The sequence below is a fragment of the Fervidibacillus halotolerans genome, from assembly GCF_026547205.1.
In the GTDB taxonomy this organism is placed as follows: domain Bacteria; phylum Bacillota; class Bacilli; order Bacillales; family Caldibacillaceae; genus Fervidibacillus; species Fervidibacillus halotolerans.
Window position 1 is genome coordinate 403,699 of the sequence record NZ_CP106877.1, and the last position, 41,302, is coordinate 445,000.

General features: G+C 38.2%; 35 protein-coding genes and 2 rRNA genes (1 of these 37 cut by a window edge). 29 read left to right on the forward strand and 8 right to left on the reverse strand.

Going from position 1 to position 41,302, the window contains the following annotated elements; all coding sequences use genetic code 11:
- Window positions 1-278: 278 nt before the first annotated feature.
- The 6 genes from OE105_RS01840 (at window position 279) to aroD (ending at window position 6,105) form a co-directional block, all read left to right on the forward strand.
- Entirely contained in the window at window positions 279-809 is a 531-nt protein-coding gene (locus OE105_RS01840; RefSeq protein WP_275421043.1) for a hypothetical protein, read from the forward strand.
- 62 nt (window positions 810-871) lie between these two features.
- Window positions 872-2,662, forward strand: a complete 1,791-nt coding sequence (locus OE105_RS01845; RefSeq protein ID WP_275421044.1) for an ABC transporter ATP-binding protein — start codon at window positions 872-874, stop codon at window positions 2,660-2,662.
- A gap of 169 nt (window positions 2,663-2,831) precedes the next feature.
- Window positions 2,832-3,230, forward strand: coding sequence for an IS200/IS605 family transposase (gene tnpA, locus OE105_RS01850; RefSeq protein WP_275421045.1), 399 nt, complete (start codon window positions 2,832-2,834; stop codon window positions 3,228-3,230).
- 12 nt (window positions 3,231-3,242) lie between these two features.
- The gene (locus tag OE105_RS01855) at window positions 3,243-4,352 is read left to right on the forward strand and encodes an RNA-guided endonuclease InsQ/TnpB family protein (RefSeq protein WP_275421046.1); all 1,110 of its coding nucleotides are present in this window, start codon (window positions 3,243-3,245) and stop codon (window positions 4,350-4,352) included.
- 108 nt (window positions 4,353-4,460) lie between these two features.
- Entirely contained in the window at window positions 4,461-5,240 is a 780-nt protein-coding gene (locus OE105_RS01860; protein WP_275421047.1) for a methyl-accepting chemotaxis protein, read from the forward strand.
- Window positions 5,241-5,346: 106 nt separating this feature from the next.
- Window positions 5,347-6,105, forward strand: a complete 759-nt coding sequence (gene aroD / locus OE105_RS01865; protein WP_275421048.1) for a type I 3-dehydroquinate dehydratase — start codon at window positions 5,347-5,349, stop codon at window positions 6,103-6,105.
- Window positions 6,106-6,165: 60 nt separating this feature from the next.
- On the opposite strand, the gene guaC is transcribed toward aroD, so the two are convergent.
- Window positions 6,166-7,146 (reverse strand): GMP reductase, encoded by a 981-nt coding sequence (gene guaC, locus OE105_RS01870; protein WP_275421049.1) that lies wholly within the window; start codon window positions 7,144-7,146, stop codon window positions 6,166-6,168.
- 704 nt (window positions 7,147-7,850) lie between these two features.
- On the opposite strand from guaC, the gene OE105_RS01875 reads away from it, so the two are divergent.
- From OE105_RS01875 to OE105_RS01895, 5 genes are all read left to right on the forward strand, one after another.
- Window positions 7,851-9,242, forward strand: a complete 1,392-nt coding sequence (locus tag OE105_RS01875; RefSeq protein ID WP_275421050.1) for a cytochrome ubiquinol oxidase subunit I — start codon at window positions 7,851-7,853, stop codon at window positions 9,240-9,242.
- The gene (gene cydB / locus OE105_RS01880) at window positions 9,242-10,258 is read left to right on the forward strand and encodes a cytochrome d ubiquinol oxidase subunit II (RefSeq protein WP_275421051.1); all 1,017 of its coding nucleotides are present in this window, start codon (window positions 9,242-9,244) and stop codon (window positions 10,256-10,258) included. Before OE105_RS01875 ends, cydB begins: the two co-directional genes overlap by 1 nt.
- On the forward strand, window positions 10,258-11,988 hold the full coding sequence (gene cydD, locus OE105_RS01885; protein WP_275421052.1) for a thiol reductant ABC exporter subunit CydD: 1,731 nt from the start codon (window positions 10,258-10,260) through the stop codon (window positions 11,986-11,988). Before cydB ends, cydD begins: the two co-directional genes overlap by 1 nt.
- A complete protein-coding gene (cydC, locus tag OE105_RS01890; RefSeq protein ID WP_275421053.1) occupies window positions 11,975-13,699 on the forward strand; it encodes a thiol reductant ABC exporter subunit CydC in 1,725 nt (574 codons plus the stop codon). Before cydD ends, cydC begins: the two co-directional genes overlap by 14 nt.
- A gap of 145 nt (window positions 13,700-13,844) precedes the next feature.
- The gene (locus OE105_RS01895) at window positions 13,845-14,885 is read left to right on the forward strand and encodes a DUF2804 domain-containing protein (RefSeq protein ID WP_275421054.1); all 1,041 of its coding nucleotides are present in this window, start codon (window positions 13,845-13,847) and stop codon (window positions 14,883-14,885) included.
- Window positions 14,886-15,025: 140 nt separating this feature from the next.
- Here the strand turns inward: OE105_RS01895 and OE105_RS01900 are convergent, their stop codons facing one another.
- Window positions 15,026-16,510, reverse strand: coding sequence for an aldehyde dehydrogenase family protein (locus OE105_RS01900; protein WP_275421055.1), 1,485 nt, complete (start codon window positions 16,508-16,510; stop codon window positions 15,026-15,028).
- 447 nt (window positions 16,511-16,957) lie between these two features.
- Here OE105_RS01900 and OE105_RS01905 point away from each other — a divergent pair, with 447 nt between their 5' ends.
- Complete coding sequence (locus tag OE105_RS01905; RefSeq protein ID WP_275421056.1) at window positions 16,958-17,332, forward strand: thiol-disulfide oxidoreductase DCC family protein; 375 nt, start codon at window positions 16,958-16,960, stop codon at window positions 17,330-17,332.
- A gap of 722 nt (window positions 17,333-18,054) precedes the next feature.
- Here the strand turns inward: OE105_RS01905 and OE105_RS01910 are convergent.
- Window positions 18,055-18,273, reverse strand: a complete 219-nt coding sequence (locus tag OE105_RS01910; RefSeq protein WP_275421057.1) for an AAA family ATPase — start codon at window positions 18,271-18,273, stop codon at window positions 18,055-18,057.
- A 638-nt stretch (window positions 18,274-18,911) separates the two neighbouring features.
- Between OE105_RS01910 and nhaC the strand changes: the two genes are divergently transcribed.
- The 4 genes from nhaC to OE105_RS01930 all read left to right on the forward strand — a co-directional run bounded on the left by nhaC (window position 18,912) and on the right by OE105_RS01930 (window position 25,284).
- Complete coding sequence (nhaC, locus tag OE105_RS01915) at window positions 18,912-20,288, forward strand: Na+/H+ antiporter NhaC (RefSeq protein WP_275421058.1); 1,377 nt, start codon at window positions 18,912-18,914, stop codon at window positions 20,286-20,288.
- A gap of 357 nt (window positions 20,289-20,645) precedes the next feature.
- Complete coding sequence (locus OE105_RS01920) at window positions 20,646-21,989, forward strand: ISLre2 family transposase (protein WP_275421059.1); 1,344 nt, start codon at window positions 20,646-20,648, stop codon at window positions 21,987-21,989.
- A gap of 295 nt (window positions 21,990-22,284) precedes the next feature.
- Window positions 22,285-23,691, forward strand: coding sequence for an alanine/glycine:cation symporter family protein (locus OE105_RS01925; RefSeq protein WP_275422067.1), 1,407 nt, complete (start codon window positions 22,285-22,287; stop codon window positions 23,689-23,691).
- Window positions 23,692-24,033: 342 nt separating this feature from the next.
- On the forward strand, window positions 24,034-25,284 hold the full coding sequence (locus OE105_RS01930) for a hemolysin family protein (protein WP_275421060.1): 1,251 nt from the start codon (window positions 24,034-24,036) through the stop codon (window positions 25,282-25,284).
- Window positions 25,285-25,700: 416 nt separating this feature from the next.
- Here the strand turns inward: OE105_RS01930 and OE105_RS01935 are convergent, their stop codons facing one another.
- Entirely contained in the window at window positions 25,701-25,811 is a 111-nt protein-coding gene (locus OE105_RS01935; RefSeq protein ID WP_275421062.1) for a YfhE family protein, read from the reverse strand.
- 331 nt (window positions 25,812-26,142) lie between these two features.
- Here OE105_RS01935 and OE105_RS01940 point away from each other — a divergent pair, with 331 nt between their 5' ends.
- The 3 genes from OE105_RS01940 to OE105_RS01950 all read left to right on the forward strand — a co-directional run bounded on the left by OE105_RS01940 (window position 26,143) and on the right by OE105_RS01950 (window position 28,852).
- Entirely contained in the window at window positions 26,143-27,486 is a 1,344-nt protein-coding gene (locus OE105_RS01940) for an ISLre2 family transposase (protein WP_275421059.1), read from the forward strand.
- A gap of 217 nt (window positions 27,487-27,703) precedes the next feature.
- Window positions 27,704-28,513: a RecX family transcriptional regulator gene (locus OE105_RS01945; protein ID WP_275421063.1), complete on the forward strand. Its 810-nt coding sequence runs from the start codon at window positions 27,704-27,706 to the stop codon at window positions 28,511-28,513.
- Window positions 28,514-28,534: 21 nt separating this feature from the next.
- Complete coding sequence (locus OE105_RS01950) at window positions 28,535-28,852, forward strand: YfhH family protein (RefSeq protein ID WP_275421064.1); 318 nt, start codon at window positions 28,535-28,537, stop codon at window positions 28,850-28,852.
- A 379-nt stretch (window positions 28,853-29,231) separates the two neighbouring features.
- Here OE105_RS01950 and OE105_RS01955 read toward each other — a convergent pair whose 3' ends face one another.
- Complete coding sequence (locus OE105_RS01955; RefSeq protein ID WP_275421065.1) at window positions 29,232-30,212, reverse strand: metal-dependent hydrolase; 981 nt, start codon at window positions 30,210-30,212, stop codon at window positions 29,232-29,234.
- A 164-nt stretch (window positions 30,213-30,376) separates the two neighbouring features.
- Between OE105_RS01955 and mutY the strand changes: the two genes are divergently transcribed.
- The 3 genes from mutY to ntdP all read left to right on the forward strand — a co-directional run bounded on the left by mutY (window position 30,377) and on the right by ntdP (window position 32,516).
- Window positions 30,377-31,516 carry an A/G-specific adenine glycosylase gene (mutY, locus tag OE105_RS01960; RefSeq protein WP_275421066.1) on the forward strand — a complete coding sequence of 380 codons (1,140 nt, stop codon included), beginning with the start codon at window positions 30,377-30,379 and terminating at the stop codon, window positions 31,514-31,516.
- A gap of 78 nt (window positions 31,517-31,594) precedes the next feature.
- Window positions 31,595-31,774, forward strand: coding sequence for a gamma-type small acid-soluble spore protein (locus tag OE105_RS01965; protein ID WP_275421067.1), 180 nt, complete (start codon window positions 31,595-31,597; stop codon window positions 31,772-31,774).
- Window positions 31,775-31,973: 199 nt separating this feature from the next.
- Entirely contained in the window at window positions 31,974-32,516 is a 543-nt protein-coding gene (gene ntdP / locus OE105_RS01970) for a nucleoside tri-diphosphate phosphatase (protein WP_275421068.1), read from the forward strand.
- 123 nt (window positions 32,517-32,639) lie between these two features.
- Here the strand turns inward: ntdP and OE105_RS01975 are convergent, their stop codons facing one another.
- Window positions 32,640-33,716, reverse strand: coding sequence for an FUSC family protein (locus OE105_RS01975; RefSeq protein WP_275421069.1), 1,077 nt, complete (start codon window positions 33,714-33,716; stop codon window positions 32,640-32,642).
- Window positions 33,717-33,835: 119 nt separating this feature from the next.
- Window positions 33,836-34,249: a potassium channel family protein gene (locus OE105_RS01980; RefSeq protein ID WP_275421070.1), complete on the reverse strand. Its 414-nt coding sequence runs from the start codon at window positions 34,247-34,249 to the stop codon at window positions 33,836-33,838.
- Between the two features lie 181 nt (window positions 34,250-34,430).
- On the opposite strand from OE105_RS01980, the gene bcp reads away from it, so the two are divergent.
- The 4 genes from bcp (at window position 34,431) to perR (ending at window position 37,399) form a co-directional block, all read left to right on the forward strand.
- Window positions 34,431-34,898, forward strand: a complete 468-nt coding sequence (gene bcp, locus OE105_RS01985; protein ID WP_275421071.1) for a thioredoxin-dependent thiol peroxidase — start codon at window positions 34,431-34,433, stop codon at window positions 34,896-34,898.
- A 310-nt stretch (window positions 34,899-35,208) separates the two neighbouring features.
- Window positions 35,209-36,159, forward strand: coding sequence for a D-2-hydroxyacid dehydrogenase (locus tag OE105_RS01990; protein ID WP_275421072.1), 951 nt, complete (start codon window positions 35,209-35,211; stop codon window positions 36,157-36,159).
- A 1-nt stretch (window position 36,160) separates the two neighbouring features.
- Window positions 36,161-36,706, forward strand: a complete 546-nt coding sequence (locus OE105_RS01995) for a cob(I)yrinic acid a,c-diamide adenosyltransferase (RefSeq protein ID WP_275421073.1) — start codon at window positions 36,161-36,163, stop codon at window positions 36,704-36,706.
- Between the two features lie 255 nt (window positions 36,707-36,961).
- Complete coding sequence (perR, locus tag OE105_RS02000) at window positions 36,962-37,399, forward strand: peroxide-responsive transcriptional repressor PerR (RefSeq protein ID WP_275422068.1); 438 nt, start codon at window positions 36,962-36,964, stop codon at window positions 37,397-37,399.
- Between the two features lie 145 nt (window positions 37,400-37,544).
- Here perR and OE105_RS02005 read toward each other — a convergent pair whose 3' ends face one another.
- On the reverse strand, window positions 37,545-37,889 hold the full coding sequence (locus tag OE105_RS02005) for a YgzB family protein (RefSeq protein WP_275421074.1): 345 nt from the start codon (window positions 37,887-37,889) through the stop codon (window positions 37,545-37,547).
- Window positions 37,890-38,120: 231 nt separating this feature from the next.
- Here OE105_RS02005 and OE105_RS02010 point away from each other — a divergent pair, with 231 nt between their 5' ends.
- The 3 genes from OE105_RS02010 to OE105_RS02020 all read left to right on the forward strand — a co-directional run.
- The gene (locus OE105_RS02010) at window positions 38,121-38,996 is read left to right on the forward strand and encodes a nucleotidyltransferase-like protein (RefSeq protein WP_275421075.1); all 876 of its coding nucleotides are present in this window, start codon (window positions 38,121-38,123) and stop codon (window positions 38,994-38,996) included.
- Window positions 38,997-39,273: 277 nt separating this feature from the next.
- Window positions 39,274-40,824, forward strand: a 16S ribosomal RNA gene (locus tag OE105_RS02015).
- Window positions 40,825-40,978: 154 nt separating this feature from the next.
- Window positions 40,979-41,302: ribosomal RNA gene (locus tag OE105_RS02020) — 23S ribosomal RNA — on the forward strand (it continues 2,605 nt past the right edge of the window).
- Together the 16S and 23S rRNA genes form the textbook arrangement of a ribosomal RNA operon.

Sequence of the window (41,302 nt, forward strand, 5' to 3'; positions counted from 1 at the left end):
TAATAATAAAAATGAATAATTAAAATTTACAAAATAGAAGGAATTTCCTGTTTATTGTCAAAGTATATAATCGGTGCTGATCAGTACCTATAAAAGTATCTATAAAGCAGTATTTTCAAAAAAAAGGAGGATTTTTGATTATGCTGTTAGAAAAAAGTCATTATCTAAAAGTTAGAGAACATGAGGCCCATCTAAAAAAAGGAGAATTAGCTTATTTTCCAAAATAAACTTACAGGGTAACATGTGTAAAAACTAGAGATGATGGTAATTTTGCAGAATTGTATTTAAGTGAAGGAAAAACCCCTCTCGTTGAAGGAACAATTATAGGAGTTAATGAACTGATAGTATCAAATGACTCCAAAGTAGAAATCAAAGATAATATTGGTTTAATGTTCCGTTTGGGGGAAAACTCCGAGTTTTCACTAGAGTTGACCGCATTGGGAATTGCCCCAGTTTTCTATGGAGAGGTTTATAAAGGGAGACTAGGCGGACATCCAATTGTTATGTGTGGTGGAAAGTATAGGACAAGTTGTTATGTACAATGTCTTACAACAATGTTTTTTGAAAACTTAGAGTCTGATCTTGATGCATTTTACGCTCTATCTGATGAAGTCGAAGTCTGGGAATATGATGAAAGAGGTAGAAGATTTCCAATTGTAACGCTTGAAGAAGGGTATAAAGCAAATATAAGATACTTAGAAGATAAACCAATGAGAGAACGATATGTAGTTGAATCTATTGAACCAATTACAGATGATAAATATGACTATATTACTTCTAAATTTATGAATCCTAAAAATTGGAGATAATTCTAAAAGGGCGAGATTACAAGTCTCGTCCATATTCATCTTAGGTTAATGGGGATGATAATATGAAAATTGTAAAAACGGTTAAAAAATTTTTATTACTATTTATAAAATCTTTCCCTATATTTTGGAAGTCATCAAAATTATACACAACAATATTATTAATTACCGTACCATTACAGGGTATATTACCGGCTTTAAGTTTGTGGTTAGCAAAAGGTATGATCGATGAGCTTTCAACAGGTGTCTTTACGAATTTAATGATTTTCTTTATATTTTGGTTACTTGCTTCATTTTTAAGTTCAATAATTAGTCCAATAGAAATGACGTTCCAAGGGTTACTTACTGATAAATTAATATACAATATTAATAGACAATTGATGGAAAAATCCTCGAAATTAAATGACTTATATTACTTTGAGGATTCGAATTTTTACGATAATATTCAAGTGATTGAACAAGAGGCCGCATGGAGACCTGTTAATTTAATGGTGTTTGCAACGAGTGTCATTAGAAATGGTATTTCTGGTATTTCAATGCTTTTTCTATTAACAAGTTTCCACCCATTTATTTCTTTAATTATACTCATTTCAATTCTTCCGCAGGCATTTGTTAGTTATCGTTTACAACGGGAAGCTTTTGAAACAATGGTAGACCGTAGTCCTGATTCAAGAAAGCTGAGATATTATAGTTCGGTTATGTTATCAAAAGAACATGCGAAGGAAGTAAGGCTCTTCAACCTAAGTTCTTTTTTTATCAATAAATATGACCAAGTCTATTATAAAATTCATCGGGATATTAAAAATGTCCGATACAAACAAGCAATTTATTCCATATTGTTAGTTTTGCTTGGATTAATTGGTATTGGCTTTAGTTTTTGGTGGGTAATTGAACAAGCGACCCATGGCATTTTTACTCCTGGAGATATTCTTATTTTTTCTTCATCCATACTTTTAGCAAGACAAAGCCTCTCAAATATGATTGAAGAATCAAGTTTGCTATACGATACCCTATTATATATGGAAAAATTTTTCAACTTTTTATCTTTGAAGCCTATTGTCAATTCAGGAACAAAAAAATTAAATTTGCAAGAAGGCGATTATGAAATTACTTTTAATCATGTATCGTTTAAATATCCTAAAACGGATCGATACGCATTGTCGAATATTCACTTAAATATTAAACGTGGTGAAAAAATCGCACTTGTGGGAGAAAACGGGGCTGGAAAAACAACCTTAATTAAATTGTTGACAAGATTCTATCATCCTACTGAGGGTACGATTCATATTAACGGTGTGGACATTTCATCCTATGATATACATTCATTACGAGAGCATATCAGTGTTGTTTTTCAGGACTTTTCGAAATTCAATTTGACATTACGGGAAAATATTGCCCTTGGTGATTTAACAAAGATCGATCAGGAAGCAGAAATTTGGAAAGCCATCAAAAATAGTAATCTAAATCAGGTTTTAGATCAATTACCGAATAAATTAGAACAAATGTTAGGAAAGATTTTTAATGGAGGTACGGATTTATCAGGTGGCCAGTGGCAAAAGGTAGCTCTGGCTCGTGCATTTTTAAGAGACTCACCTATTGTTATTTTAGATGAACCAACTGCTTCATTAGATCCTAGAAGTGAACATGAGGTATTTCAATCTTTTATTAAGTTATCTAAAGATAAGACAGTCTTTCTAATAACACATAGATTATCTTCAGTTAAGATGGCAGATAAAATCGTAGTGCTGAAAGATGGCAAAATTGTTGAAGTAGGTAGCCATTCTGAATTAATCAAAAAACAAGGATACTATTTTGAACTATATAAATTACAAGCAGAAAAATATGGGATTGAATAAAGTTATAAAGGATTACGCTTTTTCCTTTTAACATCTTTCCGAAAGAAGTCCCCCACTTCTAAACGAAGTGAAAGTGGGAGATGAATTTCGGTTAGGCGTAGGTATGAGTTGTCTCTTTTTTTGTGTTATGATATAATCAGTCTTAGAAAAATGAAACGCTGTTTTATCAATGGAATTAGACAATAATAACCATTCAGTGTTCTCGTTGTATTATCATCTTGTTCTGGTTGTAAAATATCGCAGACCAGTGATTGATGATACCATATCTGACTATGCAAAAGATATGTTTGTGAGACTGGGTAAAAATTACAATATTTCCTTGGTCGAATGGAATCACGATATGGACCATGTGCATATTTTGTTCAAAGCACATCCGAATAGTGAACTGTCAAAGTTCATCAATGCTTATAAAAGTGCAAGTTATCGACTGATCAAAAAGCATTTTCCGCAAGTGAAAAGAAAACTGTGGAAAGAATATTTTTGGTCAAGAAGCTTTTGCCTGCTTACAACGGGTGGTGCACCCATTGAAGTAATAAAAAAATATATAGAAAATCAAGGTATGAAGTGATGGGGTGTCGATATGGTAAACAAAGCCTATCAGTTCCGTCTGTACCCAACAAAAGAACAAGAACAACTGCTCGCCAAAACCTTTGGTTGTGTCCGTTTCGTTTACAACAAAATGCTTGAAGAACGCATACAAATTTATGAAAAGTTCAAAGACGACAAAGAAGCTTTGAAAAAACAAATATTTCCGACCCCTGCCAAGTACAAAAAGGAGTTTCCTTGGCTTAAAGAAGTGGATAGCCTTGCGCTGGCAAACGCCCAATTGAATTTGCAGAAAGCGTTTCAAAATTTCTTTTCCGGTCGTGCTGGATTTCCAAAGTTCAAAAACCGCAAGGCGAAACAGTCGTACACGACAAATGTGGTCAATGGCAACATTAAGCTTTCAGATGGCTATATCAAGTTACCCAAACTGAAATGGGTCAAGTTCAAGCAACATCGGGAGATTCCTGTCCACCATATCATCAAAGCTTGTACGATCACGAAAACAAAAACAGGAAAATACGATATTTCTATTCTTACAGAGTACGAACATCAACCTGTATCAAAAGAAGTGCAAACGGTTGTTGGCTTAGATTTTTCCATGAACACGTTGTATGTCGATAGCGAGGGTAAGAGAGCCAATTATCCTCGATTCTATCGTAAAGCATTGGAAACATTAGCAAAGGAACAGCGCATTCTATCACGCAGAAAGAAAGGTTCCAACCGTTGGCACAAACAGCGTCTGAAAGTAGCCAAGTTGCACGAAAAAATTGCGAATCAACGAAAAGACTTTCTGCATAAGGAGTCGCACAAATTAGCGAAACTTTATGATTGCGTGGTCATCGAAGACCTCAACATGAAAGGGATGTCACAAGCCCTCCATTTCGGTCAAAGCGTTCATGACAACGGCTGGGGCATGTTCACCTCTTTCCTTCAGTACAAATTGGAAGAACAGGGGAAGAAACTGATCAAAATCGACAAATGGTTTCCCTCATCCAAAACGTGTTCGTGTTGCGGTCAAGTCAGGGAGTCTCTATCGCTTTCTGAGCGTACATTCCGCTGTGAATGTGGATTCGAAAGCGACAGGGACGTCAATGCAGCAATCAATATCAAACATGAGGGCATGAAACGATTAGCGATAGTCTAACTTGTCCTCGAACCGTGGGGCACACGGGGATCGCTCGGTCAACTTTCCATCATGAGATGGGATTACCCGAGAACCCCCACCTCTAAGCGAAGCGTAGGTGGTGGGAGTATGTCACAAGCATACGACGAGGAAATTATGAAGGGACTGCAAAGGGAGTATGAGAAAGGGAAAGAAGACATGAAAAATGAAATCATGTCGGTCAGTGAAAATCTCGTCGCATTAGCTCAAGAAACCGAAAGCTCGGTGGAGACAGTAAGTAAGGAATTCCATACAGTTAATCAAAGGACAACAGAAAGCAACCAACAGGCTCTAACTGCAAAAACATTTGCCCAAGAAGGTTTAAGAAAATTAAATGATAGTATGGAAAGGGTACATTTAATTATACAGATGATTGAAGATGTGGCGAAAACAATCGATTCACTTGGAAAATCGTCAGAAAAAATTGCTAAAATCGTCTATATCGTTCAAGAAATTGCGGACCGAACGAACTTACTTGCCCTGAATTCAGCAATTGAGGCGGCACGAGCCGGTGAACATGGAAGAGGATTTGCTGTCGTTTCTAAAGAAGTTAAAAAACTAGCTGAACAAACGAAAAACTCGATTTCTGAAATTCAGTCGATCATAACTACAACCGACAATGATACGAAACAAGTGGTTCATATGGTGAAAGAAATGCAACAATTGGTCTATACGGGTACGAATACATTTCGTGAAGGAAATGAATCGTTCCACAAAGTCGTTCATTCCATCGAACAAAGTGGTTCCGTTGTGTCAACGGTTTACGAACAAATTGAAAACCTGAATAAGGCTGTGAAAGATATTGAAGGGGCGACGAATCGTGTTCGAACATCAGCAGAACAATTGAGGGAAGTTGCATTTAAATCGTAAAGGACACGATTCGATTTCATTTCCGTTAAACGATTGATATACTTAGATTGAAACAATATGTAATGTTTTGGAAACACCATACTTTATTTTGTTAGGAGACGTAGGTATGAAATCGATTGTGATCGGTAAGACGGTTATAGGAGAGGGATTACCGAAAGTCATCGTCCCGTTAACGAAATTTAACGATGAAGATTTACTAGTGGAATTAAGTAACGTGAAATCGATGAATCCGGATATTATTGAATGGCGGGCGGATTTTTATAGGAAAGTAGGAGACCTACCGTCCGTCCGACATCTATTATCCGAAATACGAACGGAGGCATACGATTTACCACTACTTTTCACCTTTCGAACGCAGAAAGAGGGGGGAAGTGGGGATGCATCCGTTTCGTATTATCAAAAATTATTGGAAGAAGTCATATGTTCAAGGAAAATAGAGGTAATTGATATCGAATGGAACATAGCAAAGCCTTTCATTGATTCACTCGTTGACTTAGCGGAAAAGAACGGGGTTTTTGTTTTAATGTCCCACCACAATTTTCAAAATACACCTTCGAAAAAAGAAATCATCGATCGCTTTCGTTCGATGGAACAATCGGGGGCACATATGACGAAAATAGCCGTGATGCCAAAGGATTTTCATGATGTGATGACGTTAATGGAAGCGTCATGGGATATGAAAACGAAATACGCTACCCGGCCCTTTATTGCGATTTCTATGGGGAAACTAGGAATGATTAGCCGAATGGCTGCCGGATTATATGGCTCTGCTGCGACCTTCGCTTCAGGAAAGACGTCTTCTGCCCCAGGTCAAATTCCGATCGGCCAATTGAGAACGATCTTTGATTTGTTACATAAAGGATAAGAAAAAGTGTTGAAAAGAATAAAAAAATCGAAGTTTCTTCAACTTCGATTTATCTATATTTTAAATACGATCACCGTTGAAAATAGAATTTTTCACGACGACATAATCTACTTTTCTCAAGGCGTTTATATTTTTTCCTCCTGCATAAGATATGGCCGATTGAAGATCTTCCTCCATTTCCGTTAACGTATGTTGGAGTCGACCTTTACATTTTACAAGCATCCGTTTTCCTTCCACATTTTTCCTTTTTCCCTTTTGATACTCGGAGGCGGAACCATAGTATTCTTTGTACAATTTTCCGTCCACTTCGACCGTTTTTCCAGGGGATTCTTCATGGCCTGCAAAAAGGGAGCCGATCATAACCATTGTAGCACCGAAACGGATCGATTTTGCAATATCTCCATGGGTGCGAATTCCTCCATCAGCAATAATCGGTTTGCTTGCGGCTTTCGAACACCAGTTAACAGCAGCTAATTGCCAGCCTCCGGTTCCAAAACCGGTTTTTATTTTTGTCGTACATACTTTTCCAGGACCGATTCCTACTTTTGTTGCATCTGCACCAGCGTTTTCTAATTCGCGTACTGCCTCGGGAGTTCCCACATTTCCAGCAATTACAAACGTATCAGGAAGTAGATTTTTAATATGTTGTATCATTTGGATGACGGAAATGGAGTGACCGTGGGCGATATCGATCGTAATGTATTCGGGTGATAATCCGTGATCGGCCAATTGCTGGATAAAGGCAAATTCCTCTTTTTTGACTCCAACGCTAATGGAAGCAAATAAACCGCGGGCTTGCATCTCTTTAACGAATGCCAAACGTTTTTCTTGTTGGAAGCGATGCATAATATAAAAATAGCCATTTTCAGCAAGGTAGATTGCAATTTTTTCATCGATGATCGTTTGCATGTTCGCAGGTACTACTGGTAAACGGAAAGTAAATTTACCGAATGTAACGGACGTATTGCATTCCTTTCGACTATTGACGATACATTTCGCAGGAATGAGTTGAACATCTTCATAATCAAAAATATTTTCCATCATTCGCACCTCAAAACGAATATTTTTTATAAAAACAAATAAAATCATTCGCCATATGTAATATACATTATTGAAAAAACGATGTCAATGAATAGAAAGTACTATAAAATGTTCGTTTTTTGTGGAATTGACGACCGTTTTTTAAACATGGATTTTCAACTTAATCGTATTCATTAATGGGGAAATGTTCATTCTTGCGTTATGGGGAATAATCAGGAAAATGAGCGCAAATGATAAAACGTCAAAGAGTGCATTTTTTAGTAGGGGTTCCACGGTTATTTTTTGTTTAAATGGAAGGAAATTGTTGTTTCTTGAATTGGAATCTTCCAGCGTTCTTTTTAAAAGAAAAACCCTTCATTAAATGAGAAAGTCCGTTGGCATCTTTAAATCGGTCAACGGTCGGGTTTGTCCATGTCTTTGATTGATCGCGTGAACAAATGAAAATTTGGGTGCCGTTGAACAAAAGGAGAACTAGGAAGATTATTTGAAAATTGATTGGAAAATTTCTATTCGTATAAATTGGGTATGTTTACCATGAATTTTTCACTTTGTCAAATAATAAGAACCCTTTCATTTCTCACCTAAAAAAATGTCAAAAATCTTTCGTATAATGGTTTGAATTTCGTAACAATATTCAAGTTCATGTTATTTAAAATTAATTATTATATAAGTATGGTACCAATTAAATAATGGGAGGGAAAAAAATGAGCGAACTGATTTTAGCTCGTATTCAATTTGCTTCCACAACTGTGTTTCACTTCTTTTTCGTACCGTTATCTATCGGTTTAGCTTTTATCGTTGCACTCATGGAGACGCTTTATGTGGTAAAAAAGCAAGAAATTTACAAGAAGATGTCGAAGTTTTGGGGGAAGTTTTTCCTAATTAACTTTGCAGTAGGTGTAGTAACTGGAATTATACAAGAATTTCAATTTGGTATGAACTGGTCTGATTATTCTCGTTTTGTAGGAGATGTTTTCGGTCCCCCGTTAGCAATTGAGGCATTACTTGCTTTCTTCTTGGAATCTACTTTTATCGGTCTATGGATTTTCGGATGGAATCGTCTTCCGAAAAAAATTCATTTATTATCCATTTGGCTCGTATCGTTCGGTACCGCAATTTCAGCCTTGTGGATTATGGCAGCAAACTCCTTCATGCAAAATCCTGTTGGATATACGATCCAAAATGGCCGTGCGGAAATGAATGATTTTCTCGGCGTGTTGACAAATGAAAAACTACTCGTTGCATATCCGCACACGATTTTTGCAAGTTTAACAACAGCTGCCTTTTTAGTTGGAGGTATATCCGCATGGAACTTGTTGAAAAAGCGCCATGTAGACTTCTTTAAACGTTCTGCTGTCATTGCATTAATTATCGGTTTCGTTTCTTCTTTAGGTGTTGCTTTTTCTGGACATACACAGGCCCAATATTTAGTTAAAGAACAACCTATGAAAATGGCTGCTGCAGAAGCGTTATGGGACGATAGCGGAGATCCGGCTGCATGGACAGTCATCGCTGGTATTGATACGGACAATAAAGAAAACACATTCCAATGGGATATTCCGTATGCTTTAAGCTTTTTGTCTTATGGTAAATTTTCCGGTGAAGTAAAAGGAATGAATACAATCCAACAAGAATATGAACAATTGTATGGAGAAGGAAATTATATCCCGCCGGTGAAAACGACATTTTGGAGTTTTCGAATCATGGTTGCGGCGGGTGTGCTAATGATTTTGTTAAGTTTGATCGGCTTGATTTTAAACTGGAAACAAAAACTTCCGACCAGCACACGATTCTTAAAATGGATGATTCCAGCCATATTCCTTCCGTATATTGCAAATACATTCGGCTGGATTATGTCTGAAATTGGACGTCAACCATGGGTAGTTAATGGCTTGATGTTAACGGCAGAAGGGGTATCTCCAAGTGTATCGTCAGGTCAAATCTTGTTCTCACTCATTGCATTTTCGTTAATTTACACGATTCTTGCAATCGTAATGATCTTCTTGTTCGTCAAGGTAAACAAACAAGGACCGTACGCACCGGATACGGAGGATGCGAACGTTGCGGATCCGTTTAGCACAGGGAGGGTCGGATAATGGAACTAAGTGAATTATGGTTCGTGTTAATCGGGGTATTGTTTGTCGGATTCGTATTTTTAGAAGGATTCGACTTTGGTGTTGGAATGGCAACGAAGTTTTTGGCAAAAAATAATATGGAAAGACGGGTATTAATTAATACGATCGGTCCTTTTTGGGATGCAAATGAGGTTTGGTTACTGACGGCAGGGGGTGCGATGTTTGCGGCTTTCCCCCACTGGTATGCAACATTATTCAGCGGTTATTACTTAGCATTCGTCCTATTGTTGCTCGCGCTAATTGCCCGTGGTGTCGCCTTTGAGTATCGTGGTAAACACGATAATCCAAATTGGTTTAAAACGTGGGATTGGGCGATCTTTTTAGGAAGTATTTTGCCACCATTTTTATTGGGCGTTCTATTTACAGGATTAATCAAAGGTCTTCCGATTAATGCCGATATGGAAATGAACGCAAGCTTTTTCGGTGACTTAGTAAACGTCTATACGGTTATTGGCGGTATCGTTTTTGTTATGCTAGTGTATCTACATGGTTTAATGTTCATTTCTCTTAAAACGGATGGAGATCTACGTGAACGGGCAAGGAAAGTTGCTCAAAAAATGTACTTGGCAACAGGTTTAGGTGTTGTCGTCTTCATTGCATCGACAGCGATGTACACAGAAGCCTTTGCGGACCGAGGGGCAATATTAATTCCTGTTTATGGCGTTGCCGTTGTCCTTTACTTATTCCTCTATCCATTGTTGAAGAATAAGAAAGAAGGACTCAGTTTTACGATGACCGGTCTTATATTAATACTTGTGACGGCTTCTTTCTTCGTCGTCTTGTTCCCGAACGTGATGATTAGTTCGGTCGATCCATCTTATAGCATTTCGTTGTACGATGCTGCATCTGGCGCTTATTCGTTAAAGGTCATGACGATCGTCGCTGGAATTTTTGTTCCGATTGTGTTAGCTTATACAGTGTGGAGCTACTATGTTTTCCGTAAAAGAGTAACGAATAAGGAGCACTTGGAGTACTAATGGATAAAAACCTTTTGCAATATAAAGGCAGTAAAAAATTAATAGTGATCATTGCTTTCATTACGCTAGGTCAATCAGCGGCCATCATCGGTCAGGCTGTGTATTTGGCACGGGCGATAGTCAGCATGTATGAAGGGGCTGCTTCCTCTGCAGTCCTTTCTTCTTTCGCCTATTTTCTAGTTTTATATACCATTCGACATCTTCTTCAATGGTGGAAATCTAGACTTGCTTATCGATTTGCTGACGATACGGCAAGGCATATGGAACAACTACTCATCAACCGTCTCTTTCAACTCGGTCCTCGTGCCGTGGGAAAACACGGGTCGGGAAATCTTGTAACCCTTGCCATCGAAGGAATTCCGAGTTTCCGAACGTACCTCGAACTGTTTATCCCAAGAATGATCGCAATGTTAGCAATCCCTATTCCAATTTTTCTATACGTATTTTGGATGGATAAATTGTCAGGTATTATTCTTGCTCTCGTTATTCCAATCATGATTGCTTTTTTAATCTTGCTAGGGCTGGCTGCGAAAAAACAAATCAACTCACAAATGGGCACTTATATTTTATTATCCCGCCATTTTGTCGATTCACTGCGTGGGTTGGTTACATTGAAATTTTTAGGTAGAAGTAAAAGACATAGAGATTCGATCGAAACGGTGAGTGATAAATTTCGGATCGCAACGATCAAGACGATGCGCATTGCCTTTTTATCTGGTTTTTCCTTAGACTTTTTTTCAACCCTGTCTGTAGCGGTCGTCGCTGTCGAACTCGGTTTACGATTAATTGAAGGAAATATACTTTTCGAACCAGCATTAACGATTTTAATATTGGCACCGGAGTACTTTTTCCCAATAAAAGATTTCGGTAACGATTATCATGCAACGATGGATGGGAAAGAAGCAGGGAAACAAATTCATTGCCTGCTGGATGAAGAAAATGTGTTGGAAGAATTGACTTTTCCAATCGGTCGTTGGAACGGAAAAAGTACGCTGGTTGTACAAGGATTGGAGAAGAAATCTGAGGATGGGGAATCGATTCTAAATCCGATTGATATAGAAGTTAATGGATTTCAGAAAATCGGTATCGTTGGACTTTCCGGTGCAGGTAAATCGACCCTTATAGATATTTTATCTGGATTTTCTCGACCAACTGCAGGAACGTTGATCGTAAACGGATTAAAGATGCCTCATTTTTCCATTACCGATTGGTTAAATCAAGTTGCGTATATTCCACAACATCCGTATATCTTTTCAGGGACTGTAGCCGATAATATTCGTCTGTACGAGCCGGAAGCATCGATGGATCAGGTAAAGGCGGTCGCAGAAAAAACGGGACTACTTCAACTAATTGAGAGTTTTCCTAACGGATTTGAAGAGCGGATCGGCCAAGGGGGACGAAGTTTAAGCGGTGGGGAAGAACAACGGATTGCACTGGCGAGAGGTCTTTTACAAAATCGTCCGATATTAATTTTCGATGAACCGACTGCCCATTTGGATATTGAAACGGAACATGATATAAAACGGATGATGTTACCGTTAATGGAAAATAAACTCGTCTTTTTTGCAACTCACCGTCTTCATTGGATGAAAAATATGGATCAAATCATCGTTATTGAAAAGGGACGGATCGTCGAGAGAGGTACCCATAGCCAACTGTATGATAAAAAAGGTGCATATTACCGTCTCGTTCAAGCTCATCAGGGAGGTGGGCGATATGACATTGTTTAAAACATATATTTTTCCGTATATAAAACAGTATAAATGGATGATGATCACGACGATTTTGCTAGGAATGATGACCGTCCTTGCCGCTTCCCTATTAAATTTTACATCCGGTTATTTAATAACCCGTGCGGCTGAAATGCCTTTGAATATCCTTATGATCTATGTGCCCGTCGTTCTTGTTCGGGCCTTTGGGATCGCTCGGCCGGTTGCCCGCTATTTGGAAAGGCTCGCCGGACATAATGCAGTGTTGAAGATTTTATCTTCTATGCGGGTGAAACTGTATGATATGTTGGAGCCTCAAGCTTTGTTCGTCCGTTCCCGATTTCAAACCGGGGATTTAATAGGCACGTTAGCAGATGATATTGAACATTTGCAAGATGCATATATTCGGACGATTTTCCCTACGATTACCGCTTTATTTTTATTACTGTATTCTGTTATTACTTTGGCTGTATACGACTGGCTTTTTGCCTTATGGATGTTCCTTTGTTTAAGTGTGATCATCTTTGTATACCCACTTTTTTCTTTATATATTTTGAAAAAGAAACAGATGAAGGAAAAGGAAAGTAAGGGCGATCAATATCGGGCATTAACCGATGCGGTACTTGGAATTAGCGACTGGGTGATTAGCGGGAAAAAGGAACGATTTATTCGTAAATATGTGGAGATGAGTGGAAAAACCCATGAAGCTCAAAGGGAAATAGCTTTCTGGAACCAATCCCGTACGTTCCAATTGCATGTCATAAGTGGACTGATCACTATTTTTGTCGGATTTTGGGCAGGACATGAAGCAATGTCAGGCAATATTTTGCCTACGTATATTGCGTCTTTCACCCTCGTTACCTTTCCGATTTTGGAAAGTCTGATTCCTGTATCCCATGCGGTTGAACGGATTCCATCGTACCAAGAGTCTTTGCAACGAATTGATCAAATAAATAAAACGGTACCGAAAGAACAGAAAAAAGAGGAATCGGTTAAACTTGGAGAAAAACCGGTTATTGAAATAAAGAATGTTTCCTATAAATATGATGGTGGTAAAGAAGAAGCGGTAAAATCGTTGAATTTAAGTATTCCTCATGGCCAAAAAATTGCGATATTAGGTCGGAGCGGTTCAGGAAAATCAACATTGTTACAGTTATTGTTAGGCGTCCGTTCACCCCAAACGGGTGAAATATTGATCGATGACACACCACCGGAAAAATATGGGGATCAAATTTTTGATTTAGTAGGGGTATTAAACCAAAAACCGTATTTGTTTGCAACGACAGTTGAAAACAATATACGTCTTGGAAAAGAAGATGCGACGAAAGAAGAAATAGAAAGGGTCATCCGTCAAGTTGGATTGGATCAATATATCCATTCCCTTCCGAAGGGGCTAGATACGCAAATGGAAGAGGCAGGTCAACGGTTTTCTGGCGGGGAAAGGCAACGGATTGCACTCGCACGGATTTTATTAAAAGATACGCCTGTCGTTGTTTTGGATGAACCAACGGTCGGTTTAGACCCGGAAACAGAACTGGATCTACTATCAACGATGTTTAACGTATTGAAAGAAAAAACGGTTATTTTAATCACCCATCATTTAATTGGTCTAGAAAAAATGGATCAGATTATTTTTATGGATAAAGGTAGGATTAAAATGAGCGGTAGCCATAAACAATTGATGGAAACGGATGAGAGATATCGACAACTTTATCAACTTGACCGGGGTTAATCTAGTGGGTCGAGGTTCCGGTTCCTTTGACCCACCTGGGACGAGGTTCCGGTTCTTTTGGCTCAGGTGGTGGGTCAAGGTTCCGGTTCCTTCGACCCAGTTCGGTTCCTTCGACATATTTATTTTAAATGGGGGAGTGGGGAGAATGCAAAGGGAAATTAAAAAGCCGGTACGTCTTTTAAATGAAAATGGAGAATTAGCGGAAATTGGATATGCAAGGAAGCCGATTTTTGAGTATCGAAGGAAAGATATCAAAGCAAGTCCGTGGCGCATTAAAGAATGGGACTATTATTTAATTACGAACGATGATTATGCAGTAGCATTGACGATAGCGGATAATTCATACATCGGCTTTTTAAGCGCTTCATTGATCGATTTCAAGCAGAAGTGGTATAAAACAACGAGTGTTATTAAACCTTTAACATTCGGTAAATTAAACCTTCCTTCTTCGTCTACGCAAGGGGATATCGTATATAAAGATCATCGAGTTGAAATGGCGTTTTTTAAGAAAGGAAAAGATCGGCATCTCGAGTGTACGATGAAAAATTTAGATCGAAAGAAGGATTTTCATTGTGAATTCCTATTGTCAGATGAACCTCGAGACTCGATGGTCATTGCCATTCCCTTTCCAGATAAGAAAAACGCCTTTTATTACAATCGGAAAATTAATTGTTTAACTGCTCGGGGAAAAGTGTATTTTGGAGAAAAAGAATATGAATTTCTTCCCGACCGTTCTTTTGGAACGTTCGATTGGGGAAGAGGCGTATGGACTTATAAAAATACATGGTATTGGGGTTCAGCTTCTGGAATAATCAACGGGAAAAAATTTGGGTTTAATATAGGGTACGGTTTTGGTGATACATCGAAAGCTACGGAAAATATGGTTTTTTATGATGGAATTGCCCATAAACTAGATCAAGTTACCTTTCATATTCCGAAGAAGGATGAGAATGGAAAAAACTTTGCCTATATGAAGCCATGGACATTTTCGTCAAATGATGGCCGATTTGAAATGGATTTTGAGCCAATAATCGACCGGAATGATTCGATTTCCGTTGGAGTAATCGCTAGCGATCAACATCAAGTTTTCGGCTATTTTACGGGTAAGGCAGTTTTGAATGATGGAAAGGTAATTGAAGTGAAAAATTTATTAGGGTTTGCTGAACGGGTCGTGAATCGTTGGTAAGAAAAAGAATGGGAAGGATTAAAACATACGGAAAATTTTTCCACAGTCAATCATTTTTTATTGCAACTATTTCCAATAAAATCTAGAGCCAGATAGAAAAAGGGGCCAAGGTAAAATCGATCCTTGACCCCTATACTTAACTATTTTAATGAAATCCATACGGATTTTACTTCCGTATAATTATCTAGAGCATATGATCCCATTTCTCGACCGATTCCCGATTGCTTATATCCACCAAAGGGGGCTGCTGCATCAAAGGCGTTATACGTATTGACCCATACGGTGCCAGCCTTTAGTTTCGATGCGATATAATGGGCTTTTGCCACATCCCTTGTCCAAACACCCGCTGCAAGTCCATACATACTGTTGTTGGCCCGCTCAATCAAATCATCTAAATCATCGTAAGGTAGTGCGGAAATCACGGGACCGAAAATCTCTTCCTTCGCAATCGTCATTTCATCTCGAACATTCGCAAAAATCGTCGGTGATACGAAATACCCTTCATCGAATGGTTTAGAACCACCTGTTAACAATTCTGCTCCTTCTTCTAATCCTTTTTCAATATATCCTAACACCCGATTTTGTTGTTCTGTCGATACGAGGGGACCCATTTCCGTATCTTTCATTATTCCTGCCCCTTGTTTAATATCCTTGGCATGGCTTACCATATCAGCAACTACGTTATCATAATGCTTTTTCTGGATAAATACACGGGACCCGGCGGAACAGACTTGTCCTTGATTAAACATAACCCCATTTAATGCACCGGGGATTGCTTTCGACATATCTGCATCGGGCAAAATAATATTTGGTGATTTACCACCTAATTCTAACGTGACTCGTTTTAACGTTTTCGAAGCTCGATTCATAATGAGTTTCCCGACTTCCGTAGATCCAGTAAAGGCAATTTTATCAACGAGGGGATGATCGACAATCGGTTGTCCTGCAGTCTCACCGAATCCGGGGACGATGTTAATGACTCCTTTTGGGAATCCTGCTTCTTCGATGAGCTCTGCTAGATAAAGTGCTGATAAAGGTGTTTGTTCAGCTGGTTTCAATACGACGGTACAACCGGTGGCTAAAGCAGCTCCTAATTTCCACATAGCCATAAGTAGTGGGAAATTCCACGGAATGATTTGTCCGACAACTCCGACCGGTTCGTGGCGAGTATAATTAAAAAATGGGCCGCTTACAGGAATCGTTTGACCGACAATTTTCGTACTCCAACCGGCATAATAACGCATATGTTCAATGGCAAGGGGAATATCTGCGTTCGTTGTTTCCCGAATTGGCTTCCCATTATCTAACGTTTCTAATTCGGCCAATTCATTTTTATTCTCTTCCATTAAGTCCGCTAGTTTATACATAAGTCTGCTGCGTTTTGCTGCACTCATCTTTGACCAAGTTCCTTCATCGAAGGCTTTTCTTGCTGCTTTAACTGCTTTATCAATGTCTTCAGGTCCTGCCTCGTACACCTTTGCCAAAACTTCTCCTGTAGCCGGATTAAATGAATCAAAGGTTTTTCCGGAAACGCTTTCTACAAACTCCCCGTTAATGTACAATTTTTTTGTACCGGATAAAAATTTCTCCACTTTTTCTGAATATTGCACTGCAGTTTGGCTCATCAAAACCCCTCCTTCATAATGATAACGTTTTCATCCATTATCTTAACACTCTAAAATATATCATTCAATAAAAAATATACAAATTATTCCGATTTTTTTCGCCAATTCTCGATGTTGTATTTGGAGTTGTAAGAATCATAATCGATTGAAAGTTTGAAAACCATTTTTAATTGGATGCAGAAAAGATGTTTATCATCGAATTACTGATCGGGAAAAGGAATCTTTTGATATGCATTCGGATTTTAATTGGAAAAAGGGCTTTCCAATCTCTCTCCGGACTACTCCTTTTGCCATCCATTCGGATTTCAATTGACGAAATGAAACGGTTAATCATACAATATTTATAGTAAAAACTATTGGAAAGGAACAATTGGCTTCTCGTTTCAAATCGTGTTCAATCCTTTTTACATATCTGTTTTTAGGCCGATTGTTAATGGAGTGAGATGGATGCACGTATTAATATATGATGGGGAATGTAGTGTATGTAGCCGACTGATTCGATTCATCGTCCGGTTTAATTCAAATCCGAATTTGCGGATTACAGATCTTCAAAGTGATTGGACGAAGAAGAATTGCCCTGATTGTGTTCAGTTTGATAGTGTTATATTTTTTTACAATGAAAAGCAATATTTGTATTCTGATGCAATCATTCACCTATTGGCGACAATCCATCCGTTTTTTAAACCGATGCTCGTTTGTAAAATGATTCCTGTAAAATTTAGAGATGGACTGTACAAATTTATAGCAAAAAGAAGAAAACAAATATTGAAAAATCAATGTCCAGTTATGGATAAAAAAATGAGGGATTTGTTTTTAACTTGAATGATCAATGTGTAATCTATTCAGTAAACTTGCATCCAAAGGCACATTCTGAATGTTTGCATAATGAGAAAGGATTGTTAAATAAGTTTTTTAAGCAGATTGAAAAGCTCGATTTACTGATTTTAGAAAATTAGGATATTTATCTTTACACTAGCAAGGAGCAGAATTGTTTTTTCAAGTAATCAGTCTATGTTACGAACAAAAAATGAATTGTTTCGTACATAATAAAAATGCTTGTCGACACAATGTTCGGCAAGCATTAACAATTTGAAACAAACTCATTTACAACCGTACCATTCGATAAAATTACTGTTACCGAAATTTCCCTTTTAGTGGGTTGTTAAGCGGCGATTGTCTTACTACCGTCATCTTATTGGTGGTCCTCTCTCGTCTCAATTTGGGAGACAATTTTCATCCTCTGTACCGCATAAAGATGCTTTTTAGAGGAAACAAGACCATTAGCCCAGTCAGACCTAATTGTGAGTGTCAAAATTCATTAGATGATGAAATGGATTCCTGTTCAATCATTTTTGTAAATGCTTCATCTGGGTTAATTGTGTTAAAAAGTTTTAACCATTCTTCAAAATCACCCTCATAGAGAACCTTACCCTTATGTAGAAAAATTAAATGCGAGTCAATATAAGATAAGTCTTGAAGTTGATGTGTTGAAATTAAACAGACACGCTGGTTTTTAACTAATTTCTTTAATTTATTCATAATTTTTAGTCTTGATGAAGGATCAACACTACTTGTCGGTTCATCAAAGATATATAATTTTCTATCAATTCTACTGAGAAGGTACAATCAAATAATGTTGTTTTTCCAGCACCATTAAGCCCAACAATCACATTAAGCTTTTTCGTTTTTAACGTAAAATGAACACCATTCAACACATAATCTTTTGCTTTTTTATACTTATATTTCAAGTTATAAACATGCAATGAAATTTCCCCCTAACGAGATGTTAACGATAAGAGACTAAATCGTTTAATAATAAAAAGTCCACTCCTTACTCTTCATTTAGTAGCCCGTAATAAGAAATAGGTTGTTCACAGTTTTCCTTTTATGTAAATATATAACATGATATATTTTAATCTATTTTTTGATTAACACAAATAGTAAATATATTAAAATATAATATTAAAAATAAAAAGTTTAGAATATTAACCAACACCATTTACGAATATCACCTTGTTCTAACATCTTTTTTATAATTTTTTGGATTATAGCTGGAAAATGATAACTTTTGTAGAAAAAAGAAAAAGATTATGGTATAGTAATAAAAACTTTAATGCTTAAACGCTTTTATGTATTAAAGAAAATATTGGATGTTGGCGGAATTTCGATTAGGATTTGTGTGGGCAGCAATAAGAGACCGGATGGGGGGTGAGAATCCGGGCAGCACAAATCTGAACTACACCGCAAAAACATTTGTGAAAGAGTGGACAGCCTTTACGGTTCGTCAAATAGGGTGGTACCGCGGAGAACATCTTCGTCCCTAGCAAGTAGGATGAAGATGTTCTTTTTTTATTTTTAAGTAACATCTATCAACAGAAATAAAAAAGGGGAGAACGTTCACATGTTGCAAATTAAACCGACCTTAATACCGAAAACCTTTGAAGCTTTTTTTGTAACAGGAATCATTATTTGTTTGATTAGTTTTAGCATTATTCAATGGAATGCGACACCCCATATTCCGATGATCGGTGCGATTGTTTTGTTATGGATATACGGTTTTATAAAAAAAGTTCCGATTGAAAAAATGGAAAGGGGGATGATCGAAGGAGCGAAGTCTGGTTTTGGGGCAATCTATCTTTTTTTTCTAATTGGAATCCTCATCGCCAGTTGGATCGTGAGCGGTACGATTCCAACGATCATTTATACGGCCTTTCATCTCGTTACACCGAAGTTTTATTACAGCGTGGTATTTGTCATTACAGCAATCATCGGCGTTGCTATTGGAAGTTCATTGACGACCGTGGCAAGTATTGGAATCGCCTTTATTAGTGTTTCTGAAATTTTTGGTTTATCGTTACCGATTACGGCAGGAGCAATTGTATCCGGTGCGTTTTTTGGTGATAAAATGTCTCCGTTGTCCGATACGACGAATTTAGCATCCGGAATGATGAAAGTGGATTTATTTGATCATATTCGAAATTTAAGTTGGACAACCATTCCAGCGTTTTTCATTTCGGCTATTCTTTTCGCATTTCTTTCACCGAGTATCGTACCGTCGGATTTTGAAAATATTGATCGTATGGTCGCTGTTTTACGAGATACGGATTTGGTGCATCTATATAGTTGGCTTCCTTTATTGTTATTATTTATTTTTTCCGTAAGAAAACGGCCGGCCATTGTTTCTATTTCAGCCAGTGCGGCCAGTGGACTTGTCATTTCCTTTTTCCATTTGAACTTAAACGGGTCGGAGGTGGTTCAATTACTATTTTCTGGATACATGTCGAATACAGGAAATGTCGAACTCGATAGCATGTTATCAAGGGGAGGAATCGAAGGTATGTTTTTTACGATTTCCCTATTGATTTTAGCATTGAGTATGGGCGGGTTATTATTTACTCTCGGAATCATTCCAAAATTATTTTCCACATTCCATGACCGATTGCATTCCTTTCGAACGGTTATTGCAGCTTCTTCCTTTACAGCGATGTTTATTAATATTTTTGTAGGAGAACAGTATTTATCGATTTTGCTAACGGGAAAAACATATGAACAACAGTTTGAAAAGGTCGGATTGGCTAGGAAAAATCTTTCTCGTATTTTGGAAGATGCTGGTACTGTTATTAATCCTCTTGTTCCATGGAGTGTATGTGGCGTATTTATTTCTAACGTCTTACATGTTGAGGTAATCCATTATTTACCTTTTGCCTTTTTTTGCTTATTATCACCTGTTTTAACATTGATCTTTGGTGTGAGCGGAAAAACATTGACTTTCTTATAAGGGAGTTAAGAAAATGTAAATTGGAATACTCATTGGATCATTCGAGCGTTTTAGTTGATACCAAATCGGTACTAATGTTCCGAAAAGGTTTTTCATATGAAAAAATTTATGTTGTTATGTGAATTTGACATTGGGTAAGAAAGTCAAAATTAAATGATATTTTTTTATTGTATGAGTAAAATTATTGTAGGCAAAATTGAACCCCCACCTTTTGTGAGTGATCCATAGATCGCTCTCAAAAGGTGGGGGGAAACCAAGCGATAGCGCGGTAGGTGTGTAAGCATCATTCATGCAAATGAGGGATCCTCCTTGTTAGAATAATTGTTGAAAAAAACCCTACAGAAAGGAGAATCCCTCATGAACAAGAATACCACAAAATATCCAACCTTAAAAGAGATTGAGCTATTGGTTTGGCGACAATTGCAGGAAACGTATTCGGTGGTTATGAAACAGTTGTTAGAAGCGTTTGATCAAATCATTGCCGAAAAGCGTGATAAAAAACGATATCGAATGATGGGAAAACGAACGTTTCACCTGGATAGTCTTTTCGGACAAATAAGCTTTAAACGGAACTATTATAAAGATCGTAAAGCGGGGAAATATGTCTTTTTATTGGATCGTTATTTAGGTTTTGAGGGAGCTGGATCTTTTAGTCCGTTAGTGGAGGAAGCAGCCATTGTGCTGGCTGTAAAAGGTCCCTCTTTTCGAAAGGCGGCTCAAACATTTGAAACCCTATTTGGATATTCAGTCATCAGTCATGAAACGATCCGTCAACACCTGTTACAAGCGGAAATTTTCCAGAAAGAAAAGGAATCTGTACAGAGTCCCGTTCTATTTGTGGAAGTCGATGGCTTGTATACGAAAAGGCAAGGACAAGGGAAAAAGGGAAAAGAAGAAAAAATTGCCGCCGTTCATCAAGGATGGGAAAAGAATGGGAAACGTACGCAATTAAAAAATAAGCGTCATTTTGTGCACGATGGGAAGCTTCCTTTTTGGGAAGCATTTGAGGAGTTTCTCGTGGAAAATTTTGAATACGATCCGATGGTTCATAAGCTCATTATTAATGGGGACGGGGCCAGTTGGATTACTGCTTGTCGAGCTTATTTCAAAGACCGGGCTTTCTATACCATCGATCGCTTCCATGTGGCAAAAGCGATTCGTAGCCTTTTTCGTAAGCATCCCCGGTACCGAAAAATGCGGGTGGCCCTCGCTTCCTTTGATCGTGAAACTCTTCTGACGGAATTAAATAGTGCCGTTGGAACATTGGAGGACGAAGAAAAAGAAAAAGAATTGGAAGCATTGATTCATCAATTGGAAATGTATCCAGAAGCACTCAGGGATTATCGGGAATGGCTGAGGGAGCAGGGAATCGATACAAAAGGGATGCGACTAATGGGTAGTGCGGAAGCAATGATGCATGTTTTTGCGAATCGATTAAAAAATGGCCGAAGTTGGAGTGATGAAGGAATTAGTGCCATGATGACCGGCATGGTGGCCATTTTGGACCAATTACCTTTAAAAACGATGTTTGGTCGAGTCGAACAGTGGAATGAGGAAAAAGAAGAGAAGAAGCCAGCCCAACGGATTTTAAAAAAGGTGAAAAGTGTTGTCACGAAAGTAACGAGAGATAATATTGCGTACCTCAAAGGAAGGGCAAGTATTCCAATGTATCAAGCATTAAAAGAAATCCGCGGTATTTAAAAAAAGAGGAAAATTCAACCAAGGAAGGACCCTAAACAGTTGAATACGCTTACATATTTTGGCCTAAAAAAACAGACAAAAACTGACCTGAAAAAAATTGCCTACAAATACTTGACTCAAACTTTTTTATTTTAGTAGTTGTCATATAACAGTTTCTCGTTTATAATACGTATAATAATTTTTTCGTTAATTCGATAAAGGAAAATGGAAGTTGACAATTTTCTAAAAAAGGGGGGAGAGGATCTTGTTTGCCGAAATTATAAAAATTTTGAATAATATTTTATGGAGCACGCCAATGATCGTATTTAGTTTGGCAATTGGTATTATTTTTACATTTATGACGAGGTTTGTCCAAGTGCGATTAATTAAAGACATGATGGTCCAGATGGTGAAAGGAAAAAGTTCCAAATCAGGAATTTCCTCTTTCCAAGCTTTGTCCATCGCATTAAGTGGGCGAGTAGGAACGGGAAATATCGCTGGGACCGCCTCTGCCATTGCTTACGGGGGACCTGGAGCGGTGTTTTGGATGTGGACGATTGCGTTTATCGGGGCGGCTACAGCGTATGTGGAGGCGACTTTAGGGCAAATTTATAAGGTGAATCAAGACGGTCAATATCGTGGGGGCCCGGCCTATTACGTTGAAAAGGGCTTAGGTTGGAAATGGTACGGTGTAATGTTTGCGATTGCAGCCCTTTTGGCGATGAGCTTTTTAATGCCTGGAATTCAAGCGAATGCGATCGCATCGAGTATGGAAAATGCCTTTTCTTTAAATCCTGCGATTACAGGAGTCGTATTAGTCGTTCTTCTTGGTGCGATTATTTTTGGCGGTTTAAAACGAATCGCCCATGTGGCCCAGGCGGTCGTTCCCTTTATGGCGATCGGCTATATTCTTATGTCGCTCATCATCTTAATAATGAACATTGGAGAAGTTCCAGCCGTATTCAAATTAATTTTTAGTAGCGCATTCGGTGTTGATCAATTTTTCGGTGGAATTCTTGGTAGTGCCATCGCATGGGGGGTTAAACGGGGGATTTATTCAAATGAGGCAGGTCAAGGAACAGGACCTCATGCGGCATCAGCAGCTGAAGTATCTCATCCGGCAAAACAAGGATTAGTTCAAGCCTTTTCCGTATATATCGATACGATTCTCGTATGTTCCGCCACCGCCTTTATGATTTTATTCACCGGCTCCTACAATGTGTATGAAGCAGATGAGGAAACGATTCGGGTTGCAAATATTGAAGAAACGGTGGAAGTGGGCCCTGCCTACACACAGTTAGCTGTTGATTCGGAATTGCCAGGTTTTGGATCTCCTTTCGTCGCAATTTCATTGTTCTTCTTCGCCTTTACGACGATTATGGCTTATTACTATATTGCAGAAGTAAATGTTGCCTATTTGTTTAGAGAACGGAAAAAATTTATTCCTATGTTGCTATTGAAGCTCGTATTGCTCGCTACCGTCTTTTTCGGTACGATTCGAAAATCTTCAGTGGCTTGGGCCATGGGGGATGTTGGACTTGGCTTAATGGTATGGCTCAACTTAATCGCCCTCGTTTTCCTTTACAAACCGGCCATTGCAGCATTGAAAGATTACGAACGGCAAAAGAGGGAAGGTTTGGATCCGGTTTACAACTCCATTGACATGGGTGTGAAAAATGCCGAATATTGGGAGGGCGGTTATAAAAGAGAAGAAGCGTCCTAATTTGATCGAGGCTATCTAATAAGTCGACATTTTCGGCTTATAGATGGCCTTATATTTATTACATAAAAGAATTAAGTTGGATACGCTATTTAAACAATTTCACTAACTCGAAAAGATATGAAAGGCTTTTAAGCAAACTCGATCCAAATGTGCTTATTCGAAGGAGCCATTCCCCCAAAAGAATCATTCATCGTCCATCGTAGACGAAAAACGGTTGAAAAGATCATTCAATCTGTCCGTTCCTCCATTCGTCATGAAAGAAAAATAGTTATAAATTTGGTCAAAAATTGTCAATTATGATAAAGTATTTTATAAATAAGTTTTTTTGGAGTGTGATTGTTTTTGGATGAGGTGCCCCTAGCGTTAATATTATTTTTAATTGTCCTTATTTTTTTATCCGCCTTCTTTTCTTCTGCGGAAACGGCTTTTTCTAGCGTGAATAAAATTCGTTTAAGAAATTACGTAAACGAAGGTAGGAGGGGAAGTAAAAAAGCACTATACATTACCGATCGCTTCGATAGTGCCTTATCTACGATTTTGATTGGAAACAATCTTGTAAATGTGGCAGCTTCTAGTATTTCCACCGCTTTAGTAACGAGCATTTTTGGAGCCAGTTATGGACTAGTGATTAGTACTTTCGGGATGACAGTCATTATTTTAATTTTCGGTGAAATTTTGCCGAAATCGATTGCCAAGGAATATGCGGAACCTTACTCGTTAAAAATATCGGGAATTTTATTTGTTTTAATAAAACTGTTAAAGCCCTTTAATTTTTTGTTTGAAAAATTAAAAAAGTTGGTCACGAACACCTTTGCGAAAGACAAACAACATGTGCCATCGGTTACCGAGGAGGAAATTAAAGTCCTTGTCGACATTAGCGAAGAAGAAGGGGTAATCGATAAGGAAGAAAAAGAGCTGATCCACCGATCGCTAGATTTCAATGATATTCGTGCAGGTGAGATTTTAACCCATCGCTTAGATATGGTTGCGGTGGAAGTAAATCAGCCGGTGGAAGAGATTAAGAACTTATTATTAGAAGAACGGTTTTCCCGAATTCCGGTTTACGAAGAAAACATCGACAATATTATCGGTTTTTTATCCGAAAGGGAGTTCTTTGCTGAATTAATAAAAAATGAACAAGTGGATATTCGAAAACTACTAAGAAAACCGTTATTTGTTGTAAAATCGATGAAGATTGCCACATTATTACCGGAGTTGCAACGAACGAAAAGCCATATGGCAATCGTTCTCGATGAGTTTGGTGGAACTGCTGGTCTCATTACGATGGAAGATATTTTAGAAGAATTGGTCGGAGAAATATGGGATGAACACGATGAAAAAACGAGCGATATGGTAAAAATCTCCGATCGTGTTTATGAATTCGATGCACAGTTTCATTTGGACGATTTTGCAAAAATTATGGGTGTGAACATTCCGAAATCAAATTACTATAACATTGGCGGTTGGGTATTTGAACAAATGGAACATATGCCGAAGCAAGGAGAAATCTTCCATTACGATAACTTAAAAGTCACCCTTTTGGAAGTGGATAAACACCGGGTGTTGAAGGTTAAGGTTGAAAAAGTTGACTAGGATGAACACAGGCCAATCTTTTTTCAAAGTTTGCGAATCTACTTGGCTATATTAATTATTAATACTTTTTTAAGGACTATCAATCGACCAATTTATAAACGGTTTAGCATCGGGTTCCAAGGAAATGCGATGATTTATCGATGGTGTCAAAACTGAGGATGGTGATCGCAATATGGAACCCGTTGCTTTTTTTGCTTATTTGGATCTATCTTTGTTCAGTACCATAAAATACCTTACTCTTTTCGATTCACCATTAAAAATTACTTCATCCATGATTTTGTCCTTTTTAGAATCGATAGCCTTCATCCTTTCAATGCTGGTTTCGTATTTTTCCACATACCTTTCTACGACTGGAGCTCACTGACCAATTTAACCGAACATGTTTAAAAATTCGAAAGTTTTTTATCCACTGTCATTTATGGCTGCTCATTCAAACCTTTACTCGCTTTTCGATATTCCTTTCCATAGTTTACTTCTTGCGCTTTCGTTAACTCTTTTTTCCTTCTTTCCTGCCTTTTCTTCGCCAATTTTTTCACTCCATTCTTTAAATTTGTACGCTCTTATTTTAACCAAGTAAGGAAGTTCCATTCATAAAAGCAATTGTTTGAATGGGTTATGTAAAATGCATGTGAAGCATCCAAACGGGTTAATCGTTAGTATATTAAAATTCGTATGAGTAAAATTATTGTAGGCAAAATTGAACCCCCACCTTTTGTGAGTGATCCATAGATCGCTCTCAAAAGGTGGGGGGAAACCAAGCGATAGCGCGGTAGGTGTGTAAGCATCATTCATGCAAATGAGGGATCCTCCTTGTTAGAATAATTGTTGAAAAAAACCCTACAGAAAGGAGAATCCCTCATGAACAAGAATACCACAAAATATCCAACCTTAAAAGAGATTGAGCTATTGGTTTGGCGACAATTGCAGGAAACGTATTCGGTGGTTATGAAACAGTTGTTAGAAGCGTTTGATCAAATCATTGCCGAAAAGCGTGATAAAAAACGATATCGAATGATGGGAAAACGAACGTTTCACCTGGATAGTCTTTTCGGACAAATAAGCTTTAAACGGAACTATTATAAAGATCGTAAAGCGGGGAAATATGTCTTTTTATTGGATCGTTATTTAGGTTTTGAGGGAGCTGGATCTTTTAGTCCGTTAGTGGAGGAAGCAGCCATTGTGCTGGCTGTAAAAGGTCCCTCTTTTCGAAAGGCGGCTCAAACATTTGAAACCCTATTTGGATATTCAGTCATCAGTCATGAAACGATCCGTCAACACCTGTTACAAGCGGAAATTTTCCAGAAAGAAAAGGAATCTGTACAGAGTCCCGTTCTATTTGTGGAAGTCGATGGCTTGTATACGAAAAGGCAAGGACAAGGGAAAAAGGGAAAAGAAGAAAAAATTGCCGCCGTTCATCAAGGATGGGAAAAGAATGGGAAACGCACGCAATTAAAAAATAAGCGTCATTTTGTTCACGATGGGAAGCTTCCTTTTTGGGAAGCATTTGAGGAGTTTCTCGTGGAAAATTTTGAATACGATCCGATGGTTCATAAGCTCATTATTAATGGGGACGGGGCCAGTTGGATTACTGCTTGTCGAGCTTATTTCAAAGACCGGGCTTTCTATACCATCGATCGCTTCCATGTGGCAAAAGCGATTCGTAGCCTTTTTCGTAAGCATCCCCGGTACCGAAAAATGCGGGTGGCCCTCGCTTCCTTTGATCGTGAAACTCTTCTGACGGAATTAAATAGTGCCGTTGGAACATTGGAGGACGAAGAAAAAGAAAAAGAATTGGAAGCATTGATTCATCAATTGGAAATGTATCCAGAAGCACTCAGGGATTATCGGGAATGGCTGAGGGAGCAGGGAATCGATACAAAAGGGATGCGACTAATGGGTAGTGCGGAAGCAATGATGCATGTTTTTGCGAATCGATTAAAAAATGGCCGAAGTTGGAGTGATGAAGGAATTAGTGCCATGATGACCGGCATGGTGGCCATTTTGGACCAATTACCTTTAAAAACGATGTTTGGTCGAGTCGAACAGTGGAATGAGGAAAAAGAAGAGAAGAAGCCAGCCCAACGGATTTTAAAAAAGGTGAAAAGTGTTGTCACGAAAGTAACGAGAGATAATATTGCGTACCTCAAAGGAAGGGCAAGTATTCCAATGTATCAAGCATTAAAAGAAATCCGCGGTATTTAAAAAAAGAGGAAAATTCAACCAAGGAAGGACCCTAAACAGTTGAATACGCTTACATATTTTGGCCTAAAAAAACAGACAAAAACTGACCTGAAAAAAATTGCCTACAAATACTTGACTCAAACTTAAAATTCTTCCGCAAAGACTTTCGTACTTGTTTTATGGTACATTTAAAAAAGAGAGGAATGTTTGTTTATACGAAAATGGAGGTGCAGGAAATGTGCCTGTAATTACAAAAATCGCTGTCAATAGACAACAGCCGAATAATTACGACATTGAATTTGATCAAAAGGACTGGTTTCAAACCATTACAATTTGTAAAGATACATTGATTCGTTTCAGACTCTCAAAGGGAATGGAGTTGGATGAAAATCAACTTCAGCAAATTGTTTTTGAAGACGAGGTACAAAAGGGATTTAATCGTGCCATTTCCTATTTATCCCATTCGATGAGATCGGTAAAACAAGTAAAAGATCATTTGTCGGAAAAGGGATTTCCCTCCTATGTCGTCGAGGAAGTCATCGACCGGCTTAAACAAAAAGGATATGTTAATGATAAGGACTTTGCTCGAAGTTTTATTCAAACATATATAAAAACGACGGATAAAGGTCCCATCGCCGTTAAAAAACTTTTACAGGATAAAGGAATTGATGAACAAACGATCGAAGAGGAAATTACCCTTTTTTCTTTAGATATCCAATTGGAAAAGGCCCGTCGCTTAAGCTTGAAATGGGTAAAAAGAAAGCAAGGCTTATCCGTATCCCTTTTAAAAGAACAACTTTATGTGATGTTAAAGCGAAAGGGATATGAAGATGAGGCAATCCAAGAAGTCGTTTATGAAACGTTGCAATCATTAGATGAGGCGCATAATTTGGCTGCCATTAAGATTCAAGGGGAAAAAGCTTTAAAAAAATATGCAAAAGTCCCCCCTGAAGAAAGAAAATGGAAAATTAAACAGTTTTTATATCGAAAGGGTTTTTCTTCTGAACTTATACATCGCTATGTGGAAAATTTGCAAGAGCTTGAATAGTTATAACGGAAAGGAAGATTGATGGTGGATAAACGATTCAGTGAAATGACCGAATATGAGTTAAAACAAGAAATAGCAAAGTTAAGGGAGAAGGCGAAAAAAGCGGAACAAATGGGAATGATCAATGAATTTGCTGTTTTAGAACGGAAGGCTGCCATGGCGGAATCGTATTTGCTCGATCCGAATGATTTCGATAAAGGGGAGATTTATCGGATTAAAAATGAACCGAGTCAATATTTTAAAATTGATTATTTAAGAGGGTATTTCGCATGGGGGTATCGATTAAACGGAGAAAAAATTGAAGCTTTACCTATATCTTTATTAGAAAAGGTAAATTAATGGAAAAATCCGTCCTACACTAAAGGACTGTCCAATCAATAGTTAAGATGATGAACGGCAAGGTGGAAGGCATTGGGAACAGGACGAGCGGGAGACTTTACAGACGAATTTACGAGTTAAAAAGGCTTAGGACTTGTCTGCGGAGGAAACTGACGTAACGGAAAGAAAACAACTGCATTTTAATTCCGAAGAAAGGGGGCTGTCTAATAAGTCGATTTTCCGGCTTATAGACGCCCCTTTAATGTTTTAGAAACGTTGACATATCAACGCTTATGATGTTTCGTTACCAGTGGATTTTGACTTGCTGGACAGCCCCTTGTTTGCTTTTTATACATATCTTCTATTCGTTTGACAGAAAATTTTCCAACGTACAAACAATTTATCCAGGTATCGTCTCAAATTTTTTTTTGAATTTGTCCACGTTGTAAATCCATCCTGTATACGAGGAAAGGATGTTTAATGAATCGTCAATTTGGACGAATGCGACGAAAGGATAATGGTTTTTACTCCGATATCGTAAGTCAATGAAGCGAATTTCCGTAATCCCATCTTCCGTTTCCATTTCCCAACGATAGACAGGGGAAAAGGATAGAAAGGCGGAAATATTTTTATCGGATTTTGCGATTTGCATAATCGGTTCATCGGGGAGGGGAAGGCGTTTGTATTCATCTAACAAAATTATATCCCTTCGATAAGCCCTTGCGACGTAAAATTTATCCTTTGTCACGACGGCAACTCGCCAACGGAAAAAGCGAAACGTAGGGTTTAAGATTATTTTTTCCGCTTCAGGGAATCTTCTCTTTAACGTTTCATAAATGGTTTTTCGAATCGTATAGCGAAGTAGATAATATCCGATGATGATTACGAAAATAGCTGGAAAGACGTCCCTCGGATCCATTCCAAACAACCATAACAAACTTCCAAGCAAAAGAATAGAAAATAAAAATAGATCGAAGGTGTTAATCCATCCAAGGGCGATCCATTTGGATGAAAAAGGACGGAGCGCTTGTGTCCCATACGCATTAAAAATATCCATAAAAACGTGTAAAAAAACGGCGATGGAAGTCCATAACCAAAGGTGAAGGAGATTGGCTTCTGGAAAGATGGGATATAAAAACATTAAAAGAAATATCGGCCATAAAATGACAGCTGGAATGGAATGGGTAATTCCCCGATGATTACGTATATAAGACGCATTATTTTTAAACTTTAAAACCGTATCCACATCCGGAATTTGTGATCCGATTATAGTGGCGAATACTACTGCTTGAGCTGTTTCTGGACTATTGAAAACGATCGGGTCAACAGTTGCTAATCCACCTAAAGCAATGCCCGTTACAAAATGTGTACCCGTATCCACTGATAAAATCCTACCTCCATTTAATACAAAGTCCCTTTTCGAAAACGGGTGGAAAATTTATCCCTTGCCCTTTGTGTACTTTTATGATTACGTTATGTTTATGATTGTTTAATTTCGACCGATTATACTGATTTTTTTCAGTTTATCATAGGGAGGACCGATTCGTGAAAGAAACTGCCTTGAAACATGTTGAACATTTTCCGATTCATTCGTTTCAAAAAAAATTAATCGATTGGTTCCTGAGGGAGGGGCGGGACCTACCTTGGCGAAGGGATAAAGATCCGTATAAAATTTGGGTTTCTGAAGTGATGTTACAACAAACCCGAGTAGATACGGTTATTCCGTATTTTCACAACTTTATCGAACAATTTCCGTCCATCGATGCATTGGCATCTGCAGACGAACAAAAACTTTTGAAAGCATGGGAAGGTCTTGGATATTACTCTCGGGTAAAAAATTTACACGCAGCAGTTAAGGAAGTAAAAGAACGTTACGGAGGAGTTGTCCCGAAAGATAAAGAAGCTTTTAGTCAATTGAAGGGTGTCGGACCATATACAACGGGTGCCGTATTGAGTATCGCATATGGATTACCTATACCTGCCGTCGATGGAAATGTTATGCGGGTTCTATCGAGAATTTTCTACATACAAGAAGATATTGCAAAGGGTCGAACGAAAAAATTATTTGAAGAAATTGCCCAATACATTATTTCCCATGAAGATCCATCGAGTTTTAATCAAGGTTTAATGGAGCTCGGTGCTTTAGTTTGCAAACCGTCCAATCCATCGTGTTTATTATGCCCTGTCAATGATTTTTGTGAAGCATTCAAAAGGGGAGAACAACATTTACTTCCGGTTAAATCCAAAGGGAAAAAGGGGAAAACGATCCAATTAACGGCTGCAGTTCTCCTTTCCGACGATGGAAAAAAAGTATTACTTCGAAAACGACCATCGAGTGGACTTTTAGCAGACCTTTGGGAATTTCCATCTGAAGAACAAAAGGATCGAAATTTTACCAATTTGCTTGCCGAATATGAAAAAGCATTGTATGGAAAACATGAGATTAATGTACATTTAAAACAGCCTCTATGCCATGTTGAACATATTTTTTCCCATTTGAAATGGGAAATCAAAGTGTTTTTTGGTTTCGTCGATGGGAAGGTGGAGGAAACATCTCGATTAAAAATGGTATCGATCGATTCCATCAACCATTATCCCCTTCCCGTTCCACATCAAAAAATTTGGGAACAATTTCTAATTCATCGGGATGTGTTGGAGACGGAAGGATTCCAAACAGGGGAGTAAATCAAAAGAATTCTTTTTAAAATTTTGGATAGTTTCATCACCGATTGGTTACATTAAAGCTTGTGGAGGTGATGAAAAGTGGCAAAACAAAAAAGAAGTTCTTCCGGAACGAATATTGAAAATGTAAGACGACAAAATGCCCAATCAGCTCAAGGACAACAGGATCAATATGGTACTGAATTCGCAAGTGAAACAGATGCACAACAAGTCCGTAAACAAAATCAAAAAGCTGAATCGAAAAAGAAACGCAATTCTTAATTCCAGTAAAAAGAAAGCTATTTAGGCGCTTCTATTCATTTGGAAGCGTCTTTCTTTATCAAATTGTACTTTTTCAACTTGTCAGATCATTTTATTCCGATAAGTTTTTATTTAAAAATCGGTCATCTAACGTTATAATATAAAAATAATCAATTTATGAACAGTCGACATTGGGAAGAGATAGAAAGAAGGGACATATATGCATATTCCCACGGTAGGAGAAACCATCCAAATTCATAGTTATAAACATAACGGTCGTATCCATCGTATATGGTCTGAGACGACAGTATTAAAGGGGACGAAAACCCTTTTGATTGGTGCTAATAATCGAACAACCGTCACCGAATCGGATGGAAGAACATGGGTTACAAGGGAGCCTGCCATTTGTTATTTCCATTCTCGTTATTGGTTTAATATTATTGGTATGTTAAGGAATGATGGGATTTACTATTATTGTAATCTAAGTTCTCCATATGTGATCGATGGGCTAGCATTGAAATACATCGACTACGATTTAGATATAAAAGTGTTTCCGGATTTGTCCTATATTATTTTGGATGAAGATGAATACGACGAACATCGAAAAGCGATGGGATACCCGGATGTGATTAATCAAATTTTACGGCTGCATATGGATAAATTAATCAATATGATTCGACAGAAGAAAGGGCCTTTTGAACCGGGATTTATCGAAACTTGGTACGAAAAATATTTAATGTTAAAAAGAGATTTGCGTAAATAATTCAGTTAAAAAAGCCCCTATGTATTCTTGTAAATTTGTGAATGTTTTCAAAATACATAGCGACTAACGGAAAAATCGGTGTTCAACGTGCAATCAAAATCGGCTTTGAATTCGTTTTTTCGTTTATATTTGTAACGAATCACTTTTTATATCTATCTTGTCTTCGCGGTGATATGAGCGGAAACTATTCACTAAAATTTCCAGATGTTCCAATTGGTCTTTATAGTCCATTAAACTCGCGACCAATTTCAACATTCCGCAGTACGTATCATCCATTTCTTCCAATTGTTGATATTCACGATACATATTCAGTAACTCATGTTGAACATCCTCGTAACTATCCATTTCCTCTTCATGTATTTGCACCGCTTTTCCAATATAACGGAGTATAAGCTGTTCGTGACTAGAGATTAATCGTTCGGAAATCGAATGAATTCGATACAGAAAGGGTTTCGGAAAAGAAGAAAACTGGTTTTCAAAACTTGACATTTTTTTTAATAAATCCAATGCTTTCTTACTTGCTGTAATCATTTGCCTGTATATGACGAGTTTCCGCAGTTTTTCTTGTGTATGTTTTTTCGAAAAGGTTCTTTCTTCTTTATACAATAAATAAATTTGCTCCGTTTGAACGAGTTGTTCTCTTAATTTATCGATATCCTGTTTTAATAATAGATGGTCGGCAGCTTGGTGGGTTTTAAGTCGGATCCATTTCAATATCGCATTCGTTATATCTGAAATCGCCGTATATAATTTCGTTTCGTATTTCGGTGGGACTAATATTAAATTTATCAAAAAGGCCGATATAATTCCTAGCATGATCGTTGAAAATCTAATGATAGCAAAGGTAATAAACTCCTCGTTCGGTGTTTCCATAATAACGATTAATGTGACAAGGGAAAGGGAAATGGTTTTTTCAATATTCAATTTTAAATGAATCATAATTAATATAATGGCAGCCAATCCGACGATTAAAAAATGATTTCCAAACAATAAAACAGAAACAATTGCAATAATTGCTCCGATTACATTCCCTTGAATTTGTTCAATAATCGTTAAATAGGAACGATAAATGGACGGTTGAACGGCAAAGATCGCTGAAATTGCCGCAAAAACTGGAGAGGGTAGTTGCAATAGTTCTGCGACAAATAAAGCAAGGACTATGGCCAACCCTGTTTTTAAAATGCGGGCCCCGAGTTTCATTTTTTCAATATTCCTTTCTAATCCATGATTGCCAAGTGATACATTCATCATCTTTCATTTATTATACAAAATCTAGTTGCTTTCTCCACATGTTTGCCTAAATATGAATAAAGAAAACTTTATGTCTGATCCTTTCGAAAGTCGATCACCGTTCGGACGACAAAAGATGCCGGTATCGTATAGCCAATCATCCCTTCCATAATGGCGATAAATCGACCGTAACCAACTGGTGAAAGATCACCATATCCAATGGAAAATAAGGTAACACCACTAAAATACAAGCTCGATTGTAACTCATATAATTTCCTGCTATCAATCTTTTGTCCATTCTCTATAAGAACTTCCAATCCGATTTGCATGAGCAGAAAATAAATTAGGCCGAAACCTATAAAAAGTGTTGAATAGATGAACAGTAAGTACACAAAGCTTTGCCAAGATATATATTTTTCTTGTAAAGCGCTAGGTAAAAACAGCGTCCGTAGGCTCATGACTATAATAAATATGATAAGGAATAAAAGAAAATAAAAAGCCATAAAAAGATCACGCTTCCTTAAAAAGGCTGAATTTATATTCAAATCGTTTATTTCTAATTATATGCCCGTCCCTTACAATCATGTTTCGGTAGAATGAATGGAATTACCTTATACATACAAGTTGTAAAATTTTTCCCATTCCGTTAATGTAAAATTAAATGATCGATTTGGAGGGATTTGTATGGAGGTTAAAATTGGAGAAAAAGCACCGAATTTTCAAGCATCCGCAACGAATGGCATGACAGTCCAATTATCCGATTTTTTAGGAAAGCATGTCGTTTTATATTTTTATCCGAAAGATATGACGCCAGGCTGTACAACGGAAGCGTGTGATTTTAGGGATCATCACGAGCAATTTTCCGATTTGAACGCTGTCATACTGGGAGTAAGTACCGATCCAATCGATCGCCACCATCGTTTTATCGAAAAACATAATCTTCCTTTTTTGCTATTATCCGATGAAGACCATCGAATCGCAGACGCTTACGGTGTTTGGAAAAAGAAGAAAATGTTCGGGAAGGAATATATGGGAATCGAGCGTTCCACCTTTATTATCAATCAGGAAGGTATTTTAGTTAAAGAGTGGCGAAAAGTAAAGGTAAAAGGGCATGTTGAAGAGGCTTTATCGTACATTAAAAATAATTTGTAGGTAATTTGAGTGGGGATTACATTTCGAATGTATGGTAGCAAACGCCTTATTTTTTTGAAACAGGCTTATGACTCATTCGAAAAAACGGACGATGCATACGTATAAGTAGGGCATACCTCCTCAAAAATCTTCACTCATTTTGACCGGTTGAAAAGAGCCTTCTTTTTAGCCGGTTTTTTTAGTGAAAGTGGAATTTAGATGGATTCAGTAAGTGTTCCAAAATTTTGTTTCACCAAGGAAATCAATCCGTTTCTGTAAAATTATGAATAATGTTATGATGATAAAAAATGCAAAATTTGGGGGTTAGACTATGGACATCGTCGCATCCTTTAATCGGAGGGAAGCATTACAAAGAAAAATAATCGATCAATTTCCTAATTTGAACTTTTTCTTTTATAAAAATATGAAGGAACTCGGATCCCATATCGAACGGGCGGAAGTACTCGTTACATACGGAGAAGATGTTACGGATGAGATCATTTTGAAAGCAAAAAATTTAAAATGGATTATGGTCATTTCCGCTGGTTTGGAAAAAATGCCCTTTAAAATAGTAAAAGAGAAAGGTATTCTCGTTACAAATGCCCGAGGTATTCATAAAATACCGATGGCGGAAATGGCAATCGGCTATTTGTTACAATATACGAAGCGGTTTAGGGACTTTGATCGACAGCAGCGGGAAACGGTTTGGAACCGAAGACTTCCGCTTACCGAGTTGTTTGGTCGAAAATTATTAATTGTTGGAGCCGGTGCAATCGGAAGTCAAATTGCAAAATACGCTAAAGTTTTTGGAATGAAAACGATCGGTATTAATAGAAGTGGAAAGCCCGTACCATCCTTTGATGAAATCTATGTGATGGAACAGTTAAATGAAGTTTTATCCAAGGCGGATTTTGTATTATCTGTATTGCCAAGTACAGAGTTCACGAGGGGGATTTTTGGAAAAGAACAGTTCCAATTGATGAAAAAAGAAGCGGTTTTCATCAATATGGGTAGAGGGGATGCGGTCAATGAAACCGAGTTAATCGAAGCGCTAAAAGAAGATGAGTTGGCACATGCTTTCCTTGATGTATTTCAAACGGAACCGTTACCGAAGAATCATCCCTTTTGGAAGATGGACAAAATTACGATTACACCACATGTGTCAGCAATCACTCCTGAATATTTACCTCGGGCCTTTGAAATATTTTCTGAAAATCTAGCCCGTTATTTGGAAGGGAAAAGACCTTTAATCAATGAAATCGACTTAAGTAGGGGGTATTGAAATGAAAATTTACACGAAAACCGGTGATCAAGGAACGACATCGTTAATTTATGGAAAAAGAGTACGGAAAAATGATGTACGGGTAGAAGCGTATGGAACTTGTGATGAAGCGAATTCCATGATTGGTTTGGCGATTAGCTTTTTAAAAAAAGAAACATTTGTTGAAAAGGAAGAGTTTTTACGGGCACTGTATGAGGTTCAAACATTATTGTTTCATGTGGGTGCAGAATTGGCTACGCCTGAAGGGAAGGAAGTGAAGTGGCAACTGAAAGATTCCCACGTATCGGAATTGGAGGAGAAAATTGATCGACTTGATGAAAAAATCCCTCCTTTGAAAACTTTTATTTTACCGGGAGGGCACCCCGCTGCAAGTGCGATCCACGTTGCTCGTACAGTCGTCAGACGAGCAGAACGATTGGCGGTTTCCCTCGATCATATCAATCCGGTTGTCCTAAAATATTTGAATCGATTATCTGATTATTTATTTGTCGCAGCTCGGTTTGTCAACTATACGTTGGGATATGAGGATATAAAATTACATGATTGATCGATTGTAAAGAAAAAGAACAAACTTGATTTTCGATGAAAAACATATGTAGAATATAACAGTATTTATAGTAATTCGTTGTTGTCAATATTTGGTACTGTTGCAATACAACAAAAATGAATAATTTGTGAAAATAGTAACAAATATAGATGTTTTGTGCTGTACATCGATTGACAAACGCACCGATTTATTAGTACACTATTTATAAGAATTATTATATAATAATCTATTTTGTAAGGAAAGAGGTGCATGGCGGTGGCAGCAAGCCAATTGAAAGAAGCGTTGGATACGTTGAAGGAATCCGGGGTTCGCATTACTCCGCAACGTCATGCGATACTTCAATATTTGATCGATACAAAGTCACACCCAACTGCCGATGAAATATATAAAGCATTGGAAGGAAAGTTTCCAAATATGAGTGTCGCGACCGTATATAATAATTTACGCGTATTTCGTGAAGTCGGTTTAGTGAAAGAACTGACATACGGTGATGCTTCGAGTCGCTTTGATTTTGCAACGCACGAACATTACCATGCGATATGCGAATCCTGCGGGAAAATAGTGGACTTTCAATATCCGGGTCTCGATGAAGTGGAACAATTTGCTTCACATATGACTGGATATAAAGTAAGCCATCATCGTTTAGAAGTGTATGGCATTTGTCCAGAATGCGCCAAAAAAGAATCCCATTAAAAAGATGACTTAACTAATTTGACGTGAAAAAATTGAAAGAGCTCTAAGTAGCTCTTTTTTGCTTTAAGGATTATAAAATTAAAAAATGTTTTCAAACAACTTTTTACAATAAAACGAAGGAATCATTCATCCTAATTTCTTTCATTTATTGTTTTCGATGAAAAGCCTCTTCAAAATCTTTCCCTTCTAATGATTTATCTAATGTTAATGCTTCGTTACAATGCATACAAATATCAGCTTTTCCAAGTATTTTTGTCACTTTCCCACAAGATGGACAGATTACTTGAACTGCTTTAACTGAAAGCATCCCGATCCAAATGTAAACAACCGCACTTGCAATAACAGATAAGAAACCGAGAATCATCAAAATTAGCATTAAATACGGATGTTTTTTTAAAAAGATCCCTATATACATGATAAAAATGCCGAGAAAAACTAAACTTAAAGCGAACGTTCTGATTTTGTTAATTTTATTCGGATATTTTCCCACGTGAATCTTCACCCCCGTATTGAAAATATACCATAACCTTGATATAAAGTATAAAGAAAATATATTTTACTGTAATAAAATGAAATGTAGCCGTTAAAGTTTCATTGGACGTAGGATTTTCCCTCCATAAATGTAAAGCGTAAATTGGTCGAAAAATGTCCTTTGTAATGAAGGATTTTTATCTAAATGTGTCGAATTGTTTTTTGTATGACAAATTTGGAGGAACTAGTTATGGATAATTTTTTAAGAAGTTTATATCAAGAGCGGGCCAGCCAACCTTCCACATTGGGGATTATTTTTATTGAAAAAAAGGATCACCATTTTTATTTGACGGATACATTTGATTGTATTTTATTAATTATTACATCGGAAACGCACATGGAATTTTTCTCTAAACATTATGTGTATGATAACGAGAAAATCGCTTTATATATTTTCCCCCATCATAGATTGGAAAAATGGTTGCTCACTGGAACAAACCCCCAAATCGTTGGATGGCTTTACGAAGGAAAAATTATTTTTGACAGAAATGATTATATTTCCCAATTAATTCAAAACCTCAAAGACTTTCCTTTTCACGAAAGGAAAATACGCATCGGTTTGGAATTTGCCAAATTAATCAAAAGATATAACGAAGGAAAGATGTTGTATGAGGAAGGGGAGTTTTTAGATGCGCACAGTCAAATTATCAAGTCCCTTCATTATTTAGGGAGACTTGCTTTAATTGAAAAAGGGTATCATCCGGAAATTATCGTCTGGAATCAAGTGAAGCGCATCGACCCGGATGTATATAAAATTTACGAGGAACTAATCAATAGTGAGGAACCTTTGAATAAGCGATTGGAACTATTATTTTTAGCGATTGAATTTTTTATTCATTCACGCACGGAAATCGGTGTATCCCATATATTAGAAGTGTTGAATGAACAAAAATATTGGACTATACAACAAATATGTGAACATCCAGAAATCGAGTTATACGGAACAAATATTTTTACCCTCGTTGAATATTTAATTGAAAAAGGTTATATATGCGTTACTTTAGAGGAGTCAAAAGGAAAGGGAATTTTCCATAGATACTATAAAAAAGTAACAGATTTAAATTAGAAAGAGGTCTGCTTTTCATTGATTTGCGTTGATTGTTCAAAGATAAACAGATCTCTGAAAAAAATTATATAAAAAAATAAAAGAAACTATTGACATATGATTAAATTATTGTTATATTAATATTCGTCGCTGGAAAAAATGAGTTTCCAGATGATCGAAAAAGTTATTGACGAAGAAAAAAGTTTGTTATAAAATAATAAAGTCACTTTTCTAAATAAAGTGGTTGAACCTTGAAAACTGAACAAGACGAAGCGTATAAATATTGAGCAATCAAACTTTTTTGGAGAGTTTGATCCTGGCTCAGGACGAACGCTGGCGGCGTGCCTAATACATGCAAGTCGAGCGAACTTTTAAGGGGCTTGCCCTTTAAAAGTTAGCGGCGGACGGGTGAGTAACACGTGGGTAACCTGCCTAGAAGATTGGGATAACTCGTGGAAACGCGAGCTAATACCGGATAGGTTCTTCCTTCGCATGGAGGAAGAAGGAAAGTCGGTTTTACCGACGCTTCTAGATGGGCCCGCGGCGCATTAGCTAGTTGGTGGAGTAAAAGCCTACCAAGGCGACGATGCGTAGCCGACCTGAGAGGGTGATCGGCCACACTGGGACTGAGACACGGCCCAGACTCCTACGGGAGGCAGCAGTAGGGAATCTTCCGCAATGGACGAAAGTCTGACGGAGCAACGCCGCGTGAGCGAAGAAGGTCTTCGGATCGTAAAGCTCTGTTGTCGGGGAAGAACAAGTACGGTAGGAAATGATCGTACCTTGACGGTACCCGACGAGAAAGCCACGGCTAACTACGTGCCAGCAGCCGCGGTAATACGTAGGTGGCAAGCGTTGTCCGGAATTATTGGGCGTAAAGCGCGCGCAGGCGGTCCTTTAAGTCTGATGTGAAATCTTGCGGCTCAACCGCAAGCGGTCATTGGAAACTGGGGGGCTTGAGTGCAGAAGAGGAAAGCGGAATTCCACGTGTAGCGGTGAAATGCGTAGAGATGTGGAGGAACACCAGTGGCGAAGGCGGCTTTCTGGTCTGTAACTGACGCTGAGGCGCGAAAGCGTGGGGAGCAAACAGGATTAGATACCCTGGTAGTCCACGCCGTAAACGATGAGTGCTAAGTGTTAGAGGGTTTCCGCCCTTTAGTGCTGTAGCAAACGCATTAAGCACTCCGCCTGGGGAGTACGGTCGCAAGACTGAAACTCAAAGGAATTGACGGGGGCCCGCACAAGCGGTGGAGCATGTGGTTTAATTCGAAGCAACGCGAAGAACCTTACCAGGTCTTGACATCTCCTGCCAACCCGAGAGATCGGGCGTTCCCTTCGGGGACAGGATGACAGGTGGTGCATGGTTGTCGTCAGCTCGTGTCGTGAGATGTTGGGTTAAGTCCCGCAACGAGCGCAACCCTTGAGATTAGTTGCCAGCATTCAGTTGGGCACTCTAATCTGACTGCCGGCTAAAAGTCGGAGGAAGGTGGGGATGACGTCAAATCATCATGCCCCTTATGACCTGGGCTACACACGTGCTACAATGGATGGTACAGAGGGCAGCGAAACCGCGAGGTGGAGCGAATCCCAAAAAGCCATTCTCAGTTCGGATTGCAGGCTGCAACTCGCCTGCATGAAGCCGGAATCGCTAGTAATCGCAGATCAGCATGCTGCGGTGAATACGTTCCCGGGCCTTGTACACACCGCCCGTCACACCACGAGAGTTTGCAACACCCGAAGTCGGTGAGGTAACCCGCAAGGGGGCCAGCCGCCGAAGGTGGGGCAGATGATTGGGGTGAAGTCGTAACAAGGTAGCCGTATCGGAAGGTGCGGCTGGATCACCTCCTTTCTAAGGATAATACATGAACGAATGACGCTTCGTCTTGTCAGTTTTGAGGGTTCAACCTTCCGGTTGGAAGGCCGGATGAACTCCTCGATGGATTTTGTTCCTTGAAAATTAGATAAACGTAAGGCAAAACAAAACCGAGTAACGCGTTCAATTAGGTTAAGTTAGAAAGGGCGCACGGTGGATGCCTTGGCACTAGGAGCCGATGAAGGACGGGACAAACACCGATATGCTTCGGGGAGCTGTAAGTAAGCGTTGATCCGGAGATTTCCGAATGGGGAAACCCACTGTTCGTAATCGAACAGTATCCTTATTCGAAAGAATAAGGAGGGCAGACCCGGGGAACTGAAACATCTAAGTACCCGGAGGAAGAGAAAGCAAATGCGATTCCCTGAGTAGCGGCGAGCGAAACGGGAACAGCCCAAACCAAGGGGCTTGCCCCTTGGGGTTGTAGGACACTCAATGTGGAGTTACAAAGGAA

What these genes read in the sequence shown, in the direction of transcription:
- OE105_RS01845 (WP_275421044.1), top strand. Translation starts at nt 872, where the DNA reads ATGAAAATTGTAAAAACGGTTAAAAAATTTTTATTACTATTTATAAAA.
- tnpA (WP_275421045.1), top strand. Translation starts at nt 2,832, where the DNA reads ATGGAATTAGACAATAATAACCATTCAGTGTTCTCGTTGTATTATCAT.
- OE105_RS01855 (WP_275421046.1), top strand. Translation starts at nt 3,243, where the DNA reads ATGGTAAACAAAGCCTATCAGTTCCGTCTGTACCCAACAAAAGAACAA.
- OE105_RS01860 (WP_275421047.1), top strand. Translation starts at nt 4,461, where the DNA reads ATGTCACAAGCATACGACGAGGAAATTATGAAGGGACTGCAAAGGGAG.
- aroD (WP_275421048.1), top strand. Translation starts at nt 5,347, where the DNA reads ATGAAATCGATTGTGATCGGTAAGACGGTTATAGGAGAGGGATTACCG.
- guaC (WP_275421049.1), bottom strand. Translation starts at nt 7,146, where the DNA reads ATGGAAAATATTTTTGATTATGAAGATGTTCAACTCATTCCTGCGAAA.
- OE105_RS01875 (WP_275421050.1), top strand. Translation starts at nt 7,851, where the DNA reads ATGAGCGAACTGATTTTAGCTCGTATTCAATTTGCTTCCACAACTGTG.
- cydB (WP_275421051.1), top strand. Translation starts at nt 9,242, where the DNA reads ATGGAACTAAGTGAATTATGGTTCGTGTTAATCGGGGTATTGTTTGTC.
- cydD (WP_275421052.1), top strand. Translation starts at nt 10,258, where the DNA reads ATGGATAAAAACCTTTTGCAATATAAAGGCAGTAAAAAATTAATAGTG.
- cydC (WP_275421053.1), top strand. Translation starts at nt 11,975, where the DNA reads ATGACATTGTTTAAAACATATATTTTTCCGTATATAAAACAGTATAAA.
- OE105_RS01895 (WP_275421054.1), top strand. Translation starts at nt 13,845, where the DNA reads ATGCAAAGGGAAATTAAAAAGCCGGTACGTCTTTTAAATGAAAATGGA.
- OE105_RS01900 (WP_275421055.1), bottom strand. Translation starts at nt 16,510, where the DNA reads ATGAGCCAAACTGCAGTGCAATATTCAGAAAAAGTGGAGAAATTTTTA.
- OE105_RS01905 (WP_275421056.1), top strand. Translation starts at nt 16,958, where the DNA reads ATGCACGTATTAATATATGATGGGGAATGTAGTGTATGTAGCCGACTG.
- nhaC (WP_275421058.1), top strand. Translation starts at nt 18,912, where the DNA reads ATGTTGCAAATTAAACCGACCTTAATACCGAAAACCTTTGAAGCTTTT.
- OE105_RS01920 (WP_275421059.1), top strand. Translation starts at nt 20,646, where the DNA reads ATGAACAAGAATACCACAAAATATCCAACCTTAAAAGAGATTGAGCTA.
- OE105_RS01925 (WP_275422067.1), top strand. Translation starts at nt 22,285, where the DNA reads ATGATCGTATTTAGTTTGGCAATTGGTATTATTTTTACATTTATGACG.
- OE105_RS01940 (WP_275421059.1), top strand. Translation starts at nt 26,143, where the DNA reads ATGAACAAGAATACCACAAAATATCCAACCTTAAAAGAGATTGAGCTA.
- OE105_RS01950 (WP_275421064.1), top strand. Translation starts at nt 28,535, where the DNA reads ATGGTGGATAAACGATTCAGTGAAATGACCGAATATGAGTTAAAACAA.
- ntdP (WP_275421068.1), top strand. Translation starts at nt 31,974, where the DNA reads ATGCATATTCCCACGGTAGGAGAAACCATCCAAATTCATAGTTATAAA.
- OE105_RS01975 (WP_275421069.1), bottom strand. Translation starts at nt 33,716, where the DNA reads ATGAAACTCGGGGCCCGCATTTTAAAAACAGGGTTGGCCATAGTCCTT.
- OE105_RS01980 (WP_275421070.1), bottom strand. Translation starts at nt 34,249, where the DNA reads ATGGCTTTTTATTTTCTTTTATTCCTTATCATATTTATTATAGTCATG.
- bcp (WP_275421071.1), top strand. Translation starts at nt 34,431, where the DNA reads ATGGAGGTTAAAATTGGAGAAAAAGCACCGAATTTTCAAGCATCCGCA.
- OE105_RS01990 (WP_275421072.1), top strand. Translation starts at nt 35,209, where the DNA reads ATGGACATCGTCGCATCCTTTAATCGGAGGGAAGCATTACAAAGAAAA.
- OE105_RS01995 (WP_275421073.1), top strand. Translation starts at nt 36,161, where the DNA reads ATGAAAATTTACACGAAAACCGGTGATCAAGGAACGACATCGTTAATT.
- OE105_RS02010 (WP_275421075.1), top strand. Translation starts at nt 38,121, where the DNA reads ATGGATAATTTTTTAAGAAGTTTATATCAAGAGCGGGCCAGCCAACCT.